Annotated in this window: 62 protein-coding genes (2 of these 62 only partly in view); 38 read left to right on the forward strand and 24 right to left on the reverse strand. The window is 63.6% G+C overall.

Annotated features, from left to right (window positions below; translation table 11 throughout):
- From VGO12_RS18905 to VGO12_RS18920, 4 genes are all read left to right on the forward strand, one after another.
- A protein-coding gene (locus VGO12_RS18905; protein ID WP_327514292.1) for a nuclear transport factor 2 family protein crosses the window boundary here: on the forward strand, positions 1-55 show its 3' portion. 341 nt of this gene lie to the left of the window's left edge; only the last 55 of its 396 coding nucleotides appear in the window; its start codon lies off the left edge, out of view; the stop codon is at positions 53-55.
- A 10-nt stretch (positions 56-65) separates the two neighbouring features.
- Positions 66-278, forward strand: a complete 213-nt coding sequence (locus VGO12_RS18910; RefSeq protein ID WP_327514293.1) for a 4-oxalocrotonate tautomerase family protein — start codon at positions 66-68, stop codon at positions 276-278.
- Positions 279-428: 150 nt separating this feature from the next.
- Entirely contained in the window at positions 429-2537 is a 2109-nt protein-coding gene (locus tag VGO12_RS18915; RefSeq protein ID WP_327514294.1) for a S9 family peptidase, read from the forward strand.
- 83 nt (positions 2538-2620) lie between these two features.
- Positions 2621-3139, forward strand: a complete 519-nt coding sequence (locus VGO12_RS18920; RefSeq protein ID WP_327514295.1) for a DUF1697 domain-containing protein — start codon at positions 2621-2623, stop codon at positions 3137-3139.
- A gap of 50 nt (positions 3140-3189) precedes the next feature.
- Here the strand turns inward: VGO12_RS18920 and VGO12_RS18925 are convergent, their stop codons facing one another.
- Positions 3190-3804: a TetR/AcrR family transcriptional regulator gene (locus VGO12_RS18925; protein ID WP_327514296.1), complete on the reverse strand. Its 615-nt coding sequence runs from the start codon at positions 3802-3804 to the stop codon at positions 3190-3192.
- Between the two features lie 239 nt (positions 3805-4043).
- On the opposite strand from VGO12_RS18925, the gene VGO12_RS18930 reads away from it, so the two are divergent.
- The 4 genes from VGO12_RS18930 to VGO12_RS18945 all read left to right on the forward strand — a co-directional run bounded on the left by VGO12_RS18930 (position 4044) and on the right by VGO12_RS18945 (position 10029).
- Positions 4044-5000, forward strand: coding sequence for a homocysteine S-methyltransferase family protein (locus tag VGO12_RS18930; protein WP_327514297.1), 957 nt, complete (start codon positions 4044-4046; stop codon positions 4998-5000).
- Between the two features lie 150 nt (positions 5001-5150).
- On the forward strand, positions 5151-6656 hold the full coding sequence (locus VGO12_RS18935) for a protein adenylyltransferase SelO (RefSeq protein ID WP_327514298.1): 1506 nt from the start codon (positions 5151-5153) through the stop codon (positions 6654-6656).
- Positions 6657-7125: 469 nt separating this feature from the next.
- Positions 7126-9459: a glucose/quinate/shikimate family membrane-bound PQQ-dependent dehydrogenase gene (locus VGO12_RS18940; RefSeq protein ID WP_414650747.1), complete on the forward strand. Its 2334-nt coding sequence runs from the start codon at positions 7126-7128 to the stop codon at positions 9457-9459.
- A gap of 105 nt (positions 9460-9564) precedes the next feature.
- A complete protein-coding gene (locus VGO12_RS18945) occupies positions 9565-10029 on the forward strand; it encodes a hypothetical protein (RefSeq protein ID WP_327514299.1) in 465 nt (154 codons plus the stop codon).
- A 106-nt stretch (positions 10030-10135) separates the two neighbouring features.
- Here VGO12_RS18945 and bla read toward each other — a convergent pair whose 3' ends face one another.
- On the reverse strand, positions 10136-11026 hold the full coding sequence (gene bla / locus VGO12_RS18950) for a class A beta-lactamase (RefSeq protein WP_327514300.1): 891 nt from the start codon (positions 11024-11026) through the stop codon (positions 10136-10138).
- Positions 11027-11237: 211 nt separating this feature from the next.
- Between bla and VGO12_RS18955 the strand changes: the two genes are divergently transcribed.
- The 3 genes from VGO12_RS18955 (at position 11238) to VGO12_RS18965 (ending at position 12953) form a co-directional block, all read left to right on the forward strand.
- Positions 11238-11651 carry a helix-turn-helix domain-containing protein gene (locus tag VGO12_RS18955; protein ID WP_327514301.1) on the forward strand — a complete coding sequence of 138 codons (414 nt, stop codon included), beginning with the start codon at positions 11238-11240 and terminating at the stop codon, positions 11649-11651.
- 206 nt (positions 11652-11857) lie between these two features.
- Complete coding sequence (locus VGO12_RS18960; RefSeq protein WP_327514302.1) at positions 11858-12361, forward strand: GNAT family N-acetyltransferase; 504 nt, start codon at positions 11858-11860, stop codon at positions 12359-12361.
- A 10-nt stretch (positions 12362-12371) separates the two neighbouring features.
- Positions 12372-12953, forward strand: coding sequence for a DJ-1/PfpI family protein (locus tag VGO12_RS18965; protein ID WP_327514303.1), 582 nt, complete (start codon positions 12372-12374; stop codon positions 12951-12953).
- A gap of 63 nt (positions 12954-13016) precedes the next feature.
- Here the strand turns inward: VGO12_RS18965 and VGO12_RS18970 are convergent, their stop codons facing one another.
- The 4 genes from VGO12_RS18970 to VGO12_RS18985 all read right to left on the reverse strand — a co-directional run bounded on the left by VGO12_RS18970 (position 13017) and on the right by VGO12_RS18985 (position 16069).
- The gene (locus VGO12_RS18970) at positions 13017-13691 is read right to left on the reverse strand and encodes a nitroreductase family protein (RefSeq protein WP_327514304.1); all 675 of its coding nucleotides are present in this window, start codon (positions 13689-13691) and stop codon (positions 13017-13019) included.
- 59 nt (positions 13692-13750) lie between these two features.
- Positions 13751-14665, reverse strand: coding sequence for a cytochrome c (locus VGO12_RS18975; protein ID WP_327514305.1), 915 nt, complete (start codon positions 14663-14665; stop codon positions 13751-13753).
- Positions 14666-14762: 97 nt separating this feature from the next.
- Positions 14763-15209 (reverse strand): c-type cytochrome, encoded by a 447-nt coding sequence (locus tag VGO12_RS18980; RefSeq protein WP_327496372.1) that lies wholly within the window; start codon positions 15207-15209, stop codon positions 14763-14765.
- Positions 15210-15433: 224 nt separating this feature from the next.
- Positions 15434-16069: a LysE family translocator gene (locus VGO12_RS18985; RefSeq protein WP_327514306.1), complete on the reverse strand. Its 636-nt coding sequence runs from the start codon at positions 16067-16069 to the stop codon at positions 15434-15436.
- A gap of 130 nt (positions 16070-16199) precedes the next feature.
- On the opposite strand from VGO12_RS18985, the gene VGO12_RS18990 reads away from it, so the two are divergent.
- Positions 16200-16895, forward strand: coding sequence for a YafY family protein (locus VGO12_RS18990; RefSeq protein WP_327514307.1), 696 nt, complete (start codon positions 16200-16202; stop codon positions 16893-16895).
- 73 nt (positions 16896-16968) lie between these two features.
- On the opposite strand, the gene VGO12_RS18995 is transcribed toward VGO12_RS18990, so the two are convergent.
- Entirely contained in the window at positions 16969-17571 is a 603-nt protein-coding gene (locus tag VGO12_RS18995) for a superoxide dismutase (RefSeq protein ID WP_327514308.1), read from the reverse strand.
- 14 nt (positions 17572-17585) lie between these two features.
- On the opposite strand from VGO12_RS18995, the gene VGO12_RS32235 reads away from it, so the two are divergent.
- From VGO12_RS32235 to VGO12_RS19015, 4 genes are all read left to right on the forward strand, one after another.
- Positions 17586-18128, forward strand: coding sequence for a hypothetical protein (locus VGO12_RS32235; RefSeq protein ID WP_414650748.1), 543 nt, complete (start codon positions 17586-17588; stop codon positions 18126-18128).
- A gap of 109 nt (positions 18129-18237) precedes the next feature.
- Complete coding sequence (locus tag VGO12_RS19005) at positions 18238-18579, forward strand: hypothetical protein (protein ID WP_327514309.1); 342 nt, start codon at positions 18238-18240, stop codon at positions 18577-18579.
- A gap of 167 nt (positions 18580-18746) precedes the next feature.
- Entirely contained in the window at positions 18747-19334 is a 588-nt protein-coding gene (locus VGO12_RS19010; protein WP_327514310.1) for a TetR/AcrR family transcriptional regulator, read from the forward strand.
- A 173-nt stretch (positions 19335-19507) separates the two neighbouring features.
- The gene (locus VGO12_RS19015) at positions 19508-20020 is read left to right on the forward strand and encodes a hypothetical protein (protein ID WP_327514311.1); all 513 of its coding nucleotides are present in this window, start codon (positions 19508-19510) and stop codon (positions 20018-20020) included.
- A 57-nt stretch (positions 20021-20077) separates the two neighbouring features.
- On the opposite strand, the gene VGO12_RS19020 is transcribed toward VGO12_RS19015, so the two are convergent.
- Positions 20078-20959 (reverse strand): branched-chain amino acid aminotransferase, encoded by an 882-nt coding sequence (locus VGO12_RS19020; protein ID WP_327514312.1) that lies wholly within the window; start codon positions 20957-20959, stop codon positions 20078-20080.
- A 154-nt stretch (positions 20960-21113) separates the two neighbouring features.
- On the opposite strand from VGO12_RS19020, the gene VGO12_RS19025 reads away from it, so the two are divergent.
- The 6 genes from VGO12_RS19025 to tam all read left to right on the forward strand — a co-directional run bounded on the left by VGO12_RS19025 (position 21114) and on the right by tam (position 25756).
- Entirely contained in the window at positions 21114-21641 is a 528-nt protein-coding gene (locus VGO12_RS19025) for a GNAT family N-acetyltransferase (protein ID WP_327514313.1), read from the forward strand.
- Entirely contained in the window at positions 21638-22678 is a 1041-nt protein-coding gene (locus VGO12_RS19030) for a zinc-dependent alcohol dehydrogenase family protein (RefSeq protein ID WP_327514314.1), read from the forward strand. The genes VGO12_RS19025 and VGO12_RS19030 overlap by 4 nt, the downstream gene beginning before the upstream one ends.
- Before the next feature lie 88 nt (positions 22679-22766).
- Positions 22767-23450, forward strand: coding sequence for a YoaK family protein (locus VGO12_RS19035; protein ID WP_327514315.1), 684 nt, complete (start codon positions 22767-22769; stop codon positions 23448-23450).
- A 106-nt stretch (positions 23451-23556) separates the two neighbouring features.
- Positions 23557-24117: a phosphatase gene (locus tag VGO12_RS19040; RefSeq protein WP_327514316.1), complete on the forward strand. Its 561-nt coding sequence runs from the start codon at positions 23557-23559 to the stop codon at positions 24115-24117.
- Between the two features lie 191 nt (positions 24118-24308).
- On the forward strand, positions 24309-24971 hold the full coding sequence (locus VGO12_RS19045; RefSeq protein ID WP_327514317.1) for a haloacid dehalogenase type II: 663 nt from the start codon (positions 24309-24311) through the stop codon (positions 24969-24971).
- 11 nt (positions 24972-24982) lie between these two features.
- Complete coding sequence (gene tam, locus VGO12_RS19050) at positions 24983-25756, forward strand: trans-aconitate 2-methyltransferase (protein WP_327514318.1); 774 nt, start codon at positions 24983-24985, stop codon at positions 25754-25756.
- A gap of 28 nt (positions 25757-25784) precedes the next feature.
- On the opposite strand, the gene VGO12_RS19055 is transcribed toward tam, so the two are convergent.
- On the reverse strand, positions 25785-26678 hold the full coding sequence (locus tag VGO12_RS19055; RefSeq protein ID WP_327514319.1) for a LysR family transcriptional regulator: 894 nt from the start codon (positions 26676-26678) through the stop codon (positions 25785-25787).
- A 141-nt stretch (positions 26679-26819) separates the two neighbouring features.
- On the opposite strand from VGO12_RS19055, the gene VGO12_RS19060 reads away from it, so the two are divergent.
- The 3 genes from VGO12_RS19060 (at position 26820) to VGO12_RS19070 (ending at position 30225) form a co-directional block, all read left to right on the forward strand.
- Positions 26820-28001 (forward strand): MFS transporter, encoded by a 1182-nt coding sequence (locus VGO12_RS19060; protein WP_327514320.1) that lies wholly within the window; start codon positions 26820-26822, stop codon positions 27999-28001.
- Positions 28002-28102: 101 nt separating this feature from the next.
- On the forward strand, positions 28103-28939 hold the full coding sequence (locus VGO12_RS19065; RefSeq protein ID WP_327514321.1) for an aldo/keto reductase: 837 nt from the start codon (positions 28103-28105) through the stop codon (positions 28937-28939).
- A 119-nt stretch (positions 28940-29058) separates the two neighbouring features.
- Positions 29059-30225: an MFS transporter gene (locus VGO12_RS19070; RefSeq protein WP_327514322.1), complete on the forward strand. Its 1167-nt coding sequence runs from the start codon at positions 29059-29061 to the stop codon at positions 30223-30225.
- A 36-nt stretch (positions 30226-30261) separates the two neighbouring features.
- Here the strand turns inward: VGO12_RS19070 and VGO12_RS19075 are convergent, their stop codons facing one another.
- Positions 30262-31167 (reverse strand): LysR family transcriptional regulator, encoded by a 906-nt coding sequence (locus VGO12_RS19075; protein WP_327514323.1) that lies wholly within the window; start codon positions 31165-31167, stop codon positions 30262-30264.
- 106 nt (positions 31168-31273) lie between these two features.
- Between VGO12_RS19075 and wrbA the strand changes: the two genes are divergently transcribed.
- Positions 31274-31906 carry an NAD(P)H:quinone oxidoreductase gene (wrbA, locus tag VGO12_RS19080; protein ID WP_327514324.1) on the forward strand — a complete coding sequence of 211 codons (633 nt, stop codon included), beginning with the start codon at positions 31274-31276 and terminating at the stop codon, positions 31904-31906.
- Positions 31906-33108: a CynX/NimT family MFS transporter gene (locus VGO12_RS19085; protein WP_327514325.1), complete on the forward strand. Its 1203-nt coding sequence runs from the start codon at positions 31906-31908 to the stop codon at positions 33106-33108. The genes wrbA and VGO12_RS19085 overlap by 1 nt, the downstream gene beginning before the upstream one ends.
- Before the next feature lie 84 nt (positions 33109-33192).
- On the opposite strand, the gene VGO12_RS19090 is transcribed toward VGO12_RS19085, so the two are convergent.
- Entirely contained in the window at positions 33193-33585 is a 393-nt protein-coding gene (locus VGO12_RS19090) for a hypothetical protein (RefSeq protein WP_327514326.1), read from the reverse strand.
- 340 nt (positions 33586-33925) lie between these two features.
- On the opposite strand from VGO12_RS19090, the gene VGO12_RS19095 reads away from it, so the two are divergent.
- Positions 33926-35488 (forward strand): helicase HerA-like C-terminal domain-containing protein, encoded by a 1563-nt coding sequence (locus tag VGO12_RS19095; protein ID WP_327514327.1) that lies wholly within the window; start codon positions 33926-33928, stop codon positions 35486-35488.
- A gap of 89 nt (positions 35489-35577) precedes the next feature.
- A complete protein-coding gene (locus tag VGO12_RS19100) occupies positions 35578-35790 on the forward strand; it encodes an alkylphosphonate utilization protein (protein ID WP_327514328.1) in 213 nt (70 codons plus the stop codon).
- Between the two features lie 24 nt (positions 35791-35814).
- Here the strand turns inward: VGO12_RS19100 and VGO12_RS19105 are convergent, their stop codons facing one another.
- Together VGO12_RS19105 and VGO12_RS19110 are read right to left on the reverse strand one after the other, a co-directional pair.
- Positions 35815-36063 (reverse strand): hypothetical protein, encoded by a 249-nt coding sequence (locus VGO12_RS19105; protein ID WP_327514329.1) that lies wholly within the window; start codon positions 36061-36063, stop codon positions 35815-35817.
- 158 nt (positions 36064-36221) lie between these two features.
- Positions 36222-36644, reverse strand: coding sequence for an organic hydroperoxide resistance protein (locus VGO12_RS19110; RefSeq protein WP_104667730.1), 423 nt, complete (start codon positions 36642-36644; stop codon positions 36222-36224).
- 116 nt (positions 36645-36760) lie between these two features.
- Here VGO12_RS19110 and VGO12_RS19115 point away from each other — a divergent pair, with 116 nt between their 5' ends.
- A complete protein-coding gene (locus VGO12_RS19115) occupies positions 36761-37234 on the forward strand; it encodes a MarR family transcriptional regulator (RefSeq protein ID WP_327514330.1) in 474 nt (157 codons plus the stop codon).
- A 48-nt stretch (positions 37235-37282) separates the two neighbouring features.
- Here the strand turns inward: VGO12_RS19115 and VGO12_RS19120 are convergent, their stop codons facing one another.
- The 4 genes from VGO12_RS19120 to VGO12_RS19135 all read right to left on the reverse strand — a co-directional run bounded on the left by VGO12_RS19120 (position 37283) and on the right by VGO12_RS19135 (position 42548).
- On the reverse strand, positions 37283-38071 hold the full coding sequence (locus tag VGO12_RS19120) for a L,D-transpeptidase family protein (RefSeq protein WP_327514331.1): 789 nt from the start codon (positions 38069-38071) through the stop codon (positions 37283-37285).
- 138 nt (positions 38072-38209) lie between these two features.
- Positions 38210-40543: a putative bifunctional diguanylate cyclase/phosphodiesterase gene (locus tag VGO12_RS19125; RefSeq protein WP_327514332.1), complete on the reverse strand. Its 2334-nt coding sequence runs from the start codon at positions 40541-40543 to the stop codon at positions 38210-38212.
- Positions 40544-40718: 175 nt separating this feature from the next.
- Positions 40719-42092: a PepSY domain-containing protein gene (locus VGO12_RS19130; RefSeq protein WP_327514333.1), complete on the reverse strand. Its 1374-nt coding sequence runs from the start codon at positions 42090-42092 to the stop codon at positions 40719-40721.
- A gap of 87 nt (positions 42093-42179) precedes the next feature.
- Positions 42180-42548 (reverse strand): hypothetical protein, encoded by a 369-nt coding sequence (locus VGO12_RS19135; RefSeq protein WP_327514334.1) that lies wholly within the window; start codon positions 42546-42548, stop codon positions 42180-42182.
- 200 nt (positions 42549-42748) lie between these two features.
- Here VGO12_RS19135 and VGO12_RS19140 point away from each other — a divergent pair, with 200 nt between their 5' ends.
- Positions 42749-43411 (forward strand): glutathione S-transferase family protein, encoded by a 663-nt coding sequence (locus tag VGO12_RS19140; RefSeq protein ID WP_327514335.1) that lies wholly within the window; start codon positions 42749-42751, stop codon positions 43409-43411.
- A gap of 33 nt (positions 43412-43444) precedes the next feature.
- Here VGO12_RS19140 and VGO12_RS19145 read toward each other — a convergent pair whose 3' ends face one another.
- Positions 43445-44383 carry a LysR substrate-binding domain-containing protein gene (locus VGO12_RS19145; RefSeq protein ID WP_327514336.1) on the reverse strand — a complete coding sequence of 313 codons (939 nt, stop codon included), beginning with the start codon at positions 44381-44383 and terminating at the stop codon, positions 43445-43447.
- Between the two features lie 89 nt (positions 44384-44472).
- Between VGO12_RS19145 and VGO12_RS19150 the strand changes: the two genes are divergently transcribed.
- Both VGO12_RS19150 and VGO12_RS19155 read left to right on the forward strand, forming a co-directional pair.
- Entirely contained in the window at positions 44473-44679 is a 207-nt protein-coding gene (locus VGO12_RS19150) for a hypothetical protein (protein ID WP_327514337.1), read from the forward strand.
- 12 nt (positions 44680-44691) lie between these two features.
- Positions 44692-45063, forward strand: coding sequence for an MmcQ/YjbR family DNA-binding protein (locus VGO12_RS19155; RefSeq protein WP_414650749.1), 372 nt, complete (start codon positions 44692-44694; stop codon positions 45061-45063).
- A gap of 55 nt (positions 45064-45118) precedes the next feature.
- Here the strand turns inward: VGO12_RS19155 and VGO12_RS19160 are convergent, their stop codons facing one another.
- On the reverse strand, positions 45119-45703 hold the full coding sequence (locus VGO12_RS19160; RefSeq protein ID WP_327514338.1) for a dihydrofolate reductase family protein: 585 nt from the start codon (positions 45701-45703) through the stop codon (positions 45119-45121).
- Between the two features lie 171 nt (positions 45704-45874).
- On the opposite strand from VGO12_RS19160, the gene VGO12_RS19165 reads away from it, so the two are divergent.
- Positions 45875-46801 carry a bestrophin family protein gene (locus tag VGO12_RS19165; RefSeq protein WP_327514339.1) on the forward strand — a complete coding sequence of 309 codons (927 nt, stop codon included), beginning with the start codon at positions 45875-45877 and terminating at the stop codon, positions 46799-46801.
- Between the two features lie 12 nt (positions 46802-46813).
- On the opposite strand, the gene VGO12_RS19170 is transcribed toward VGO12_RS19165, so the two are convergent.
- Positions 46814-47434, reverse strand: a complete 621-nt coding sequence (locus VGO12_RS19170) for a glutathione S-transferase family protein (RefSeq protein WP_327514340.1) — start codon at positions 47432-47434, stop codon at positions 46814-46816.
- A gap of 231 nt (positions 47435-47665) precedes the next feature.
- On the opposite strand from VGO12_RS19170, the gene VGO12_RS19175 reads away from it, so the two are divergent.
- Positions 47666-48397 carry a DUF4198 domain-containing protein gene (locus VGO12_RS19175; RefSeq protein ID WP_327514341.1) on the forward strand — a complete coding sequence of 244 codons (732 nt, stop codon included), beginning with the start codon at positions 47666-47668 and terminating at the stop codon, positions 48395-48397.
- Positions 48398-48456: 59 nt separating this feature from the next.
- Here VGO12_RS19175 and VGO12_RS19180 read toward each other — a convergent pair whose 3' ends face one another.
- Complete coding sequence (locus VGO12_RS19180) at positions 48457-48828, reverse strand: DUF4406 domain-containing protein (protein ID WP_327514342.1); 372 nt, start codon at positions 48826-48828, stop codon at positions 48457-48459.
- Positions 48829-48920: 92 nt separating this feature from the next.
- On the opposite strand from VGO12_RS19180, the gene VGO12_RS19185 reads away from it, so the two are divergent.
- Complete coding sequence (locus VGO12_RS19185) at positions 48921-49673, forward strand: DeoR/GlpR family DNA-binding transcription regulator (protein WP_327514343.1); 753 nt, start codon at positions 48921-48923, stop codon at positions 49671-49673.
- Between the two features lie 57 nt (positions 49674-49730).
- Here VGO12_RS19185 and VGO12_RS19190 read toward each other — a convergent pair whose 3' ends face one another.
- Positions 49731-50738 (reverse strand): asparaginase, encoded by a 1008-nt coding sequence (locus tag VGO12_RS19190; RefSeq protein WP_327514344.1) that lies wholly within the window; start codon positions 50736-50738, stop codon positions 49731-49733.
- A 71-nt stretch (positions 50739-50809) separates the two neighbouring features.
- On the opposite strand from VGO12_RS19190, the gene VGO12_RS19195 reads away from it, so the two are divergent.
- Both VGO12_RS19195 and VGO12_RS19200 read left to right on the forward strand, forming a co-directional pair.
- A complete protein-coding gene (locus tag VGO12_RS19195; RefSeq protein ID WP_327514345.1) occupies positions 50810-51547 on the forward strand; it encodes a DUF3750 domain-containing protein in 738 nt (245 codons plus the stop codon).
- 79 nt (positions 51548-51626) lie between these two features.
- The gene (locus tag VGO12_RS19200; RefSeq protein ID WP_327514346.1) at positions 51627-52103 is read left to right on the forward strand and encodes an NUDIX hydrolase; all 477 of its coding nucleotides are present in this window, start codon (positions 51627-51629) and stop codon (positions 52101-52103) included.
- 308 nt (positions 52104-52411) lie between these two features.
- Here VGO12_RS19200 and VGO12_RS19205 read toward each other — a convergent pair whose 3' ends face one another.
- Together VGO12_RS19205 and VGO12_RS19210 are read right to left on the reverse strand one after the other, a co-directional pair.
- The gene (locus tag VGO12_RS19205; protein ID WP_327514347.1) at positions 52412-53410 is read right to left on the reverse strand and encodes an NAD(P)H-quinone oxidoreductase; all 999 of its coding nucleotides are present in this window, start codon (positions 53408-53410) and stop codon (positions 52412-52414) included.
- Positions 53411-53476: 66 nt separating this feature from the next.
- On the reverse strand, positions 53477-53985 hold the 3' portion of the coding sequence (locus tag VGO12_RS19210; RefSeq protein WP_327514348.1) for an alpha/beta hydrolase. 316 nt of this gene lie beyond the right edge of the window; 509 of the gene's 825 nt are visible here — the last part of the coding sequence; the start codon falls outside the window, past its right edge; its stop codon occupies positions 53477-53479.

Below are 53985 nucleotides of genomic sequence, written 5' to 3' on the forward strand. Positions count from 1 at the left end.
CCGATGGCAAATCATCGCAAAGGTTTTCCACTACGACATCCAACCTGCAAACTGAGGAAGCGCAGATGCCTTACGTCAACATCAAGATCACCCGCGAGGGTGCCACGCCCGAGCAGAAGGCTGCCCTGATCAAGGGCGTCACCGAGCTGCTCCACACCGTGCTCAACAAGGATCCGGCCACGACCTTCGTCGTCATCGACGAGGTCGCGCTCGAGGACTGGGGCGTCGGCGGATTGCCGGTCGACGCGTATCGGCGCAAGGTCGGGGAGAAATCCTGACGAGGCGACACCTTTTCCCGCGCCCATGGGAAAGGACGAACAGGCTGCCCGGCGGCAAACCGACCGTCGGGCAGCCGCCTTTGCGCTTGATCGGCTTCGACAGGCTCTCTATCTCATTGTCTCCCGCCGTATCGATCCCGGAGACGCATCTTGTCCGTATTCAGAAACCTCCCCGAAGCTCCCGTCGCTGCAAAAAAGCCGGTGAGCGATACCCGCCACGGCGTCACCCGCACCGACGACTATGCCTGGCTGCGTGCGGACAACTGGCAGGCGATGTTCAAGGATCCCTCGATCCTCGATCCTGAAATCCGCAAGCACCTGGAAGCCGAAAACGCCTATATGAATGCGGCGATGGACGACACCAAGGCGCTGCAAAAGACGCTGTTTGCCGAAATGCGCGGCCGGATCAAGGAAGACGACAGCTCGATCCCGGTCAAGGACGGCCCGTTTGCCTATGGCCACGCCTATGTCACCGGCGGCGAGCAGCCGCGATACTTCCGAATCCCGCGCGACGGCGACCACAAGGACGAGGCGATCCGGCAACTGCTGCTGGACGGCGACAAGGAGGCGGAAGGCAAGGCCTATTTCCGTCTCGCCGGCCTCGATCACTCCACCGACCACAGCCTCGGCGTCTGGGGCTATGACGACAAGGGCTCGGAATACTTCACACTCAAGGTGCGTGATCTTTCGACCGGCGAGGATCTTGCCGACGTGATCGAGAACACCGGTGGCGGCGGCGCCTGGGCGCCCGATGGCAAGAGCTTCTTCTACACCGTGCTCGACGACAACCACCGCCCGTCGAAGATCTTCCACCATGTGCTCGGCACCGCCCAGGCTGACGACCGGCTGGTCTATGAGGAAGAGGATCCGGGCTTCTTCATGTCGGTCGGCGGCTCGCTGCTCGACGACGTCATCTACATCGACATCCACGATCACGAGACGAGCGAATACCGGTTGCTGTCGACCAAGGATCTGATGGCCGAGCCGAAGCTCGTCGCCGAGCGCGTCACCGGGCTCGAGTATTCGATGACCGAAGGCGGCGACGTCTTCTACATTCTCACCAATGCCGACGGCGCCAAGGACTTCAAGATCATAGAAGCGCCGGTCGCGGCACCGGGCAGGGAGAACTGGCGCGAGGTGGTGGCGCACAAGCCTGGCACGCTGATCCTCAGCCACATGGCCTATGCCCGCCATCTCGTCTGGCTGCAGCGCCGCGAGGGCCTGCCGGAGATCGTCATCCGCGACCGCAAGACCGGCGAGGAACACGCCATCGCCTTTGCCGAAGAGGCCTATTCGCTGGGGCTTTCGGGTGCTGCCGAATACGACACCGACGTCATCCGCTTCTCCTATTCGTCGATGACGACGCCGTCGCAGCTCTTCGATTACGACATGGCGACGCGCGCCCGTACGCTTCTGAAGACCCAGGAAGTGCCCTCCGGCCACAATCCTGACGACTACGTCACCCGGCGTGTCTTCGCCCCGTCCTGGGACGGCACGCAAGTTCCGGTGACGCTGCTCTATCGCAAGGACACGCCGCTCGATGGCACCGCACCCTGCCTGCTCTACGGCTATGGCGCCTACGGCATCACCATTCCGGCGGGCTTCAACACCAATTGCCTGTCGCTTGCCGACCGTGGCTTCGTCTATGCCATCGCCCATATCCGCGGCGGCAAGGATCGCGGCTTTGCCTGGTACGAAGACGGCAAGATGGCCAAGAAGACCAATACCTTCAAGGATTTCATCGCTGCCGCTGACTATCTGAATCAACAGAAGTTCACGTCCTACGCGAACATCGTTGCCGAGGGCGGCTCGGCCGGCGGCATGCTGATGGGCGCGATCGCCAACATGGCGCCGGAGAAGTTCGCCGGCATCATCGCCGCCGTGCCCTTTGTCGACGTGCTCAACACCATGCTCGACGACACGCTGCCGCTGACGCCGCCGGAATGGCCGGAATGGGGCAACCCGATCGAAAGCCGCGAATTCTACGACATCATCGCCGGCTACTCTCCCTATGACAATGTCGACGCCAGGCCTTACCCGGCGATCCTGGCGCTCGGCGGCCTCACCGATCCGCGCGTCACCTATTGGGAACCGGCGAAATGGGTGGCGCGGCTGCGCGAAAAGACCACGGGCGGCGAGCCGATCCTGATGAAGACCAACATGGATGCCGGCCATGGCGGTGCGTCGGGACGCTTCCAGCGGCTGGAAGAGATCGCCTTCGAATATGCCTTCGCGATCAAGGTCGCCGGCAAGATGTAACCCGAGCACGACGTAACCAGCGCGGATGCGGAAAGGTTCCTATGGTTCCGCATCCCGCCCTCACTTAACCTGAGAGATCTGTCATGCCCGTCCACGTCGCCCTGTTGCGTGCCGTCAATGTCGGTGGCACTGGATCGCTCCCGATGGCCGACCTCAGGGCGATTTGCGAGGGGCTCGGCTTTGCCGACGTGAAGACCTATATCCAGAGCGGCAACGTGCTCTTCCGCTCGGAGCTGCCGGCCGGCGACGCTGCGAAAATGCTGGACGAAGCCCTTCGTGAAAAGCTCGGGAAGGCGCCGGGCGTGATGATACGAAGCGGCACTGAGCTGCAAGGGATAGCCGATCGCGCGCCCTTCCCGGACGCCAAGCCCAATCTCCTGCTCGTCGTCTTCCTGCCCGAGCCGGCGCCCGCCGATGCGCTCGACAAGCTTGTCGCGCCTGACGGCGAAGAAGTGCAGATGGCCGGCAGCGAAATCTACATCCACTACCCAAACGGCTCCGGCCCTTCGAAACTCAAGCTTCCGGCCGCCAAACCCGGCACCGCCCGCAACCTCAACACCGTGCGCAAGCTCGCAGCACTTGCGCTCGACATGGAGGGCTAATGCTGCGCGTGTCCGAACGGAAACGGCCTCACGCTTTTCCTGGATTTGCTTCAGGCCGTCGGCTGGAACAGCAGCCGCACGAAGGACCGCAGCACCAGCAGCTGCTGCGGCAGGCTGTCGGGCTGTTTCAGCGCCTTGGACAGGATGATGCCGCCCTCGAGCACGGTTGAGACCATGTCGGCAAGCTGTTCGACATCGAGCGGCTCGCGCGGCCGGTAAACATGCATGATGTCCTCGAACATCGTGCCGAAGCGACGGCGCCACATCAGCGCCGCCTGCCGGTTGATTTCCTGAATGTCGCGGTCGAAGGCGCGCTCCTGGGTGCACATGACAGCGACCAGGCAGCCGGGGTGGCCGTTCGGCAGGTCGCCCAGAACTTCCGACAGCAGCTTGAGGCCGAGCAGGAAGGCCTGCAGCGGGTCGTCGGCCAGCTGCCGGGCGCGACCGAAGATCTCGTCGTAGATGCGCTCGTCATTTTCGATGTAGCGCTCGAGCAAGGCGCGTGCGAGCTCGTTCTTGTCCCGGAAATGGTAGAAGAAACCGCTCTTGGTGATGCCGGTTTCGGCAATCAGTTCATCGATCGAGGTCGCGCCAAATCCCTTCGCCAGCACTGCCACTTCCGCAGCGTCGAGGATCCTTGCCCGCGTTTCCTCACCCTTTCGCATTAGCCGCTTCCCTACCATTGGTGCAGTTTCTGGCGACAACACAACGAGCAGCTTGTAACGCCGCAGCGGAAACAAAACAGTAAGTCACTGATTTTACGGCAGTATATGAGTATATTAGCAATAGTATACCGCAAGTCGTCTAGTTTAGAAGATGATCATAAGGCAGAAATTTACTTGGTTCTGCGGGAAAGGAGGCGTCCCCGGGCCCATCAGCATGACTGAACCTGGTGGAGACCAATATGGCCAAATACAGACGCAGCCTGCCGCTTCTGAAGGGCGGGCTGTTCCTCAGCGACGGCGGCATGGAAACGACATTGATTTTTCACGAAGGCGTGGCGCTCCCGCATTTCGCCGCCTTCGTGCTGCTTTCGACCGCGGACGGGCGCAAGCGCCTGCTCAGCTACTATGAACGCTATCTCGACATCGCCCGGCAACATGGCACCGGCTTCGTGCTCGACACGCCCACCTGGCGCGCCAGTGCCGATTGGGGCGTAAAACTCGGCTACGATGCCGCGGCTCTTGCCGAGGTGAACCAGAACGCGATCTACATGCTCACCGAATTGCGCGCCAAGTACCAGCGCCCACGGGCGCCGATCGTGCTCAGCGGCGCCATCGGCCCGCGTGGCGACGGCTATCGGCTCGGTCGCATGGGCAAGGACGAGGCCGAGGACTATCACTCGCCGCAGATCTCGGCCTTTGCCGCAAGCGACGCGGACATGGTGAGCGCCTATACGCTCACCAGCATCGACGAGGCGACAGGGATCGCCCGGGCGGCCCAGAGCCACGGCATGCCTTGCGTCATCTCGTTCACGGTGGAGACCAATGGACGGCTTCCCGATGGTCGCACGCTGCAGGCCGCGATCGAGACCGTCGATGCCGCGACCGCGGGGTATCCACACTACTACATGGTCAACTGTGCCCATCCGAGCCATTTCGACACGGTGCTCGACGCCGACAGCGGCTGGACGCATCGGATCGCCGGGATCCGGGCCAATGCCTCGATGATGAGCCATGCCGAGCTCGACGACAGCGAAACGCTCGATGACGGCGATCCCGCCGACTTCGGCCGACGCTACCGGGCACTGACGGCGCATTTGCCACGATTGCGAGTCCTCGGAGGCTGCTGCGGCACCGATCACCGCCATATCGCGGCAATCTGCGAGGCCTGCCTTCCACCGACGGCGCTCAGCGCCTGAGGCGCGGGGCCTCGCCCTCCCAGCCCTCTCGCAAGCAATTGCGGGAGGGCGCCCTCGTTCCCGCCCTCGCGAAAGCCACGGTGCTCGTGTAGACTTGGCACGAAAGGACGGCAGCCGGACCACCCGGCAAGAGCCGTTGACGCCATTGCCATGAACTACGCTCCCCCCTCACCGCCCGCAAACCTCGAAGCCTTCAGCTTCGACAACAGCTATGCGCGCCTGCCGCAGCAGTTCTTTGCGCGCGTTGCGCCAACGCCGGTTGCCGAACCCTGGCTGATCAAGCTCAACCGGCAGCTGGCCGGAGAGCTCGGGCTCGATGTCGAGACGCTGGAACGCGAAGGTGCGCAGATCTTTTCCGGCAACCGTGTGCCCGAAGGTGCCGATCCGCTGGCGATGGCCTATGCGGGTCATCAGTTCGGAACCTTCGTGCCGCAGCTCGGCGACGGGCGGGCGATCCTGCTTGGCGAAGTCATCGACAGAAGCGGGCAACGGCGCGACATCCAGCTGAAAGGCCCGGGCCAGACGCCGTTTTCGCGGCGTGGCGACGGGCGGGCCGCACTTGGGCCGGTGCTGCGCGAATACATCGTCAGCGAGGCGATGTTTGCTTTGGGCATTCCGACCACGCGCGCCCTTGCAGCGGTCGTCACCGGCCAGCCGGTCTATCGCGAGCAGATCCTGCCCGGCGCCATCGTCACGCGCGTTGCGGCCAGCCACATGCGTGTCGGCACCTTCCAGTTCTTCGCCGCACGCGGCGACATGGCATCGGTAAAGGCGCTTGCCGACTATGCCATCGAACGACACTATCCGGAGGTCAAGGACGAAGCGCGGCCCTATCTCGCCTTCTACAAGGCTGTCACGGCGCGTCAGGCGGAGCTGATCGCTCGCTGGCTGCATGTCGGCTTCATCCACGGCGTGATGAACACCGACAACATGACGATTTCAGGCGAAACGATCGACTTCGGCCCCTGCGCCTTCCTCGACGTATACGATCCGAAGAAGGTCTTTTCCTCGATCGACCAGTTCGGACGCTACGCCTATGCCAGCCAGCCCGGTATCGGCCAGTGGAACCTCGCGCGCCTCGCAGAGACGCTGGTACCGCTTTTCGACGAAGACGAGGGCACCGCCGTGGAACTGGCCAACGATGCGCTCGGCGAGTATGGCGCGATCTTCCAGCGCCATTGGCTCAACGGCATGCGCGCCAAGATCGGCCTGGTAACGAGCGAGGACGGCGATCTCGACCTGGTGCAGGCGCTGCTGACGGCGATGCACCAGAGCGAAGCCGATTTCACCCTGACCTTCCGGCGCCTATCCGACAGCGCAGGCGAACCAACGGCCGAGACTGCGTTCAAGGCGCTATTTGCCTCGCCCGAGGCGATCGATCCCTGGCTGCGGGATTGGCGCGCGCGGCTTTCGCGCGAGGACAAGGATCCGGCTGCGCGCGCGACGGCGATGAAGGCGGTCAACCCTGCCTATATCCCGCGCAATCACCGGATCGAACAGGCGATCGCCGCGGCCACCGAGGACGCGGATTTTTCGCTGTTCGAGGCGCTGGTCGACGTCACCGCGAGACCCTACGACGACCAGCCGGGCTTTAGCGCCTACCAGGCGCCGCCCGAGCCGGAAGAGGAAGTCCAGCGCACTTTCTGCGGCACCTAGGCGGGGATGTCAGGCGTCAGAAAGACCCGCATCGTCATCCCGGTGGCGTCCGGTACTTGTCTGCCAATCCGATTCACCACGCGCCTTCAGGCGCCTGTTTTCGCAGAATTTTCTCTTCGGTGAAAAATGCGCCCGCGCGCGTCGGCCCTCGTCGTCGGTGAGCCGGACCCACCCGCCAGCGCGGGCTTGACCGCAAGCGCATTGCGCCCTTCCTAAAATTTCCGCATTGCGGAATTGTGGCTATTGAAAGGCACCCGCGGCGCGTTAGGTGCTAACGGGACAGGCGAATGCGCCTCCCCGATCCGGTTGCCGCGGCCAAGCTCGCGGCCACCCCTGCTGCTACGGCGACCTTTGCACGCCTGACAAGACGCGCGGCGCCGCAGGAGCCCACCTGCCACATGCGGCTCGGAGCAAGGGCCGCCGCAAACGGGAGACGGTGCCGTGCACCGTTCCTGCGGGAGTTTCCATCATGCACATTCTGACGGCGATCGTCTTTGCTTTCATCGGTCTGGCGCTTGGCGGCGGCGGGGCCAGGCTGCTGATGCTTGGCGGCAGCCCCTATTATCTCGTCGTCGGCATCGGCTTCCTGCTGACGGCCGTGCTCCTGTTCAGGCGTACATCGCTGGCGATCTGGCTTTATGTGCTGATCATTCTCGGCTCGCTCGGCTGGGCAATCCTGGAGGTCGGCTTCGACTGGTGGCAGCTTGGACCGCGCGGCGGTGTCATCGTGCTGCTCGGGCTATGGCTGCTGTTGCCGGCCGTGCGCCGCCCGCTCGGCTTTGAAAGCCCGACGGGCGAGCGCTATCCGGCGCATGCCTGGCCGCTGGTCCTTGCGGTCCTCGTTTCGATTGGCGTTGCCGGCTATGCGATCATGCAGGACCCGCACGATATTCGCGGCGATCTGCCAAGTGATGTGGTCGCCGCCAATCCGGCGCTCGGCGGCGCGGTCCCGCCCGGTGAATGGCACCAGTACGGGCGCACGCCTTTCGGCCAGCGCTATTCGCCGCTCAATCAGATCACCCCCGACAATGTCGCCACACTGAGGGTCGCTTGGCAGTACCAGACCGGCGATGTCAAGCGCCCGGATGACGTCGGCGAAACGACCTATCAGGTGACGCCGCTGAAAATCGGGGACATGCTCTACGCCTGCACGCCGCACAACTGGGCGATCGCGCTCGATGCGGCGACGGGCGAGGAAAAGTGGAAGTACGATTCCAATTCGGGCATGAACCCCGACCGCCAGCACCAGACCTGCCGCGGCGTCACCTATTGGGCAGACCCGGCCGCAGCTGCGGGCAGCCCCTGCGCCGAGCGGGTCTACCTGCCGACGTCGGACGCCCGCCTGATCGCCCTCGACGCCACAACAGGCGCCGTCTGCACGAGCTTTGCCGACAACGGCGTGCTGCATCTCGAAAAGGGCATGAAGTACAATCCTGCCGGCTACTATTATTCGACATCCCCACCCGTAGCCGTGGGCGGCAAGCTGATCATCGGCGGAGCGGTCAACGACAATTACTCGACCGAGGAGCAGTCCGGCGTCATTCGCGCCTTCGACATCAATACCGGTGCGCTTTTGTGGAACTGGGACAGCGGCAACCCTGATGTGACGACACCGCTTCCCGAGGGACAGACCTATACGACCAATTCGCCGAACAGCTGGTCGGTGATGAGCTATGACGAAAGCCTCGGCCTCGTCTATGTCCCCATGGGTAACCAGGTGCCGGACCAGCTCGGTATGGGCCGCAGCGAGCACGTCGAGAAATATTCCTCCTCAATCGTCGCGCTCGACATCAACTCAGGCGCGGTGCGCTGGGTCCGCCAGACCGTGCACCACGATCTCTGGGACATGGACGTTCCGGCGCAGCCGGCCCTGCTCGACATCACCAAGGAGGACGGCACCGTCGTTCCCGCCCTCGTCGGGCCGACCAAGCAGGGCGACATCTACGTGCTCGATCGCAGAAGCGGCGATCCGATCATTCCGGTCGAGGAGGTCAAGGCGCCAGGCGGCGCGATCCCGGAGGATTTCACCGCACCGACACAACCGGTTTCCGGTCTCACCTTCATGCCGGCTCCCCTGCAGGAGAAGGACATGTGGGGCGTTACGCTCTTCGATCAGCTTGCCTGCCGCATTGCGTTCCGTTCGCTGAAATACGAGGGACGCTACACGCCGCCGTCGATCGAGGGAACGCTGGTCTATCCCGGTAATTTCGGCACGTTCAACTGGGGATCCGTTGCCGTCGATCCTGAACGGCAGGTGATGTTCGGCATGCCGACCTATCTAGCCTTCACCTCCCGGCTCGTGCCGCGCGACCAGATTCCGCCCAAGGGGCAGGACGAGAAGGGATCGGAGCAGGGTCTCAACCGCAACGACGGCGCACCCTATGGCGTGTTCATGGGTCCCTTCCTCGGGCCGCTTGGCATCCCCTGCCAGGCGCCGCCCTGGGGCTATGTCGCAGGCGCCGATCTCAGAACCGGCAAGATCGCCTACAAGCACAAGAACGGCACGGTCGAGGACATGACGCCGCTGCCGTTGCCGTTCAAGGTCGGCGTGCCCGGCATCGGCGGCCCGATGATCACCAAGGGCGGCGTCGCCTTCCTCGGTGCGGCGGTCGACGACTACCTGCGCGCCTACGATCTGACGACCGGTCGCCAGTTGTGGGAGGCGCGGCTGCCAGCCGGCGGCCAGTCGACGCCGATGAGTTATGCGGTCGGCGACAAGCAGTACGTGCTGATCGTCGCCGGCGGCCATGGCTCGGTCGGCACGAAGCCCGGCGACTACATCATCGCCTACACCCTGCCCTGAGTCGCGAGAGCACATCCCTAATTCTCGCTATTGGGTTGCAACGGCAAGCTTCGCGCAAGCCCGCGACCGCAGCTTCCCCCGGACGAACGATTCCGGGGGATTCCCATGAAGATCGACAACAGCATCTCGAGCTACTATTTCTCCCAGCGCCGGGCGCAGACCGGTTCGGTCGCGCCGATCGAGGAAGCGCCGGGTGATGCGCGCCCGCGCACCGCACCGACAATTGCACCGCCTTCAACATCGAACGCGCTTTCGAACGCGCTGTGGGCAACGGCCGCCCGTGAGGAGGCCGCGCCCTCGATCACGGATCAGGAAGGGGCGGCACCTTCGGGCAATTCGGTCAGCGACGAATTCCTGAAACGCGCCAAGATGAGTCTCGCCGAGCAGATCCGCGCCCAGATCCTGGAATCGCTCGGGCTCAGCGAGGAAGACCTGAAGGCGATGGATCCCGACCAGCGCAAGGCCGTCGAGGACGAAATCCGCAAGGCGATCGAGCGCGCCATGGGCGTCGAGAACAAGCGCGATACCGCCGCCAGCGAGATCGCCGACAGCGGCAGCGGCGCCGTCTGATAACCTTGCCGCTTATGCGCAAAGCGCCCTTGCAACAGCAGAAGCGCTTTCGTTTGGTCGGACCATCGGCGGATGCGTGAGAATCGCGGCTGCCGGACTGCTGGCGTCAAACCATTTCCACGGCCATGCGGCCGACCTCGGCAAAGATCGGATTGAGGCCTTTGACCTCTGCCGTTGCCTCGGCGATGTAGACGGCGATCAAGAGCGGCGAGCGGCCCTCGGGCCAGACGATCGCGATGTCGGACGCTTCGCCGGTCGCGTTCGTGCCTGTCTTGTCACCGACCCGCCACCCGCCAGGCAGACCGGCGCGGATGCGCAGGTCGCCGGTCGTATTCGCGACCATCCAGTCGATCAGTTGCTTGCGCGATGCCTCGGTCAGGACCGGACCGACCGTCAGGTTGCCCAGTGTCTCCAGCATGGCGGCCGGCGTCGTCGTGTCGCGCGGATCGCCTTTCTTCGCCTCGTTCAGCTCAGGTTCGATGCGATCAAGCCGCGTCGTTTCGTCACCGATCGAGCGCAGCCAGGCCGTCAGCGCCGACGGACCGCCGAAGCTGTGAATGAGAAGGTTGGCCGCGGTGTTGTCGCTCGTGGTTATCGTCGCGGCGCAGAGTTCGGCGATCGTCATGCCGCCACCGCCGACGTGCTTTTCCGTGACCGGCGAATAGGTGATCAGATCTTTCGCCTGGAACACGATCTTTCGATCGAGCGTCTCCAACCCCTGGTCGACACGGGCGAGAATGAAGCCTGCGGCCAGCGTCTTGAAACTCGAGCACATGGCAAAGCGTTCGTCCTCGCGCCTGCCGAAAGAGACGTTGGTTTGCGTGTCGAGCACGGAGACACCCAGGCGGCCGCCGGTGCGCTTTTCCAGCTCCGCCAGACGCTTGTCGATGTCGTCTTCCCCTGTGGCGGCCGCAACTGACTTCGGTGCGAGCATGAGTGCCGGATAGAGCAAAGCGGACGTTACGAGCAGATTTCGACGATTGATGAGCAGGGGCACGCCATTCTCCATGCGATCGGCGCGCTGAAGCAGCCGACCTGAACCAGTGATTCGCAATGTGAAGCGCCGCAACAAGGCGGCGCTCGGGGGGCTAGGCGGCGATTATGGCGACTTCCCGGCAAGATGGAGCAAGCTCGCCGTCGCTTCGGCCATTGACACGCGGCGCAACGCCCATATCTATTGCTCCAGAAGCTATAGGTTTGAGGCGAGCATGTATTCCATCGGCGATCTTTCCCGGCGCACCGGCGTGAAAATTCCGACCATCCGCTATTATGAGCAGATGGGGTTGATCGCGGCGCCCGAGCGCTCCGAGGGCAACCAGCGACGCTACGAGAGAAGCGAGCTCGAGCGGCTGGCCTTCATCCGCCACGCGCGCGACCTCGGCCTGTCGATCGATTCGATCAAGGATCTCATCGCCCTCAGCCAGCACCCGGAGCGCCCCTGCGGCGAGGCCGACCGGATCGCAACCGAACATCTGGCAACGGTGCGAGAAAAGATCGCGAGGCTGAAGAAGCTGGAGCAGGAACTGGAGCGGATCGTTGCCTGCGACGGCAACCACACCGTCGGCGACTGCTATGTGATCCGGGCGCTCGCGGATCATTCGATGTGCGACAGCGAACACTGATGCCGCAACACGCACGCAAAATTCCCCGTTGACAAAATTTCGAAAACGAACAATGTAGCGCCCATGATCAAGAACGCACCCATTTGCCGCGCGTATTTTTGGCTGTTCCGATAGGAGCGGCCTGCTGATCATATTCAACAAGGCCGCCATCAGGCGGCTTTTGTTTTTCCGGCTCCTGATAGCGAGAAAACCCGAGGAGCCGATAAATGCTACAGACCGCCATCCCCACCCTTCATCAGACACCGGCAACGCGACCGCCGATGGTCACCATCCGCTCTGCCAAGCAACGGGACCTTCCGGAACTGCGCGACATGATCGCCGAGCTTTCCGCCCACCACGGCGACGCCGCACCGATTACGCCGGAACAGCTCGAGCGCGACCTTTTCGGCCGCATGCCCTGGATCACCGCACTCGTCGCGGAAGCCGGCAACCGGCTGATCGGCTACGCGATCCTGGTGCCGATCTACAGGGCTGCCGAGGGCGCGCGCGGCATGGAACTGCACCATCTCTTCGTGCGTTCGGAAAACCGCGGCACCGGCATTGGCCGCCACCTCGTCGCCAAGGCGCGCGAGCAGGCGAAGATGGCCGGGTGCGATTTCCTCTCGGTCAGCGCCGCCACCGGCAACTTCCAGGCCCATCATTTCTACGAGTCCGAGCGTTTCGTCCCTCGTCCCGTGACCGGCATGCGCTATATGCAGAAACTTGGCTGAGGGCGAAACGATGCGTCTTGCGATCGTGCTTTATCCAGGCTTTGCCGATTGGGAATGCGCGCTTTTGATGGCGGCGGCGCGCACCCACCTTGGCGTAGAAATCGACGTCGCCACCGCCGACGGCGCGACGGTGACGTCGATGGGTGGGCTCGATGTCTCGCCCCACCTGTCGATCGACGCGCTCGATCCGGCCGGTTTCGATGGGCTGGTGATCTGCGGCGGCACGGTCTGGGATACCGCCGAGGCTCCTGATCTCTCGGGGACGATCCGGACGTTCGATCGCGACAAGCGGCTGGTGGCGGCCATTTGCGGTGGCGTCAACGCGCTCGCCACATGCGGCCTTCTCGATCGCGTCGAACACACGGGCAACAACGCAGCCAGCCTTGCGGCGCTCCACGGCTATCGCGGGCAGACGCACTATCGCGAGCAGCCGCAGGCGTTGCGAAGCGGCCATGTGATCACGGCCGCAGGAACCGCGCCGATCAGTTTCGCCGGCGAGATCCTGCGCGGCCTCGGGCTTGGCTCTGAGGAACTCGACGGCTTCCTGGCGCTCTACGGCAGGGAACATGTCGCTGCGACAAGCGCCGGATAGGCACGCGAGCCGTGGCCGGGCTATGCGCTTCAATGGACACATGTCGCCCGACCTTGATCAGCGTCAGAGCCAGTTCGAGATCTGTTCCAGCGGCTTCTTGACCTTGCCGGCCACCGGCACTGTCGCATCGGCAGACGGATAGCCGACCACCAGGATCAGGAACGGCTTTTCACTCTCCGGCCGGCCGCAGATTTCGTTGAGGAAGTTCATCGGCGCCGGCGTGTGGGTGAGTGTCGCAAGGCCTGAATGGTGCAGCGCGGTGATCAGGATGCCGGTGGCGATGCCGACGCTCTCGTTCACGTAGTAGTTCTTCTTGAGATCGCCCGGATTGGGCCCGCCCCGCTTCTGCGAGAAAACCACGATCAGATAGGGTGCGGTTTCGAGGAAGGGCTTGTCTTCGTCGGTACCAAGAGGCGCCAGCGCGTCGAGCCATTCCTGCGGCGCCTTTTCCTGGTAGAAAACCCGCTCCTCTTCCTCCGCGGCGCGACGCACCCTTGCCTTGATCGTCGCGCTCTCGATCACCGTGAAATGCCAGGGCTGATGGTTGGCACCGCTTGGCGCCGTTCCGGCCGCCTTGAGGCAGGTCTCGATGACCGCGCGCGGCACCGCCCGATCGCTGAAATAGCGCGTGGTGCGGCGGCGGTTGACCTCCTCGTAGAACGCGTCGGCGCGCGCAGCCATCTCCTCGGGGCTGCGCTCGATCCATTGGTCATAGGGCTCTGTTTCGTGTGGACGCATGCATTCTCCTCCTCATTGCGGCTGGGAGTTTGAGCGCGCCCTGTCGCAAAGATCAAGTGTCAGAGGGCCGGCACCGCCTTGAGATAGGCAGCGATCGCCTCGCGATCGGCAGGTGTCAGCTTGGCCATGTTCTTCTGCACCTCGACCATCGATCCGCCGACGGAATCGAATTCCGGCGTAAAGCCCGTTTCCAGATAGGAGACGATATCCGACGCGCTCCAGCCGCCGATGCTCTTTGAACCCGGGGTGATGTCGGGAATGCGCCCCTCGCCTTCCGGGTTCGGGGCGCCGGCCAGCCACTGATCGGGCTCGAAGCCGCCGAGCGCGTTCCTCGGCGTGTGGCACTCGCCGCAGTGCCCCGGCCCCTCGACCAAATACTGGCCGCGCGCGAGCTTCGGATCGTTGACATCCACCGCCACACGCGCCTTGTCGGTCAAAAACAGCAGTTTCCAGCCGCCAAGCGCGATCCGCATGTTGTAGGGGAACGGCAGCTCGTGCGGCGGCGCGACCTCAGTGCTCGTCGGCAGGGTCTTCATGAAACCCCAGAGGTCGTTGACGTCCTTGGTCGTCAGGCGGGAATAGGAGCCGTAGGGAAACGACGGATAGAGATGTTCGCCGTTACGCCCGACGCCTCGGGTCATCGCGTTGCCGAACTCGGCAAGCGTCCAGCCGCCGATGCCGGCGGTCTCGTCGGAGGAAATATTCGGAGCATGGAAGGTGCCGAACGGGCTCTTCAGCGGTGCGCCACCGGAAAGAACGAGGCGCTGATCGCCTTCCGCGCCCGCCTTGGCATGACAACTGACGCAACCGCCGGCCCAGAACACCTGCTCGCCATTGGCAAGATCAGGCTCCCCGAGGCCTTCCCAATGGGAGGCGTTCCAGGGCGCCGGCTTCGTCAGCCACCAGAAGGCCGCGCCACCAACGACACCCAGCACCACCAGACCCGATATGAACTTTCTCGTCCGACGACCCATTGTTTCCCTGCCCGTGTCCTGGCCTTCAAAGCGAATGGGGGCACGCGCCTGACGTCGCGTACCCCCTCTCTTCATTCGGATGCGGTATCGCCGCCCGTCAATTCTTCTTCAGCCGGTAGCTCTCATGACAGCTTCCGCAATCCTTGCCGATGCCGCCGAGGGCAGCGCCGACGGCGGCCTGGTCCGCCGGAAGCTGCGCAAGAACGGTCGCCGCATCGGTACCGAGCTTGGCGGCCTTGGCCTTGAAGTCATCCATGTTTTCCCAGATCTTCGGGCTCGCTTCGGTCTCATGACCGGTCTCCGAGCCCGCCGGGAAGTGGTCCGGGAAGGTCTTCATCGTCTCGCTGATCGTCGTCAGCGACGCCTTGACGACTTCGGCATCATAGGGCTTCTCGCCCTTGGCGATGCCCGCGAGCGCGCCCGTCGCCGCCCCCACCTTCTTCATCGCCTGCTGGCGAACCACCTGCGGCTCGTCGGCGGCGGTCACGGCAGTAACACCCAGGCCCGCAAGAGCGGCAGCCAACATGAGTGCGCGTATTTTCATCAGGATCTCCCGGTCAATGAAATCTATTCGGCGAATCTGCCTGGCTGGCCTTCATGTCCAATGCGCCGGCATGATGTCATCTTGAGTATTCGACGGAAGTAACATTTTTTTGATGTGCTTGTTACAACAGAGAAATTCAGGCCGTTGGTCGCCATTATCCGCTAGAAAGTATAAACATGACTACAATAATCATGTTTATACTTTGACTTGGGACACGATTGATTTCACCGTATTGCCCACCCCTGAAAGATCGTGAAGGCCGCGACGAGAATGAGCACAACGCCGGCGGTACGCCCGATCCACACCGTTGTGCCCGGGCTGCCGACGAGAAAATCGCGCCCCCTGCCGGCCGCCAGCGCCAGGCCGCCATAGACGGCGAGCTGCGTGACCGCGATCATGGCGGCCATGACCAGGGCCTGCGACCAGATCGGCCCGAACTCAGGCTTGAGGAACTGCGGATAGACGGCCAGCATGAAGAGGTAGGCCTTGGGGTTCATCAGGCTCGTCAGCGCGCCCTGGCGAAAACTCGCCCAGCGTGAAAGCCGGTCGGCTCCATCGATCCCTCCAATGGTGATCGAGCTCTTGACGAGTGAAAATCCGATCCAGGCGATATAGGCGGCACCGGCAACGAGCAGCACGTTGAAGAGGCCAGGCACCAGATGCAGGATGACGCTGACGCCGAGGGCGGCATAGAGCGTGTGAAGAACGCCGCCCGCCATGATGCCGGCCGTGGCCGACAGGCCGGAGGCTCGACCACCCGTCAGCGAATTGGCCAGAACGAAGACCATGTCCATGCCGGGCACGATGATGATGCCGAACAAAAGGGTGAAGAAGAGCCAGAGATTTTCCGCGTAGGTCATGTCAGTTGTCCGTCGTCCGTTTTCCATTGCTGAGCACGAATTGCTGTTTTTTCAATTCGTTGGCTGATGGTATAAATCCGGGCAACTGACAAGGTAGTGTCAGGAGCGTTGACGACGGGAGCGGTTTTCGATGCGCAAGGCGTCGCGACTTTTCGAGATCATCCAGATCCTCAGGCTTGCCAGGAAGCCGGTGACAGGCGCGCAGATGGCCGAGACGCTCGAGGTGACGGTTCGCTCGATCTATCGCGACATCGCAGCGCTTCAGGCGATGCGGGTCCCGATCGAGGGCGGCCGCGGTATCGGTTACATTCTCAGGCCCGGTTTCGACCTGCCGCCGCTGATGTTTTCGATCGAGGAGACGGAGGCGATCGCCCTCGCTTTGGCATTGCTGGCACGGACCGGCGACGAAGAGCTGAAGGCCGCAGCCGTCAGGGTCAACAGCAAGATTACCGCGGCCGTGCCCGAACCGCTGCGCCTTGCCTTCCGGTCGCAGGCGCTGCACGCCTGGGGCACGGTCGCCCCCTCACCCGCTGGCATCGACCTCGCCCTGGTGCGCCGCACGATCCGCGATGAGCAGAAGCTTGAGCTCAGCTATCGCGACGAATTCGGCCGGGCAACGGAACGGATGATCAGGCCGATCGCGCTGATCTATTATTCCGAGACCGCCAACATCGTCGGCTGGTGCGAACTGCGCCAGGCGATCCGCAACTTCCGCGCCGATCGCGTCGAGTATTGCGAGGCGGCGGAGGCGTATTTTCCGGGCGAAGGCAATCGCCTCAGGGAACTCTGGGTCAGTGGTTGGCAGACGCCGCCTTCGGCTGCGTGAGCCGCGACGACCGCCAAACGAAAAGACCCGGCGCAAGCGCCGGGTCCGATCACGTGACCTGTCGAAGGACGACTTACTTGGCCGCCGCTTCGTACATTTCGAGCACGTAGTCCCAGTTGATCAGGCTGTCGACGAAGGCTTCGAGGTACTTCGGACGGGCGTTGCGGTAGTCGATGTAATAGGAGTGTTCCCAGACATCGACGCCGAGGATCGGCGACGCACCGTGGACGAGCGGGTTTTCGCCGTTCGGGGTCTTGGAGATCTCAAGCTTGCCGTTCTTGACCGAAAGCCAGGCCCAGCCCGAGCCGAACTGGCCGGTGCCGGCAGCGATGAAGTCGGCGCGGAACTTGTCGTAGCCGCCGAGGTCGGACTTGATGGCCGCATCGAGCTTGGCCGGCAGGCTGGTGCCGCCGCCGCCCTTCTTCATCCACTTCCAGAAATGGACGTGGTTGTAGTGCTGGCCGGCGTTGTTGAACAGCGGCTGGTTGGTGCCGTAGGACTTCTTGACGATCTCCTCGAGCGACAGGTCGGCAAGGCCGGCCTCTTCGGCAAGCTTGTTGCCGTTGGTCACGTAAGCGAGGTGATGCTTGTCGTGGTGGTACTCAAGCGTCTCGCGCGACATGTAGGGCGCAAGCGCATCGTAGTCGTAGGGAAGGTTCGGCAATTCGAAAGCCATGTGGGCATCTCCTCTTGGCATGGAATTTCGTCGGAAAATCCGTGAGCGGGAACATAGGCACCGGCCCCCATGGAGGCAACCGATGCAATGCCAATTTTTCCTCAACCCACGGAATATACTTTCAACTTCATTTTGAAAGCATGACGCTTTCGAGCACATTGATGCCACGGTTCGGCTGCAGCTTCGCGACGGCCGCAACCCTGCATAAAGGACCGAACATGCCACAGCGCCTGATCCCTGCCCTCACCGTTTCCGTCGTCGCCGCTCTTGCCGCATCCAGTGCCGCGGCGTCTTCCGGCGACGCCTGGGAGGCATTCCGGGCAGAGGTTTCGAAGAAGTGCCTCGCCGCCGCCAGTTCGCTGCAAAAGCCCAGCGTCGTCGTCGACCCCTTCGGCTCGCAGAGTTTCGGGCTGGCGCTGGTGATCGGCACGCCCAAGGGAACCAAATCGGCCGTCACGCAGATCTGTGTCTTCGACAAACAGAAGAAAACGGTCGAACTCGGCGGCGAGCTGTCGCCTGATGCGGTGAAGGTGAGCGCCCCGGCAAAGAAGAAATAGCGCGCGACGCGAGCGATCCGGTGCAAGCCGTTCGGCCGGCGCCACCGCCACAATGAGTTGCGAATCGGCGCACATGCAATTACCGGGGCGTCACCAACCGGAGATTGTCATGAAGCTTCTACACGCCGCCTCGCTTGCTCTCGCCCTCACCGTGCTCGCATCCTGCGGGCCGACGAAAGAGGAATTCGAAGTCGCGCAGACGACAATCCAGGGCAGCCCGGCTCTGCAGAAGGCCCTTTACAAGGACTGCGTCGGCAAGACGTGGTCCAAATCCGATCTTGCCGGTGGCGCAATGCTGCTCAGTGTTCCCCCGAGCAAGGTTCCGGCCCTCACGTGCAAGCGGCTCGTCAACGCGCTGGTGTCGGGCCGGCTCAAATATGCCGATGTCCGGCAGAACATGAACAATGGCGCACCGACGGTAAACCTGATCAAGATCCTGCAGGGACGATAGGCCGCCGACCCGCTGCGATCGCCGCCGTCCGGCGCGCGAGAAACCAATCTGCAGGGCAAGACGTCGTCAGGCCCTGCAGGACCAGACTGGTCCCTGCCACCCGGGTTGCAGGCATTGAAGGCTGCGTCTCTCTTGAGCTTCGACCGACCAGTTGGTAGACCTTGTTCATGGTGAGCGATACTTCCGAGCGGATCCTTGACGCAGCCGAACGCCTGATGGTCTCGCGCGGCTACAATGCGTTCAGCTATGCCGACATCTCCGCCGAACTCGGCGTCGGCAAGGCGACGATCCACCATCACTTCCCGACCAAGGCGGACCTTGCCGCGGCCGCGCTTGCCCGCTACCGCCGGAACAATCGCCGCGCCGTCGAGGGACTGTTTGCAGTCGTCAGCGATCCGCAAGCCCGGCTCGAAGCCTATGTCAGCTACTGGGAGGACTGCATCGCCAGGCAGGACATGCCCTTCTGCATCGGCGCCGTTCTCGCCTCGGAAATACCTTCGCTGCCGGACATCGTCGTCGCTCAGGTGCGCGGCCATTTCGCCGACCTTTCCGGCTGGCTCAGCGCGACGATCGAGGACGGTGTGACCAAAGGCCGATTGAAGGCCGCACAGGGATCCAGGACGGCCGCCGAAACGTTGATGGCGACGGTCCATGGTGCAATGCTTGCCGCCCGTGTTGCCGGGTCCGATCCAGCGGTATTTTCGGCGATCGCACGGCCGGCATTGGACCACCTTCAAGCGGCGGGCAAGGCTTGATCCGGAAGCGAACGCCGTCCGGTCCGCGCGCCTGTTCCCGCGGGAACGGCAGCCCAGGGATGGCGGCGCTAGAAATCTTCGCAACCGGGCGCGATGGCAGCTGAAATCATCGCGTTTCTCTTTTAAACTCACTTCGACCAACTAGTCGGTCGACCGCAACAAGGAGCATGATCATGGCAAATCCACTTTCCACGCTCGGCATCATCCATACGGCGATCAGCCTCGCGCCCGTCGTTGCGGGCCTCTATGGCTTTTCCCGTTACGGTGCGATTGTTCCGTCCACCCGCTCCGGCAAGATCTACCTCGCCACGCTGGTGCTCACGGTCCTGACCTCTGCCGGGCTTTCCAGCACCGGGGGCTTCAATGCTGGCCATGCGCTCGGTATCGTCGCGCTGGCGGTGATCGCAGGAAGTCTCGCCATCGATCGGCTTGAATTTGTCGGCCGCCTGAAGCCCTACCTCAAGACGTTCGGCCTCTCATTCACCTATTTCCTGCTGATCGTGCCGGCAATCGCCGAAACATTGAAGCGCCTGCCGGTCTCGCAGCCGCTGGCGAGCGGACCGGAATCGCCGATCGTGCAGACGACGCTTCTCGCCTGGCTGGTGATCTTCCTCGCAGGCCTGACGGTACAGGCGTACATGATCCACAAGCGCGCCGTGGTCACGGCGCGCACTCCACGCTCGTAGTCTTACAGTCGATACCCCAGTACCGCCCATTGGACCGCGCTGAAACTTTGCAGGCAATCAGACGTCGCGGGCAGCGTGCGCCCAGTCCATGTAGAGGTCACGCGCCTTGGCTGCGACCGGACCGGCCTGCAGATCGCGGCTTTCAAGCCGGGTAACGGGCAACACCTTGGAGTAGTTGCCCGTGGTGAAAATCTCGTCGGCCGCCTCGAAATCGGCCATGGTGAGTGTCGCCTCGACCACCTCGAAGCCCGCCTCGCGCAAGAGCGACATCACGCGAAACCGGGTGATGCCTGCGAGGAAGGTGCGGTTGGCGGCCGGCGTATAGACGATCCCGTCCTTGACCAGGAAAACGTTGGACGAACCGGTCTCGGCGATGTTGCCGAGCATGTCGCGCACCAACGCGTTGTCGAAACCGCGTGAACGCGCTTCGGTCAGGATGCGGGCATTGTTGGGATAAAGGCAGCCGGCCTTGGCGTCGGTCGGCATCGACTCCAGCGTCGGCCGGCGGAACGGCGACAGCGTCAGCGACGAGCCGTCATGGCCATTGCCCATTGGCGCCTCGAACAGGCAGAGGGCGAAGCGAGTCGATTCCGGGTCGATGGCGACGACGCCGGCTGCACCGTGTTCGGCCCAATACATGGGCTTCACATAGAGCGCGGTCTTGCCGTCGAATTTCTTCGTGCCCTCCCAGGTCAGCGCCTCGATCTCCTCGGCCGACATGGTGGGCTTCAGACCAAGCGCAATGGCCGAGCGATTGACGCGCTGGCAATGCAGGTCGAGATCGGGAGCCACGCCGTCAAAGACGCGGGCGCCGTCGAACACCGTCGAGCCCAGCCACATCGCGTGCGAGGTCGGGCCGATCAGCGGCGGGTTGCCCGACAGCCATTCACCGTCGACATAGGTCCAGGTCACTGAGCGGGGGGATGTATCGACGGCCATCGGCGTCTCCTTCAGGTTTTTTGTTCTCGTTCTTCGGCATAACCCGAAAAAACAGCATCGTGGTGAATGGTTCTATCAAAAAATGTCATGGCGGCCATTCTGGTGCGGGCATGGCCTCTCGCTTAGTCTCTCGCATCTAAAGAGGGGAGAAGCCGTGCGCATCAAACATCTAGACCAGAACGACGTGGAGATCTTTCGTCACATCAGGCTGGAGGCGCTCAACCGCGTCCCGGAGGCCTTCGCTTCGACGGCTGCCGACTGGGAACGGCTTTCGACGGAAGAATGGCAACAGCGGCTGACGGCCAACGCCGTCTTCGTCGCGCTCGAGGGAGATGAGCCTGCCGGCATCATGGGCCTGATGCGTGAACGCGCCAGCCGGCTGGCGCACCGGGCAACGATCATCATGGTCTACGTGCGCGACGAAGCGCGTGGTTCCGGCATGGCGCGGGAGCTCCTAGCCCATCTGACAGACCATGCCCGCAGGTCCGGCATCCGCCTTCTGGAACTGGTCGTGCGTGCCGACAATCCCGCCGCCATCCGTTTCTATACCCGCGAAGGGTTTCGCGAGATCGGCCGGGTGCCGGGCGGCATGTTCGACGGAGAGAAAGAGGTCGACGAGATCCTGATGGCGCGACACATCGACGGCCGCGACGCGCCTCAAGGACAAGGAGCATCCCGATGAGAGCCATGTATTACGACGCCTTCGAAAAGCTGCCGGAGATCCGCACGCTTCCCGATCCGACGCCGACGGAAAACGGCGTGGTCGTCAAGGTGGAGGCAACCGGCCTCTGCCGCTCCGACTGGCACGGCTGGATGGGCCATGACGCCGACATTCGCCTGCCGCACGTGCCGGGTCACGAGCTTGCCGGCGTCGTCACCGCCACCGGCCGCGGCGTCATGCGCTACAAGGTCGGCGACCGCGTGACCGTGCCCTTCGTCTCCGGTTGCGGTCGCTGCGGCGAATGCCGCTCCGGAAACCAGCAGGTCTGCGAGGCGCAGTTCCAGCCGGGCTTTACCCATTGGGGCTCGTTTGCCGAGTATGTCGCGCTGGACTTTGCCGACCAGAACCTGGTGCACCTGCCCGAGAGCATGGCGTTCACGACCGCCGCAAGCCTCGGCTGCCGCTTCGCCACGTCATTTCGCGCCGTCGCCGACCAGGCGAAGGTCAAGGGCGGTGAATGGGTGGCGGTGCACGGCTGCGGCGGCGTCGGGCTTTCAGCAATCATGATTGCGGCAGCGCTCGGCGCACAGCCGATCGCGATCGACATCGCCGCGGACAAGCTGGACTTCGCCCGCAAGCTCGGTGCCGTTGCGACCATCAACAGCCGCGAGGTCGACGACGTTGCGCAAGCCGTCAAGGAGATCACCGGTGGCGGCGCCCATGTGTCGATCGACGCGCTCGGCAATCCCGTGACCTGCTTCAACTCGATCAAGAACCTCAGAAGACGCGGCCGTCACGTGCAGGTCGGGCTGATGCTCGGCGACCAGGCGACACCTCAGATCCCGATGGCGCAGGTGATCGGCCATGAGCTCGAGATCTATGGCAGCCACGGCATGCAGGCCTGGCGCTACGATGCCATGCTGGCGATGATTGCCGATGGCAGATTGAAGCCACAGCAACTGATCGGCCGGGAGATCTCGCTCGAAGAGGCGGTCCCCGCCCTCGTTGCCATGGATCGCGCCACCGATCTCGGCATCAGCGTGATCACGCGCTTCTGATCACCGAGCGGCAAGCAAACAAAGTGGGGCGCTGTTCCGACTCACCATCCTGTTGCGCTAGCCTTGCTCTAAATCGGGAGCAAGGCAGATGACGATCGCGAGGCGACGAAGGTTGATCAGGCGACAGCGCACCGGAACCGCGCTCGCCGTTGCCGCGACGATCTCGTTTCTCGCCGGCATGACCGATGCAATCGGGCTCTTGAGCATCGGCGATTTCGTCTCCTTCATGAGCGGCAACACCACCCGGGCGGCCATCGCGCTCGGCGACGGCAACGTCTCAGGCGCCATGCTGCTGCTCGGCGCCCTTGCAACCTTTGTCATCGGCAATGCGATGGGGGTGATCGTGGCCGCCCGGCTCGGCGTCGTCGGGGTCCTCTCGACCGTCAGTCTGGTGCTGATGACCTGCGCCGGTTTCGGCGCCTTTATGCCTGGCCCCGTCTATTTCTATGGCATCGTGCTGGCGATGGGCCTCGTCAACGCGGCAGTCGAACAGATCGAGGGTCTGCCGATCGGCCTGACCTATGTGACCGGCGCCTTGTCGCGCTTCGGTCGGGGGCTCGGCCGCTTCCTGCTCGGCAACCGCAATCGGCAATGGCTGGTGCAGATCGTCCCCTGGCTCGGCATGTTTGCAGGCGCGGTCGCGGGCGCCGTCCTGCAGCGCCACTTTGGCGCAGCCGCCCTGTGGGCCTCTTTCGCGCTTAGCACCGGGCTCGCACTGGCGACCGTCCTGGTGCCGTCGCGCTGGTCGAAACGGTACATGCATCCGAACTGAACCTCACCGCCGGTGACGCTTTTCAGGTCCCCCAAGATTTTGCCCTTAAGCCGGACCGGGTTTCAGGGCAAAATCGGCACAGAAGAATCACGAGCGAGGTCCTGCCATGGCGCTTGCGGCAGCCGTTACCACGGATGAACTCTACCATCCCGTTCTCAACGCCAATCCGGCGCATCCGTCCGGCTGGCCGATCCGGGTGATCGTCAGCTCGCAGACCGAGGCACGGCACAACCGGGCGCTCTGGGCGCCGACACACCTGATCTCGATCCGCGCGCCAGGCAGCCGGCTGCTGTCGATGATCGAGCTGCCGCCGGAGCGTCACCTGGAGCTCTATTTCGGCGACACCACCGATCCCGACGCGCCGGATGCAGCAAGCGCCGCTTCGATCGAACAGAGCTTCGCCTTCGTCGATCGCCTGCCCAAGGACGCGCACCTGCTCGTCCATTGCCTGAGGGGCATCGGCCGCGCCACCGCGCTCACGCTCGGGATCCTTGCACGCTACATGCCACCGGAAGAAGCGGCAGCCGCCCTGCATGCACTCCGCCCGGAGGCCAAGCCGAACCGGCATGTGGTCAACCTCTCGGACACGGCGCTCGGACTGAAAGGCAAGCTCGCCAAACAGGCCCTGCGCTTTCCTGCCAAGGTCTGGAAGCCGGGCAAAGCGTGAAGCGAAAGACCTCGCGGCGATTACAACCCGTTGTGCGACGCACAAAGATTTGCCATGATCCGGAAAAAGAACGGCGACACTGATGCCTCCGTTCGGGAATGATGCGGTAAGCTCTTGTTTTCGGACGGGCTTTGACGGGACGATCTGGCTTTTATCCCGTCGGCGCCAAGAGCACCTGACGGGAGGAAACGATGTCTCATGCAGCCTACGTGTTTGACGCCTACGGCACGCTTTTCGACGTGCACGCGGCCGTCAGGCACCATGCGCAGGAGATCGGTCCCGACGGACAGGCTTTTTCCGAACTATGGCGCGCCAAGCAGCTCGAATACTCCTGGGTGCGTTCCCTCATGGGAAGCTATCAGGATTTCTGGCAGTTGACCGAACAGTCGCTCGACTATGCCTTCGCGCGCTTTCCCTCAGCCGACCCTGCCCTTCGCAAGCGCCTGCTCGACGCGTACTGGACGCTCGACTGCTACCCGGAAGTGCCTGCGGTCCTCAAAGGGCTGAAGGAACGCGGTGCGCGCATCGCCATCCTTTCCAACGGTTCGCCGGCCATGCTTGCGTCCGCTGTCCGCAACGCAGCGCTCGACATCGTCATCGACGACGTCTTTTCCGTCGACGCGGTCAAGGCCTTCAAGACGGCGCCTGCAGTCTACGATCTGGTGACCACCAGCTATCGGCTCTACCCGCATGCGGTCTCGTTTCAGTCGTCAAACCGATGGGACATCGCCGGCGCGACCAGATTCGGGTTCCGGACCGTCTGGATCAACCGGGCCGACATGCCCGACGAATATCGCGATCACGGGCCGGCCCTGATCCTGCCCTCGCTTGAAAGTCTGCAATTCGGCATCTGAAGGAGTTCTTGATGGTCTGGTCGCCCGCGCAATACCTGAAGTTCGAAGACGAACGCACCCGACCCGCCCGCGATCTTCTGGCTCAGGTGCCCGACCTGCCCGATGGCCCTGCCTTCGACCTCGGTTGCGGCCCGGGAAACTCCACAGAACTGATCCGCGATCGCTTTCCCGAGGCCACGCTCACCGGTCTCGACAGCGATGACAACATGCTGGTCGCAGCGGCGAAACGGCTGCCCGGGATCACCTTCGAAAAGGCGGACCTCGCCAACTGGATCCCGCCTGAGGGCGCTTCGCTGTTTTACGGCAATGCCGTTTTCCAGTGGCTGCCAAACCATCTCGCCGTCTTCGAGCGACTGATGTCCGCCCTTGCCGCTGGTGGTTCGCTCGCCGTGCAGATGCCGGACAATGTCGGCGAGCCGTCGCATCTCCTGATGGAGGAGACGGCGCGCAGCGCAGAATTCGCCGATGCCTTTGCCGGCAGGACCATACGCCGCAATCCCCTTCCGACGCCCGCGACCTACGTTCAGGCGCTGGCCGCGCAGGCGGCGAGCATCGAGGTCTGGCACACGATCTACTACCATCGCCTCGCCAATGCCGAGGCGATCGTCGAATGGGTAAAGGCGACGGGCCTCAGACCCTATCTCGACGCCCTTCCCGAGGTGCAGCGCGACCGCTTTCTGGCCGCCTACACCGACCGTATCCGTGCCGCCTATGCGGCCATGAACGACGGCAGGGTGCTCCTGCGCTTCCCGAGGCTCTTCGTCGTGGCGGTGAAGGCGGGCTGAGGCGTCGCCGAAGCGATCCGCCGCGAGGTCACATGCGGTCGGCGAGAAAATCGATGAAGGCGCGGATACGGGCGGCGAGATGCTCGTGTCCGGCATAGACCGCGTAGACAATCTCGATCTCGCCCGACCGGTAGTCCTCAAGCAGCGGCACCAGCGTTCCCGCTTCGAAATCCCGTTCAACGTGAAAGCGGCCGATGCGGCCGATGCCGACACCGGCAAGGCAAAGCTGGCGCACGATCGAGCCGCTCGAAACCTGCATGTTGCCCGACACCGTGCGGTGCTCCACGGCCGGTTGTCCCGGCCGGCGGAAGGCCCACTCGTCGACGCTGCGGCGGAAGTTGAAGCGGATGCAATTGTGAGCGTCGAGGTCTTCAGGCGCCTGCGGCACCCCATGCTTTTCCAGATAGACGGGCGAAGCGATCACCACCGGCCGGCTTTCCATCAACTTGCGCGCCTTCAGGGATGAATCGCGCAAGGGGCCGGTGCGGATCGCCACGTCCGTCCGCTCGCCGACGACGTCGATCATGCTGTCGGTCAGCGTCAGGTCGAGCTGGACGTCGGGATACCGCGCCAGGAACTCGGGGGCGAGCGGCATGATGTAGCGCTCGCCGAAGCCGACGGCGGCGTTGACCCTCAGGAGCCCGCGGGGCGCCATGCGGCCGCCGGCGGCAACCACATGCTCGGTCTCTGCGATGTCCGAAAGGATGCGCTGGGCCCGCTGGACATAGACCTCACCCTCGGGCGTCAGTTGCAGCGTTCGGGTGGAACGCACGAGAAGACGCGTGCCGAGGCGATCTTCAATGCGGGTCACCAGCTTGCTGACAGCGGACGGCGACAGTTTCAACCGCCGGGCGGCGGCCGAAAAACTGCGGGTCTCGGATACGGTCACGAAAACCTCCATCTCTCCCGCCCGGTTGTCCATGTCGCGTCCTTTGAAACAAATTCACAATCGCTTGGATGATTATGCGTATTATCATGCGAAGTGCAAAGCCTCATATTCCGCTCGACTTCATCAATCACCAACGCGCCCTGCTCCTCCCAAGCGGGCGGGAAAGGTTTTGTCGTGCCTATTGCACTCCTCGCCCTGACGATCGCGGCCTATGCGATCGGAACCACGGAATTCGTGATCGTCGGCCTGCTGCCGACGGTCGCCAACGATCTCGGCATCACCCTGCCGCTCGCCGGCCTGATCGTCAGCGTCTATGCGCTTGGCGTCACCTTCGGCGCACCGGTGCTGACGGCGCTCACCGGCCGCATCGCGCGCAAGCCGCTTCTGATCGGGCTGATGGCCCTGTTCGTCGTCGGCAATGCGGCGGCCGCACTTTCGCCAAGCTACGAGCCGCTGCTCGTCGCCCGCGTCATCTCCGCCTTTGCCCATGGCGTGTTCTTTTCTGTCGGCTCGACCATCGCCGCCGATCTCGTCCCCGAGGATCGCCGCGCATCCGCCATCGCCATGATGTTCATGGGGCTGACCGTCGCGATCGTCACCGGCGTGCCGCTCGGCACCTGGATCGGCCAGACCTTCGGCTGGCGCGCCACCTTCTGGGCCGTCACCGGCCTTGGCGTCGTCGCGCTCCTTTCCATCGCCGCGCTGTTGCCGAACACGTTGAAGAAGGCCCCGCCGGCAAAACTCATCGATCAGGTGCGCGTACTCGGTTCGGGACGCCTGCTGATCGTCTTCGCCATGACCGCGCTCGGCTATGGCGGCACCTTCGTCGCCTTCACTTTCCTTGCGCCGATCCTGCAGGAGATCACCGGGTTGTCCGAAGGCGCCGTCAGCCTGATCCTGGTGCTCTACGGCGTCGCGATCGCCATCGGCAACGTCGCCGGCGGCCGGATCGCCAACCGTGACCCGGTCAAGGCTCTTGTCGGACTGTTCCTGGCGCAGGCGGCCGTGCTGGTCCTCTTCACCTTCACGGCGCCGTCGCCGGTGCTCACGCTGATCACGCTCGCCGCCCTCGGCTTCCTGTCCTTTGCCAACGTGCCGGGTCTGCAGCTCTATGTGGTGCAGCTCGCCAAGCAGTATCGCCCGGGCGCCGTCGATGTCGCATCCGCCCTCAACATTGCGGCCTTCAACCTCGGCATCGCCGTCGGCGCCTGGCTTGGCGGCGTTATCGTCGCCTCGCCGCTCGGCCTTGGCGTGACACCTCTCATCGGCGCCCTGCTGGTTGCCGCCGCATTGCTTCTGACCCTCGTGAGTGGCGCTCTTGATCGTCGGACCGGGGCCACCTACCAGGTGGCTTGAACAACGGGGTCCGAAGACCACCTATAGCATCGTTCTTTTCACGCCCGGCCGGTGCGGCCGGGCGCACGCCTGATAATGCCAAATACAAGGAGTTACCCGCCATGCATTCCGTCAATTCCAACGGCGCCAACATTCCGGCGCTCGGCTTCGGCACCTTCCGCATGCCCGGCGCCGACGTGCTGCGCGTCCTGCCCGAGGCGCTGAAGCTCGGCTTCCACCACGTCGACACGGCCCAGATCTACGGCAACGAAGCCGAGGTCGGTGAAGCCATCCACATGTCGGGCGTTTCGCGCGCCGACATCTTCCTCACCACAAAGGTCTGGGTCGACAAATACACACACCGCGATTTCCTCGCCTCCGTCGACGAGAGCCTGAAAAAGTTGAAGACGGATCACGTCGATCTGCTTCTCCTGCACTGGCCGGGCGGCAGCGACGTGCCGATGGCCGAGCGCATCGGCGCACTCAACGAGGTGCACAAGGCCGGCAAGGTCCGCCACATCGGCGTCAGCAACTTCAACACCGCCCAGATGGAAGAGGCCGTGAAGCTCAGCGACGCGCCGATCGCCACCAACCAGGTCGAATATCATCCCTATCTCGACCAGACCAAGGTGCTTGAGACCGCCCGCAAGCACGGCATGTCGATCACCGCCTATTATGCGATGGCGAACGGCAAGGTGCCGAACGATCCGCTCCTGAAGGAGATCGGCGCGCGCCACGGCAAGACCGCCGCCCAGGTGACGCTGCGCTGGCTGGTGCAGCAGAAGGACGTGATCACGCTTTCCAAGACCGCGACCATCGATCGGCTCAAGGAGAATTTCGCGATCTTCGACTTCGCGCTCGGCGATGGCGAGATGGCTGCCATCCACGCGCTGGCGCGTCCCGACGGACGGATCGTCAACCCGGAGGGACTGGCGCCCGTCTGGGACAAGGCCGCCTGAGGTCGCTACACGCCCGGCAGCGCTGTCAGCGCTGATCAATTCGCCGCCGGTCCATTTGCAGCCGGCGGCGGATAGGCTATGGACATCGCCTCAAAGACACCGATCAGAGGGAGGGGGCGATGTCGTTACAGGATGCTGAGGCGATAGACTTTGCCCCCGACTGGCCGGCGATCGTCGCCGTGGTTCTCGGTGTCACCGCGTTCTCCGTCGCGCAGGGCCTCACCTATCCGCTGATCTCGCTCTCGCTCGAAAGCCGCGGTGTTTCCGCCGGCGTGATCGGGCTCAATGCCATGGCCTTTGCCGCCGGACTCGGTGCGGCGACCCTGCTTCTTGGCCGGTTGACCCGGCTCGCCTCGGCCGACAGGCTGATCATCGCGAGCCTCATCGGCTGCTCCATCTGCCTTGCCACTCTTGCTTCCACCTCCGAACTCGCCATCTGGTTTGTCGCCCGCTTTGCGCTCGGTTTCTTCGTGAGCCTGGTGTTCATGCTCGGCGAAGCCTGGCTGAACACCGCCTGCCCGGACCGGCTGCGCGGCCGCGTCTCCGGCCTTTACGGCGCCGGCATGTGCGGCGGATTTGCTGCCGGCCCGCTTGCAATTCCGTTGCTCGGAACCAGCGGCGGCCTCGGCTTTGCGCTTCTGGCCATCTATATCGCGCTCGTCGCCTTCCTCACCGGGCTTCTGACCATGGGCGCGCGCACGCGGCCCGAGCCCTCGTCGACGCGCGACCTCTTTTCCTTTTTCAAGAAGGCGCCGATCCTGATCCTGATGGTGCTGATGTTCGGCTTCGCCGATATCGCGGCGATCTCGGCGATGCCCGTCTACTTCGTCAAGACCGGACACAGCCAGGCGTTTGCGGCCCTCAGTGTCACCGCGCTCGCCATACCGACGGCGCTCGCGCAGCCCTTCATCGGCGTGCTGCTCGATCGGCTGCCGCGGCGAAGAGTGGCCGTCTCGGCAGCGGCGGTCGCCGCCACGGGCTACCTGCTTGTGCCTTTCCTTTCGTCCGACGTCGCATTGCTTTTGACGTTCGCCTTCATCGGCGCGGCCAGCTTCGCGCTCTATACGGCGGCGCTCACCATGCTCGGGGAAGAATACCGCGGCAGCATGCTCGTCGCCGGCAGCGCCGCTTTCTCGCTTGCCTATGCCGCCGGCAGTGCCGCCGGATCCGGCGCAACCGGCGCCTTGATGAATTTCATCACCCCCGTCGCCGGCCCGATCGGCGTCGGTGTCGTGCTCGTGATCTTCACGCTGGTTTTCGCCGCGGCCGGCCGCCGTTCTTCCTAGGGCTTCCTTTGTGCGTTCGTATGAACGCACGCCGCTCTAGCGGCAAAGCCGCGCAAGCGCCTCGCCAAAGACGCGGGCGGCAGGCCCGAGCGGCTCGTCGATGCGGTGGATCAGGTAGGCTTCGGCGCCAACCTGGCTGTTGCGCCCGAGTGCTGCCGTCGGCATGCGCACCAGCCTTCCTTCGTCGAGGTCCCGTTCAACCTGCCAGAAAGGCAAGCGACCCCAACCCAGGCCCGAGCGGATCATCGCGTGTTTGGTGTCCTGGCTGTTGACGCGGCAGGTCTGCGGCGACAGCACGCCGAAATCACGCCCCGTGGTTCGCTGCGACGGATCGGACAGGACGATCTGCAGATGGTCGGCAAGCTCGGCGTTCTCAAGTGCGCCACCGCCGGCACGCCGGCCCAGCGGGTGATGTGCTGCGACGACCGCCACGATCCCGACGGTGGTCAGTGCCCGGCGCGCGATGGCCGGGTCGCGAAAATCCTCGCCCACGGTGATACCCAAGGTAAACCGCCGCTCGACGAGACCGTCAAGCGGCCCGCCGAGCGGCGCGACCGCAAGCCGGATCGAGACATTGGGATAGGTGCTGCGCATGTCCGTCAGTGCCGCGCCGATGGCCTCCACCGGAAACAGCGTGTCGACGATCAGCGAGAGTTCGAGCTCGATACCCTCACCGAGTCCACGCGCGCGGGCGCGCATCGCATCGACACGCAACAGGATGTCGCGGGCGTTTGCGAGCAACGCCTGCCCTTCCGGAGTCAGCACAGGCCTGTGGCCCGAGCGATCGAACAGGGCGACGCCAAGCTGCGCTTCCAGATTGGCGATGGCATGGCTGACGGCAGACTGCACCCGCGAGAGCCTGGCCGCGCCGCCGCGGAAACTACCGCTTTCGCCAACGGTCACGAACGTGCGCATCTGGTCAAGTGTCAGGGCATCCAACATGATCGATTCCGTAGATCAGATTGATGAAATTTATATCACTCCAACAGATCGGAAAAAGCACCCATCTTTTCTGTGACCCGCAATCTACAAGCAGAAAGAAAATGAGATGACCAAGGTGCTCGTCCTCTACTATTCCTCCTACGGCCACATCGAGACCATGGCCAAGGCGGTCGCCGAAGGTGCCCGCGCAGCCGGCGCCAGCGTCGCCCTCAGGCGCGTTCCGGAAATCGTGCCCGAAGCCGTCGCCGTCAGGGCCGGTTACAAGCGCGATCAGGAGGCGCCAATCGCGACGGTCGCTGAGCTGCCCGACTATGACGCGATCATCATCGGTACGCCGACGCGGTTCGGCAACATGGCGGCCCAGATGAAGAACTTTCTCGACCAGGCGGGCGGCCTGTGGGCCCGCGATGCGCTCGTCGGGCGCATCGGCAGCGTCTTCACCTCGACCGGCAGCCAGCACGGTGGCCAGGAAACGACCATCGTCGCCACCCACACGGTGCTCCTGCATCTCGGCATGGTGATCACTGGCCTTCCCTACAGCTTCAAGGGCCAGATGCGCATGGACGAAATCACCGGCGGATCGCCTTATGGCGCATCGACGCTGGCCGATGACGGCAACGGCGGCGACCGCCAGCCGAGCCAGAACGAGCTCGAGGGCGCGCGCTTTCAGGGCCGTCACGTCGCGGAACTGGCGGCAGCACTGGTCGCCGGGCGCGCGCGGGTGATGGAGACCGCGTGATGAATGCCGCAAGCGCGCCGGTCCGGCACAGGACCGATTGGGTTGGCGTTACGGCTGTCGTTATCGCCGGCATCGTCGCCGCGATGCAGGTCGGCAAGGGGCTGATTGCCGGCCCCATGCTGCAGGCCGACCTCGGCATCGATCTGGCGACGCTCGGCTGGGTCACCTCCGTCTTTGCCGTCGTCGGTGTCGTCGGCGGCATGCCAGCAGGTGCGATCGTCGCAGCCATCGGCGATCGCCGCTTGCTTGGGGTCGGGATGGCGATGCTTGCGCTCGGCAGCTTCCTGGGCGCGGCAAGCCAGACCTTCACCCTGCTTCTGCTTTCACGCATCATCGAGGGCTTCGGTTTCCTGCTCGTCGTCGTGGCCGGGCCGGCCATTCTGATGCGGCTCGTCGCCGCCGACCGGCGCGATCTCGTCTTTGCCCTGTGGAGCTGCTTCATGCCGGCCGGCATGGCGACCGCCATGCTGACCGGCCCGCTCTTTCCCAGCTGGCATGCGATCTGGTGGAGCAACGGGCTGATCACGCTCGCAAGCCTGCTGTCGATCGTCGTTTCAGTGTCTGCGCCTCGTGCAATGCTGCAGGTCGTCGGCAGTTTGCGAGACGACGTGAAGGAAACACTTGCGAGCGCCGGGCCGATCCTCATCTTCGTGATGTTCTCGCTCTACAGCCTGATGACCTTCACGCTTTTCAGCTTCCTGCCGATCCTTCTGGTCGAGCGCCTGCATCTCTCGCTCGGGACAGTCGGGGTTCTTGGCGCGATCATCACGCTGGTCAATGTGATCGGCAATCTGACAGCCGGTCATCTGCTGTCGCACGGCTTTGCGCGCGGCCGGGTCGTGGCGACCGCCGCGGTGCTGATGGGTGTCTTCGGGCTATGGATCTTCCTCGGCCAGTCGGGCGGGCACCTGATGCTCGCGCTCTGCATCCTGTTTTCGGCGATCGGCGGCATGATCCCCGCAACGCTGATCTCGACGGTTCCGATCCTCTCGCCCCGTCCGGCCCTTGCACCGTTGGCGATGGGGCTTTTGATGCAGGGCAGCAATCTGGGACAGCTCGTCGGTCCCGTTGCGGTCGGGACCGCGATCGAGCGTTACGGCTGGTCCTCCGGCGCCGCATTTATAGGCACCGGCGCCCTGATCTTCATTGTGCTTTCAGCAACACTCGAACGAAGGCTGCGAACCAAAGCGCAGCAGCCCTGAAGCCACCGGTCGAACGATGCGGCAAAGAAAAACCCACCGGCTTGCCACCGGTGGGTTCGGTATTCAAGGCGACCGTGCCTGCGATCAGACGAACTGGCTGAGGCCCGGAACAGAGGCGACGACTTCGTCGACGACGTCGGCGCCAGCCTTTTCCTTGGCAAATGCAATGGTTTCCTTGGCAAGGCCGGTGATTTCGCCCATGCCGAGGCCCTGGCTCATCAGCTGCTGGCCGAGTGCCATGACGCCGCCGCCGCCGATGGCCGACATCAGGCCGCCGAGCAGGCCGCCGCCACCCGACCCTTCGCCATTGTACTGGGCGATGAGGTCGGAGGCGCCCGGGATCGCTTCGATCATCTGCGCAACCGGACCGTCAGCGGCTTCGCGCTGCAGGAAGCCGAGAATCATGCCGACAGCCTTTTCGGCCGTCGCCGGCTCGATGCCGACATTCTCAGCGACGCGCGTGACCAGTTCATTCATGGAAAAACTCCCTCACTTGGATTTTTGACGTTGACGTCAAGGTAAATGATCATATCGGCGATGACAAGCTGCGAACGGCCCGACGACACCGGTTTTGCTCGTCCGTTTTTGGCCTTGGCGCCACCATCGGAACACTAAGGCTTCACCGCGCCAAGTTGATGGCAAGGCAGCGGATGGCCCGCGATATCCGCGTCACCTTTCCGGTTGCAGGCTGACACAGTCTTGTTGCCGGGCGCAAGCGCACCACCTATAACATAGAGCCAGCCACATTTCGATGACGGGCACTTGCGGGGAACCGCGAACCGCCCGCTTTCATTGATAAAACGGAGATGAAGCCCACATGTTGGAAGAAGGCAAGCTCTTTATCGGCGCCAGCCGCAAGCCTGATGATTCGATCAACAAGGGCGAGTACCTGGAGCTCAAATTCGGCAACCGCCATGGCCTGATCACCGGCGCGACTGGTACCGGCAAGACCATCACCTTGCAGATTCTCGCCGAAGGCTTTGCCAATGCCGGCGTTCCGGTTTTCTGTGCCGACGTCAAGGGTGATCTCTCCGGCATCGGCGCGATCGGCGAGCCCAAGGACTTCATCACCAAGCGCGCCGAACAGATCGGCCTGCCAACCAATCCCTACGAGTTCCAGGAATTCCCGGTGATCTTCTGGGACCTCTATGGCGAAAAGGGCCACCGCGTCCGCACAACCATGTCCGAGATGGGCCCCCTGCTCCTGTCACGGCTGATGAATGCGACGGACGCGCAGGAAGGCGTGCTCAACATCGCCTTCAAGATTGCCGATCAGGGTGGGTTGCCGCTGCTCGACCTGAAAGACCTGCAGGCGCTGCTCAACTACATGGGTGAGAATGCCAGCGCGCTTTCCAACCAGTACGGCTTCATTTCCAAGGCGTCGGTCGGCTCGATCCAGCGCGAGCTCCTGATCCTCGAACAGCAGGGCGCCCAGCATTTCTTCGGCGAGCCGGCGCTGAAGATCTCCGACATCATGCGCACGACCAATGACGGGCGTGGCGCGATTTCGGTTCTCGCCGCCGACAAGCTGATGATGAACCCGCGCCTCTATGCCACCTTCCTGCTCTGGCTGCTTTCGGAACTGTTCGAGGAGCTGCCTGAGGTCGGCGACCCGGACAAGCCGAAGCTGGTGTTCTTCTTCGACGAGGCGCATCTGCTCTTCAACGACGCGCCGAAGGCGCTGATCGAGCGCGTCGAGCAGGTGGTGCGCCTCATCCGCTCCAAGGGTGTGGGCGTCTACTTCGTCACCCAGAACCCGCTCGACGTGCCGGACACGGTGCTTGGCCAGCTCGGCAACCGCGTGCAGCATGCGCTGCGTGCCTATACCCCGCGCGACCAGAAGGCGGTGAAGACGGCCGCCGACACCTTCCGCCCGAACCCTGAATTCGACTGCGCCACCGTGATCACCAATCTCGGCACCGGCGAGGCGCTGGTCTCCACGCTCGAAGGCAAGGGTGCACCCTCGATGGTCGAGCGCACGCTCGTGCGCCCGCCGCAGTCGCGCGTCGGCCCGTTGACCGAAGCCGAGCGGCAGAAGGTCATGGATGTCAGCCCGGTGCGCGGCCTTTACGATGAGGATTTCGACCGCGAGTCGGCCTATGAAATGCTCACCGCCCGCGCCAAGAAGGCGGCCGATGCGCAGGCCGAGGCCGAACAACAGACGACCCAGGCCAATACCGGCGGCAGCGGCTGGACATTGCCCGGCTTCGGCGATGATGAGCCGGCGGCCCCGGCGGGCAAGCAGGCCCGCCCGCGCAGTTCCGGCTATCAGCGCGAGACAGTCGTCGAAGCGGCGATGAAATCGGTCGCAAGAACCGTCGCCACCCAGGTCGGCAGAGCGCTGGTGCGCGGCATCCTCGGCAGCCTCAGCCGCCGATAATCGATGTGACCTGCGACAAAGCAGGTCGGACATTCACGCGCGCTCCGGTTACGATCGGGGCGCGTCTTCATTTAGAAAGGAACATCATCGTGGACGTAAAGGACTCGAACGGCGCCATCCTTGCGGATGGCGACAACGTCACCCTGATCAAGGATCTGAAGGTCAAGGGAACATCGACAACGCTGAAGCGCGGGACTGTTGTCAAGGGCATTCGCCTGACCGACAACCCCGACGAAGTCGAGTGCCGGGTCGAAAAGATCAAGGGGCTGGTGCTGCGCACCGAATTCCTGAAAAAGGCTTGACGCAGAGACGCAGATGGGTCGGCGTCAATGGCGCGTTTTGCTCGCTGGTGACAAGCTGCCTGGCAGCGCGCCCCGCGTCAGACCGGAGCGGCTTACCGAAACATAATCCTCGACCAGTTCCAGGAGGCCGAGCGCGATCTCGTCGCAATGCCACCCCAACCGCTCGGCGAGATCGGTCAGCAGGTCGAATTCTTCACGGATCGCAAACTGGCATTCGAGGTCGCGCTTCGCGCGCGCGCCTCTGGGTCTGATGGTTTTCGGTGCAGCGATCATTCGAGTGTTCTCCTGCCCCTAAAACGCCGAGAGCGTCGACGCGGTTCCAGACAGGCCAAACTCTCATGCGCGACAGATCGCGAATGCGGCCCCCTCTTTCAACGCAAAAGCCCGGCGGAAACATCCGCCGGGCTTTTGCCGTTTCAGGTGCGGCTGCCTCAGGCGACCGTCAGCTTGACGTCGATGTTGCCCTTAGTCGCATGGCTGTAGGGGCAAACGATGTGGGCCTTCTGGACCAGGTCTTCGAGAACGGCCTTGTCAACGCCCGGCGAGGAGATCTGCAGGGCCGCGTCGATACCAAAGCCGGTGCCATCCTCGCGCGGGCCGATGCCGACGGTTCCCGTCACGGTCGTGTCTTCCGGAAGCTTTACCTTTTCCTTGCCGGCGACGAACTTCAGCGCGCCGAGGAAGCAGGCCGAATAGCCGGCAGCAAAGAGTTGCTCGGGATTGGTGCCGCGTGCGCCGTCGCCGCCGAGTTCCTTCGGCACGGTGAGGGTCACATCGAGGACGCCATCGGCGCTCTTGGCCTGGCCAGCGCGGCCGCCGGTTGCGGAAGCAGTGGTGCGATAAAGAATGGGCATTGGCGTTCTCCTTTACGGTTTGCAATGGGATGCGAAGTTAGATAGCGCAAAATTCAATTGTACGCAAATTAATTTTGCAAATTGCATTTTCCGCTGCTTTGCGCGAGAATGCGGGGATGGCGAACAAGACAGCACAACTTCCCGACCTCCCGGAGGAGGCACTGGCGCTCGGCAAGCAGCTGTGTTTTGCCGTCTATTCGGCGGCGCACGCCTTCAACCGCGCTTACAAGCCACTGCTCGATCGTTTCGGCCTCACCTATCCGCAATATCTCGTGCTGCTGGCGCTCTGGCAACAGGACGAAATGACCGTCAAGCGCATCGGCGAGGAGATCGGACTGGATTCAGGAACCCTGTCGCCGCTGTTGAAGCGGCTGGAGGCGGCAGGTTATGTCGGGCGACAACGGGATCCGGGCGACGAGCGGCAGGTGATCGTGCGGCTGACGGAAAAGGGCCTGAAGCTGAAGAACGAAGCCTTCGGCATTCTCGCGGACATCGGCAAGGCATCGGGTTGCAGCCTGGAAGAGGCGGGAGAAATCCGCGAGACGCTGCATCAATTGACGCGTCAGCTGAGCTCCGGACACGGAGACTGATCGCGACGTACGAAGACGCCACGCGGGACGGACCCTGCCGTTCCGTGATCAGATGACAAGGATCGGCGCCTTGCCGCGCACGCGATCGTAAAGATCCATCACATCCTGGTTGAGCATACGCACGCAGCCCGACGACACGGCCTTGCCGATCGACTTCCATTCCGGCGTGCCGTGCACGCGATAAAGCGTGTCCTGGCCGTTCTGGAAAATGTAGAGCGCGCGCGAGCCCAATGGATTGTTGAGTCCCGGCGCCATGCCGCCGTTGCTTGCCGCATAGGGTTTCAACTGCGGCTGGCGGGCGACCATGCTGTCGGGCGGGGTCCAGCGCGGCCATTTTTGTTTCCACTGGATCACGCCTCGACCGGACCATGCGAACCCTTCCCGACCGAGGCCGACCCCATATCGCAGCGCCCGGCCTCCCGGCTGGATCAGATAGAGATAGCGGTCGCCGGTATCGACGACGATCGTGCCGGGCTGTTCGCCGAAGGGATCGCTGACTTCCTGGCGATAGAAGCGGGCGTCGATCTGGCGGTAGGGGATTTCCGGGACCTGATAGCCGCCGTCACTGACGCTGGCATAGATGTCCGAAACGTAGAGGCCCTGCGGCGGCAGCCCGGTCGGCAGCGGCCCCTCCCCGATCGCCCTGTCATAGACGCCCTCGCCACGCGGATCGGCGAAACGGCCCTCGAGGGCAGGATTGCGATAGACCGGCGCCGTCTCATAACGAAAGACGTCCGTGTTCATCGACGAGGTGCAGCTTGCAAGACCGGCAGAGGCGAGCGCCACCCCGGAGGTGCGAAGAAACTGGCGGCGGGAAAAAAGGACTGAAGAGGACATCGAACTCTGGGGGCTTGAGTGCGGCTTGAGGAGTGCTGCATGAATTTGCTTAACGAAATGCTACGCACAGCCCCCACGGATCGGGGCGATGCTTGCATTTACGGCTGGAACGAAGCTTGCGCCGCGGGCTTCGAAGGCTCAAACGCTGTGGATTGCGAACCGCGGCTGACGCATCAATGCCTCGAAATCCGGTGCGGACAGCGGCCGGCTGAAGAAGTAACCCTGAATCTCGTCGCAGCCGCTTTGCCGCAGGAATTCCACCTGGGCCTGCGTTTCCACACCTTCGGCAATGACCCGCAGCCCGAGGTTCTGCGCCAGCGAGATGATCGCGGCGGTAATGGCCTTGTCATCGAGATCGGCCGGGATATCGGCGACGAAGGAGCGGTCGATCTTCAGTCGGCGCACCGGGAAACGCTTGAGCGCGCTCAGACTTGAATAGCCGGTGCCGAAATCGTCGATCGCCAAATGCACCCCGATCGTCTGCAGTTCGTGCATGGTCGCGATGGCACCTGGAACATCCTGCATGATCAGGCTCTCGGTCAGCTCCAGTTCAAGGCAGGAGGGGTCAAGCTCCGTTTCGGCCAGAATCTGTGCGACATGGCCAGCCCAGTTGCGCTCGCGGAACTGACGCGCCGATACGTTGACGCTGACAATCATCGACGGCATGCCGCTATCCTGCCAGGCTCTCGCCTGGCGACAGGCGGCGCGAAGCACCCAATCGCCGATCGGCACGATCAGCCCGGTTTCCTCGGCCAGCGGAATGAAGTCTGCCGGCGAGATCGTGCCTCGCTCCGGATGGTGCCAGCGCAACAACGCCTCGGCCGCAAAGACGCGGCCCGTGGCAAGGTTCATCTGAGGCTGAAACTGCAGGAAAAACTCCTCCCGGGCGAGTGCGCTGCGCAACTCTTCCTGCTGCCGCAGCTTCTCATGCGCCTTGGCGGCCATTTCCTCGGTGAAAACCTGCAGATTGTTGCGGCCGAGTTCCTTGGCGCGATACATCGCCATATCGGCATTGGCGAGCAGTTCGCCGACCGTGCTGCCTTGATTGGGGAAACAGGCGACACCCATGCTGCAGGTGACCTGGAGGCTGCGCCCCTCGATCTGCATGGGCGCTGCGACCGCCCGGCGGATGTCCTCCAGCCGCGCAAGCACGATGTCACGCTCGCACGGAAGCCCATTCAGGAGCAGGATGAACTCATCCCCACCCACCCGCACGACCATGTCGGACTTGCGCACCGAGGCCCGCATGCGCGCGGCGGTGACCTTCAGCAACTCGTCGCCGGCGGCATGGCCAAGCGTGTCGTTGACCAGCTTGAAATTGTCGAGGTCAAGGAAGGCAAGCACGGCCCATTGGCCAGTGCCACGCAACACTTCGAGGGCCTCGGCGACCTGCTCTTCAAACAGGGCCCGGTTCGGCAGGCCCGTCAGCGCGTCGTGGTGCGCCATGAAGCTGATGCGATCTTCCGCCTGCTTGCGCTCGATGGCGATACCGGCGAGATGCGCCGCCATCGCGATCAGCTCCTTCTGCCCGTCGTCGGGCACGCAGACAGAGCCGGAATAGAGCGCGAAGGTACCAAGCACCTTGCGCTCGCGCGAATGGATCGGCGTCGACCAGCAGGAGCGGAAGCCATAGGGGCGCACGAGCTCGCGGTAGTCGTCCCAGAGCGGATCGACCAGAATGTCCGAGACGATCACCTGTTCGCCCAGCCAGGCGGCGGTCCCGCACGACCCCATTTTGGGGCCGATCTCGACGCCGTGGATCGTCTGGCAATAGCTTTCTTCCAGACTTGGCGCTGCACCGTGGAAGAGATAGCGGCCGTCGGCCGACAAAAGCAGCACCGAGCCCTTGATCCCAGGCATCAGCGCCTCGATCAGCAGGATCATGTCGCGAAAGAACTCGTCGAGCGGCCGCCCCTTGGCGATCATCTCAAGCAGGCGGGCCTGGCCTTCGAGCAGGCGCTCGGCCGCCTTGCGATCGGAAATATCGCGCGACACGCCGACGACGCCGACGATCTTGCCGCGCTTGTTGCGCAGCGGCACCTTCGAGGTCATCAGCCAGCGATCGCGGCCTTTGCTGACGATCGCGCGCTCCTCGATGCCGAAGATCGGCTCGCCGGTCTCGATCACGCGCCGCTCGATGTCGGCGATCGCCTTGGCCATCTGCGGCGGGTGGAGATCGAAATCGGTCTTGCCGACGATGTCCTTCAGCGCCTCAAGCCCGTTGTCGGCAACGGTCACCTGGTTGGCAATGAGAAACCGCCCCTCGACATCCTTGGCATAGATGTAGTCGGGCACGTGATTGATCATCGTTTCCAACCAGTAGTGGCGGTCTGCGATGTCTGGCTCGCTCGGAAAGATCCGCGCCACCTCCTCCGCCAGCCGGGTGCTGGCCGCAATCAGGCGCCGTGTGTCCTCGTTGCCGCCGGCGTTCAAGGCAGCGTATCGTGGATTGCGGGACGTGTTCTTCGCCAAGCAAGGCCTCCCGACGCGCTTCGCCGCGTCGCTGGTCGATCTTTCCCCACTTCACGTTAGACGAGCAAGAGTTAGCCCTTCCTAAATAACTTGTAGAAAAATCGTGCAGAGGTTGCAATCGCCAAGTTTCAAGAGCCCAAAGATGGGGGCGGACCGGCCACCCCCATCTGTTTCTTCAGGAGAGGCGCCGGCGCGCCTGGGGAACGAGCATCAGCAGTTGGTCGGCAACCACCATGACGACGATCGCAAGTCCGGTCAGCGGAAAGGCAAGCCCGAACAGGATCGCCATCAGCCACAGGCCGGCATAGACGCTGCGTTTCGGCGGCATCGGCGGTACGCCGATGCGTCCAGTCGGACGGCGCTTCCACCACATGACGACGGCCGAAACCGAAACGAGCACGATGGCGATGCAGGCAGACAGCATCAGCAGCTGGTTGAAGCGTCCCCACTCCTGCCCCTTGTGCACGTTGATACTCCATTCGATCGCCTTTCCAAGCGCCGGATAGTCGCCGAAGGCGATATCGACGAGCGGCTTGCCGGAGTACTGGTCGATATGGATGGTGCGCTCCCGCGCCAGATCGGCCGGAAAGATCGCGGCCGTATAGACGCCGCTCTCATCCGACGGGATCGCGAGCTCGTAGCCCGGCAGCATGCCGGCGGCATCGGCAATCTCGACCGCGCGATCGACGCCGATGGCGCCGCTTGAGGCTTCAAGGTCCGATGTCGGAACCGGGGCGTTCTCCATCAGCCAGTTGGCCTTGGGCAGGACGTCCGTCGAAACCTTAGTCGACGTCGGAACGTCATCCCAAAGCTGGACCGGATAGCCGAGCCCCATTGTCGTCAGCTTGCCGTTGACGGAAGCGCCCCAGTAGCCGGACCACAGGAGGCCGGAAAAGGCTAGAAAGACGATCAGTACGCCTGCGCCGATGCCGGTAACGGCATGAAGATCACGCCAGAAGACACGTCGCTTCGGCGTGCCGCGCACGGTCAGCACGCCACCGGCCTGCTGGCGCGGCCACCAGAGATAGATCCCTGTAAAGACAAGCAGGATCGCAAAACCCGCGGCGATCTCGATGATCGTCTCGACGGACTTGCCGAAGTAGTCGAGGCTGTGCAGGTCTTCGACCACCTGGTTGAACTCCTCCGACGGCGCGATGCGGTCAAGGATGGCGCCGGTGTAGGGATCGACGAAGACCAGCATGCGGGCCTTGCCGATGCCAACCGTCACACGCGCGGAGCGATCCGCATCGGCCGGCGTGCGGTAGGAGACGGCGGCGCTGCCGGGCACCGACTCCACGGCGGTGGCGACGATTGCCGACGGCGACATCCGTTCGGCAGCAACGGGCACAATATTGCGATAGGCAAAGACGGTATCGTCGATCTCGTCGTTGAAGAGATAGAGCCCGCCAGTCACGGCAAGGCTGATCATGAAGGGAATGACCAGCAGGCCGGCGAAGAAGTGCCAGCGCCAGATGGCGCGATAGAGCGAGATGCCGCGCTCTGCGGCAACCGGCGGCACGGCGGCGCCGGTAAAGGATGCGGTTGTCATGGTTTTCTCCGGGGAAGACCGCACTGCGCGCGACTTCGCCTCTTGAGGGTCTGGACGGCTCCCGATCGGGAAACCGTCAAGCGGACATCAGGCGGAGAAGGCTGGTGGCGGCGCCCTGGGCCCGGCACCGGTCAAGAGAACGGAGCGGACGAGCACAAGCTCGCGGGATTGAAGACACGACAGCACTGCAGATGTTCGTGGCGGGGCGGAGACCCGATAGGCGGTCGGCAGGGCGCCCGGCGCAACCAGGCAGCAGGACTGGCATCCGTGGCATTTCGTGCCGCCTTTGCCATCCGCATCACCGTGGTCGCTGAGGCAGAGGTCCGCAAGCGTGCCGTCTGGAAGCACGTAGGCGGCCATGTCCGGCGCGACCGGCATGGCAGCGGCAGGCTGCTGAACGAGCGCCGACACGACAAGAACCAGCGCGCAGAGCATGCGCGCCGCCAGATCCGTCAAGCGATCTCCCAGAAACCGTCGTGCCAAATATGCCCCCGATATCGAGGCCAACAGCTAAAGTCCGCCGACGACAAAGGCAAGCGGGCAATGCGCCGCACGCCCCATCAAAACATTTCATGCGTGATATCAGCGTCACCGGCTTTCACCCAAGCGCGCACTCGCCTAGGACGAACACACGGCAACGACGGGAGGAGTTCGACATGCTGACGATCTATGGGGTCTATCGCTCGCGCGCATCGCGCAATTACTGGATGGCGCGGGAGCTGGGTATCCCGTTCAAATCCGTGCCCGTCGTCCAGGCGCGCCGGGTTGCCGATCCGCTTGCCGCCGACGCGCCGATCAACACGAAATCGCCGGCATTTCTCGCGGTCAACCCGATGGGGCTCATTCCGGCGATCGAGGACGACGGCGTGGTGCTGACGGAATCGCTTGCCAACAACCTCTACCTCGCGCGCAAGTATGGCGGCCCGCTTTCGCCCGCCGATATCGCCGAGGAAGGCCTGATGGGCAACTGGACCATGTGGGCGGCGACCGAGGTCGAACCGCACGCCGTCCAGATCATCCTCACCTACGACTATGGCGCGGAAGAAACCGAGGATGGCAAGGCGACGATCAGCCGATGCGCCAAGGCGCTCGACAAGGTCTTCGCCCACTTGAGCGGCCATCTTGAGGGGCGGGACTATCTCGTCGGCGACCGCTTCACCGTGGCCGACCTCAACCTTGCGGAGGTCTTCCGCTACGCCATGAGCCAGACGCAGCTTTTCGAGAAATATCCCCGCGTCGCCGCCTGGCTCGCCCGCTGCCATCAGCGGCCGGCCTTCAAGGAGATGATGGACACGCGCCTGGCGGAATCGGCCGAGTAGACCGGCTGGAGCTATCACGGCCGCACAGGAACGTCAGTTCATCGTCGCCGCGTTGTATTTCACACGCGGCGCCTTGACGTCGAGCAGCCGCATCCCCTCCTCCACCTCGTCCCGGACCCAGCGCTTGAAGGCGGCGGCGGCCTTGCTTTCGCGCCGGGACGGAGAACTGACGAAGTAATGGCCATACCCGGTTGTGGCGCGCACGCCGAAAGGCACGACCAGGCTGCCCTGGGTGACGGCGAAACCGGCGAGCGTCTGCCAGGCGAGCATTACCCCCTGACCGGAAATCGCCGCGTCGAGCACCAGCGACGCTTCGTTGAACGTATGGCGCACGCTCATTTCGGCGCCCGACAGGCCCACCTCGCGCAGCCACACCTCCCAGCTGAACATCGAATGGCCGTCGATGACGGCGGGCAGTTTTAGAATATCTGCAGGCTTGCGCAGACCTTCCGCCATCGCCGGCGAGCAGACCGGGAAAACCTCCTGCTGCAACAGCGGCTCTGATCTGACGCCCGCCCACGCCCCGGTCCCGACCCTTATGCCGACGTCGACGTCGGACGTATCGAGATTGACGAGCTTCGTCGTCGCGTCGATGCGCAGGCGAATGTCCGGATGGCGCTCGGCGAAGCGGTTCAACCGGTAGACCAGCCATCGTGCGGCAAAGACCGGCGCCACCGAGATCGTCAGCACCGACTCGTCACGACGACGGGCCGAGGACACCGCTTCCGCCAGTTCAGAAAAAGCGTTGGTGAGCCGCACAAGAAAGCGCTGGCCGAAATCGGTTGGCGCCAGGCCTCGTGGCGTGCGCTCGAACAGCACGCGGCCAAGCTGGGCCTCGGCCTTTGAGATCTGCTGGCTGACAGCGCCCGGTGTCACGCCAAGCTCTTCGGCGGCAGCCGCCAGGGAACCCAGTCGACCGGCGGCCTCGACTGCGCGCAACCCGTTGAGATGGACGGAACTCAGGTCTCTCATATAGTTTTCCTAAACCCTATCGGCGCCATTCTCAATTGAAAAGAACACGGGACAGGCAGATCATCCAGGCATCGAAAGGATGGTCCGCCATGTTGAAGTTTCTTTCGGCACTGACCTCACTCAAGACCCCGGAAAACCGGAAGTCCGATACGACAGTCGAATGGGTGCACGATCCGCTGCAGCATCCGGATCTCGAGCGTATGGACGAACGCGCGCTCGGCGACCTGCCGTTTCCCGGCTGGCCCTGGCCACGCGTGGCCGAGTGCCGCGATGGCCTGCAGCAAGGCGGCCGCTGACGGCCAGTTGTAATGTGTTATGCTTCCTCGATGGGCGAGGACCTTGACCTTAATTTCGCGCGCGTCGTCAAACTGGCGAAAGCCGCCGGCCTGCCCGAGATTTCCGTCGGAACCTCCTACGGCACGCCGGCACTCCTGGTGAAGGACAAGAGCTTCGCGCGCATGAAGGATGACGAGACCCTCGTTGTCATGTGCGCGCTTGACGAAAAGGACATGCTGCTGGAGCTCGACCCCGGCCTCTATTTTGAGACCGACCACTACCGGGGCTGGCCGGCCATGCTTGTCCGGCTTTCGGCGATCGACGACCAGAGCCTCACCGGGCGGCTGGTCGCCGCCTGGCGGGAGAAAGCACCGAAGAAATTGGCAGCGAGCTTCGTCGGCTGAGACCGGCGATGTGGCGCCCCGGCGTCGGACGCCTCTTAACCGCGGCTCTGGCGCTTCAGGTTCCCTGTCCGCCGGCCTTGTAGATCAGGCAGGCCTTGCCATTGACCTGCTTCACTTCCTTCAGTTCGACGGCATGGCGCCGGGCGATCGTATCGAACAAAGCCTTGCCGTTTCCCACCACCAGCGGGTGAATGGTGAGACGCAGCTCATCGATCAGCCCCGCATCCAACAGGCTTGAGACCGTTCGCGCGCCGCCGACCACGTAGATCGTCCGGCCCGGCGCGTGACGCAATCGCTCGATCTCTGCGCTGTCGCGGACAATGCGGCTGTTGGCCCACTGAACCTTGTCCAGGCTTTTCGACAAAACATAATGCGGTGTGCCGAGTGCAAAGTCCGCATATTCGATCTCCTCCGGCGTCGGCTTCTGACCGGTGAGTTCGAGCGGCGCATGCGGATCGCGCCTGATGGCGCTCCAGTATTGCTCATAGCCCGGATACATGCCGCTTCCGAGAACGCAGGCATCGATCTCGGGCAGAAGGTCGAAGGTATCCGACCAGGAATCGACCCAATCGGCGTATCCGTCCGGTCCATCGATCATCCCGTCGATGGACATCTGCATGCCGGCAACAGTCTTGCGCATGGTCGTCTCCTTGTTGGGTCTTCAACAAGGACGTGCTGCTGGCCGGTCTCCCGACACGGTGCACGGAAGAATTTTGCTCAAGCCTGCCCGCATGATCGGAATGCGCCGCTCTTCCAATTGTCGCCCGAGGGCGATACCGGTGAGTGCTACAAGCCGGACAGGTACTCTTCGATGATCGTTCGCGACCGCCCCAGCCTCCTGAAACTGTTCTTCATCCTGCGCGGCTCGGTCATCCAGCGGATTTTTCCGCAGGTCTTGTTCGTCTTTGCGCTCTCCGCCCTCGTCGTCTGGGCGCACCGGATCGCTCCCGGCCTGGTACCAAGCGTCAACAGCGGCCCCTTCGCGCTGCTCGGGATTGCGCTCTCGGTGTTTCTCGGCTTCCGCAACAATGCCTGCTACGATCGCTGGTGGGAGGCGCGCAAGGACTGGGGGCAACTGATCTTCACCGCGCGCGATCTCGCACGACAGACGCTCGTCCTGCTTTCGCCGGGCGACGCTTCGGGGATCAAATCACGGCAGCGGCTGCTCAATGTCGCGATCGCCTTTGCTCACGCCCTCGTCTTCCACCTTCGCCCGGGCGGCAACATGGCAAGGGTGCTCGCGCGACTGCCTGCCGATCTCGCTCCGGGCTACCAGGGGAGCCGCAACGGACCGGATTTTCTCCTGCGCGAAATCGGCCGGGACCTCGCCGGCTTGCGCGCGGCCGGCGCGATCAGCGACGTGCAATGGGTGCTGCTCGATGGAACCGCCGGAAAGATGTCGGCGATGCTGGCCGCCTGCGAGCGCATCCGCAATACGCCCGTTCCTTTTGGCTATACGCTGCTCCTGCACCGCACAGCCTATCTCTTCTGCTTCCTGCTGCCCTTCGGATTTGCCGACGCGCTCGGCTGGGCGACGCCCTTCGTCACGGCGCTCGTCGCCTATACCTTCTTTGGCCTCGACGCGCTCGGCGACGAACTGGAGGAGCCGTTCGGCGTGCTGCCGAACGACCTTCCGATTGTTGCCCTTGCCGAGATCATCGAGATCAACCTGCGCGAGGCGCTCGGCGAAACCGACCTTCCGCCGCTACCACAGCCGAAAGACTACATTCTGATGTAGGCGACGTGCGTCCTATCCCTTCAGCGCCGCAAGCACCCGGGCGACGGCCGGCCGCTGCGTCATGCGATTGCGATGATCGAGCACCTTCGGGAAGCGCGTGGGATCGACGCCATCGGGCTCGAGCCAGCCGGCCATTGTGAAGAGATAGGGATCAGCAATCGAATAGCTTTCGCCGGCAACGAAAGGGCCTTCGAACATCGTGTTCTCGATCAGTTCGAAGCAGGCCGCCATGTTGGAAGCGACCTTTGCCTTCATCGCCTCGTGGGCGGCCGGATCGTCAGCCCAGCGCGCGCCACGGCGTCCATGGGCATGCGCCACATGCACCGTCGAGCCGATGTAACTCAGGAACGACTGGATGCGAGCGAAGGCGAAGGCGTCGCCAGCCGGCGCGAGTTTCGCCTCCGGAAAGGACTGGGCGACATAGGTGAGGATCGCCGGCGTTTCGGTAATGATGCCGCGGTCGGTGACGAGCGCCGGCACCCGGCCTTTCGGGTTGACCGCGAGATAGTCGGGCTTCGTCTGCTCGGCCGTGGAGAAATCGACGCGACGCGCCTCGTAGGCGGTGCCCGTCTCTTCCAGCGCGATATGCGCGGCCAATGAACAGGTTCCCGGTGCGTAGAACAGTTTCAACACGTCAAGCTCTCCTTTGCGGTCCTATCTGCGCCCGATCGCGGGTGACCACGCCTCGATCTGGGTTTGCGGGCGAGCAGCGCAAACCTGGCCGAACGACCGTCTCGACTGTTCGATTCTAACACCAGCCCGCCGCACACGGCGCGCAGAAGAAATGAACTTCGCGCCGTTGACAAGGCAGACACGGCTTCAATACAACGTGATTGTTACGTTATAACATTTTTGGAGTTGCTTATGAACAAGCTTGTTTCTCCCCTGCTTGCCGCAGGCCTGTTGATTGCCACGGCCGCCCCTGCCTTTTCGCATGGTGCCTGGATTGCCGAACGCTGGGGTGCGCTCGCCGTCGTCTATGGCCACGGCCCGGCGGACGAGGCCTATGATCCGGCAAAGGTGAAATCTGTCTCGGCGCTCGGCGAAGACGGCAAAGCGCTGCCGGTAACGGTCGAGGCGGCAAAGGACCACGCCACCCTGAAACTCGACGGCGAGCCGGCGCTCGTCGCGCTCGAATTCGACAACGGCTTCTGGAGCGAAGGCGCTGACGGCAAATGGGTGAACAAGCCGAAGAACGAGGTGCCCGGCGCAAAGCAGGCCAGCCACTCGATCAAATACAGCATCGCGCTCGTGCACGCCCATGGTGACCTGCCGGCGTTTCCTGCCCAGCCGCTGCAGATCGTGCCGCTCGACAACCCGATCGGCCTGAAGCCGGGCGAAAAATTTCGCGTCCGCCTGCTGCTTGACGGCAAACCGCTCGAAGGCAAGGAAATCACCCTCGACTATGCCGGACTGCCCGAGCTCGTCTCGGAAAAAACGGACGCGAATGGCGAGGCCGAAGTGACGCTGCGCAATGCCGGCGTCAACATTCTTGCCGTTAGCCACGCCATCCCGCTCGAAGGCAATGAAGCCGCCGATAAGAAGGGCCTGACGGCGACGCTCACCTTCGTCGCCGAGCCGCACGTGCACGAATAGGCATTCCTGACGCGCCTAAGGGTCCGTGGCCCGGCAGATCGCCTGCCGGGCCCATTCCATCAAGCAACCAGCGCCTCACCGCAGCCCGGCACGTCCTCGAGACGGTAGTAGACCGGAATGCCGCGTTCGCGGGCGATGCGCACATCGTTGTCGGCGCCCTTGCTGTCGCCTGGTAGGCGCAGCACCGCTTCGCAAAGCGCCAGCAGGCGACCGGCCACCGGATGGAAGATTTCTTCGTAAAGGTCGTCGCCGACCCGCTGGCCACCGGCCGCATGCCAGACCGGCAACGCCACCCACTCCCCGATCATCGGCACGTGTCCTGCCTTGAACAGGACATGGGACGGCTCCTCCAGACGCTTGAGATTGGCGGCCATCTTGACCGGATCATCACCGGTTCCGGAGCGATAGGGTCCAGCGATCAAAATCAGCATCATTTTCTCCATATTTTCGCGCGAAATATCCAGATCATTCTGGAATATTCATGATAATTCGTGCAATATCGTGAAGAGTCAAGGAGACAAACATGCTTACGACACAGAGGCGGGCGTTGATATCGGCGCGACTTTCACGCGACGGCGAGATCGTCGCCAAACGCCTGGCGGACGAACTGGACCTGTCGGAGGACACGATCCGGCGCGACCTACGCGAGATGGCGGCGGAGGGATTGTTGCAGCGTGTGCACGGCGGAGCGCTGCCGCTGGTGCCGCCGCTGCCGAATTTCGCTGCGCGCCAAGCGATCGGCAGCGACGTCAAGCGCCGCCTCGGGCAAAGGGCCGCAGCGATGATCGGTGCCGGCCAGACGATCTTTCTCGATGGCGGCACCAGCAATGCGGAGATTGCACGGGCACTGCCACGCGAGAAGAAGCTGACCGTCGTCACCCACAGCCCGACGATTGCCGCCGAACTCGAGCGGCATGAAGCCGAGGTGATCCTGATCGGCGGCCGGCTCTACAAACATTCGATGGTTTCAACGGGAGCGGCGGCACTGGCGGCAATCGCCGGCATTCGCGTCGACCTGTTTTTCCTCGGCGTTACCGCCATTCACCCGGCTCACGGCGTTTCCACCGGCGATTTCGAGGAGGCGGCCGTCAAGCGCGCGATCCTTGCGCAGGCCGCCGACACCTATGTGCTGGCGACGGCAGAGAAATTCGGCGCCGTCTCGCCGCACCACGTGGCCGGCATCGCCGATCTCGCCGGCTTCATCGTTCCGGATGAGGTCAAGGACGAGGTGCTTGCGCCCTTTGATGGCACGAACGTCACAATGATCGGCGCCTGATGGCGCCGACCTGTCCGCCGACCGCAATTGCGACCGGTATAGGCGTCGCCGCGGGGCTCAGACGGCGAAGGCGTCGGTCACCCTGACGTCGCCGACATGGATGCCGTTCCAGTTGTGCATGGCATGGTTGGCCTGCGCCATCAGCGCCGCATGCAGGTCCGGCTCTTCGGGGAAGAAGCGGGCAAGCGTTGCTGCCACCATGGCTTCCGCAGCGCGGGTGGTGCCGTCCTCGCATTTCAGCGCAATCGCGATGCCCTTTTCCGGGATGGCGGCGCAGAAGACGCCTTCGGCACCGGTCTTGGCGAAGATGCGTCCCGGAGCCGTCTTCATCAGTCGGGTGCAGGCCCGCTTGGTGCCGGCCACGTAGAAGGGCTCGGCCATGCAGGCTTCGATCAGCCGCCGGGCGCCACGGGCACGCTCCGGTTCGAGCCCCACGCCGGTCGCCATCTTCGCGAAGCCGTGCGCCAGGCCCTTCAGCGGCACGGCATAGGTCGGGATCGAGCAACCGTCGACACCGCAATTGTCGGCCGCAAGGATCGCCCCCGTCAGGCTTTCCATGGTGCCGCGGATTTCCCGCTGCAGCGGATGCTCGTAGCCGACATAGCCCTTCACCTCGGTGCCCGAATGGCGACAGGCGCAGATGAAGCCGGAGTGTTTGCCGGAGCAATTGTTGTGCAGGGCTGTCGGCGTCTCAAGGCTGCGCGCCTGCCCGATCAGGATCTTCTGGTCCGACGACCAGTGGGCGCCGCATTCGAGCGCCGAGAGGTCGAGGCCGGCCGCAGCCAGCATCTTTTCCGCAAGCTCCACGTGTTCCGGTTCGCCCGAGTGAGAGGAGCAGGCAAGCGCCAGTTCCGTGTTGCCGAAGCCATAGGCGTCGGCCGCACCGCTCTCCATCAGCGGCAGCCCCTGCATCGCCTTGCAGGCCGAGCGCGGGAAGACGGCAGCGTCGGTTTCGCCGAGCGAAAAGACGGTGCGGCCGTCACCGTCGACAGCGATGACGATGCCGCGATGACGGCTTTCGACCAGATTTCCCCGGGTGACTTCGACGAGAACGGGATTCGACATGCCTTGCCCTCAAATTTCCGAAATTGCTCCGTGCATTTAGCAGGAATCTCAAGGCAGGAAACGGAGTTTTCATGAAATTCGCCCGCAGGCTCGTCGCCGCCTTTCTCATCATCTACCTGCTGCCGGCGCTGGCGTCGGCCGGCTGGTGGTATATGCGCGACCGGCCGCAGAGCTGGCGCGATGCCGACTGGTCCTCGGCCGGCATCCTGCCGAAGCCTGCGGAGAGCCACGACGCGGCGATCTACATTTTCTCGGCGACGACGGGTGGCATGAAGGGTGCGGTTGCGAGCCACGCCTGGATCGTGACGAAACAACAAGCTGCGGCCGGCTACGATCGCTACGACAAGGTCGGCTGGGGCAAGCCGATCCGCCGCAACGCCTATCCGGCGGATGCGCGCTGGTACTCCAACGAACCGCGGCTGGTCGTCTCCGTGACCGGGGCGGACGCCACCCGGCTGATCCCGAAGATCGAGGCGGCGATCGCGAGCTATCCCTATGATGCTCCCGGCGGTTATCGAATCTGGCCCGGACCGAACTCCAACACCTTCGTTGCTCATGTGCTGCGATCGGTCCCCGAACTTGGCGCCGTGCTGCCGCCGGACGCCGTCGGTCGCGACTATCTGCCGGAGGGCAGGCTGTTCCAGATCGATGCCGACGGACGCGACATGCATGCGACGCTTTATGGCTTGGCGGGCATCTCGGCGGGTGTGCGCAGCGGCCTGGAACTGCATTTCCTCGGCCTCGTCGCCGGTTTCGATTTCGCCAGGCCCGGCATCAAGATCCCCGCGCTAGGGCGCTTCGGGGTCTGACCTGCTCCTTTTCCTCACCTTGAGTTGAAGCTTTTCCCGCTTGAGGGCATGTTCCGGCGTCGAATGTGGAGGACGCCGGATGCATGAGATCCCGATCAGAAGTTTCGCCGTTTCGGTGGTGGTCCTGCGCGCAACCGCCGGCGGTTGCGAGGTTCTGCTGCTGCGCCGCACCGGGACACTTGCGGGAACCTGGTGCCAGGTGGCCGGCGCGATCGAGGCGAACGAGACCGCCTGGCAGGCCGGCCTGCGCGAAGTCGAGGAGGAAACCGGCCTGGCGCTTGATCGCTTCTACTCCGCGGACATCTGCGAACAGTTTTACGAGGCCGATCGCAACGCCATCAGCCTGCTGCCCGTGTTCGTCGGCTTTGCGCCCGAAGACGCTGCTGTCCGGCTGAACGACGAACACAGCGACTTTCGCTGGGTGAGCTTTGATGCGGCAATCCGCATGGTGCCCTTTGCCGGGCAAAGGAAGGTGCTGAAGCACATTCGCGAAGAGTTCGTCGACAATGAACCGAACCAATGGCTGCTGATCAGGCAAGCATCGCCGGCGGAATAGACGAAGCCAATACCGGAAATGGAAAAGGGCCGCCCGAGGCGACCCTTCCATGAGTTCTGGCCAAGTGGATGGCCCGGGCTTTGGACCCGAAGGAAGGCGGAGATCAGGCCGAGGGCTGCCTCGACGTGTTCACCTCTCCCATGCCCTTCACCAAGACCGAAATCTCATTAGACATTGGATCACCTTCCTTTCTGTTCGTTGCTGTTGAGTTGAAGGTAAGCGATCCGTCAGCGATTGCAAGGGCGACGATGGTCGAACATCGCATTTCTCGCCACCCCGCCGCTCACATGTCCATGACGATCTCACGGTCACATGGACATGATGATCTTGCCGATATGGTCGCCGGTCTCCATCTCGCGATGCCCGTCCGCCACCCTGGCAAAGGGCAGGACGGAGTGGATGACCGGCGCGATCGTGCCCGCCTCCAACAGCGGCCAGACTTTCTTCACAAGACCGTCGCGGATCGCCTGTTTTTCCGCCGCCGTTCGCGGACGCAGTGCCGAGCCCATGACTCTTAGGCGCTTTGTCAGGATCGGCGCGATGTTGGCCGCCTCTACCTTGGCGCCGCCTAGGAAGGCGATAATCGACAGACGGCCATCCTTGGCCAGTGACGCGATGTTGCGGTCGAAGTAGCGGCCGCCGACCATGTCGAGAATGACGTCGACGCCGCGCCCGTCGGTTTCCTCGACCACGATCGTCTTGAAGTCCTCCTCGCGATAGTTGATCGCCCGCGTGGCGCCGAGCGCCTCGCAGGCCGCGCACTTCTCGGGACTGCCGGCAGTGACGAAGACCTCGGCGCCGAAGGCTTTGGCAAGCTGGATCGCCGTCGTGCCGATGCCGCTTGAGCCACCATGAATGAGGATCGTTTCGCCCGCCTTGAGGCCCGCCATGTCGAAGACATTGGCCCAGACGGTGAAGAAGGTCTCCGGCAGGGCCGCCGCCTTCACCGCGTCATAGCCCTTCGGCCACGGGAGCGCCTGGGTTGCCGGAACCGCCGTATACTCCGCGTAGCCGCCGCCATTGGCGAGCGCACAGACCTTGTCGCCGACCTTGAAGCCTGTCGTACCCTCGCCCAGCGCCACGACTTCGCCGGCCACTTCGAGCCCGAGGATCGGGCTTGCGCCTGATGGCGGCGGGTAGTCTCCCTTGCGCTGCAGGACATCAGGGCGATTGATGCCGGCGGCTTCCACCCGGACGAGGACGTCGCCCGGCTTGAGCTCGGGCAAGGGCCCCTTCGCAAGGATCATGTTTTCCGGGCCGCCGGGAGCCGGCAGATCGACGAAGTTCATTGCTGACGGAAGGGACATGGCACCACCTTTTACTGCTGATGCGCCACATCTAGCGCCGGTCATGGGACGCGGAAAGGGGCCCTTTCAACCAGAGGAGCCGAATTCGGCGGACAGGAAGTCGAGAACATGTTCGGCGACGAGGCCCGGGTTCTCCCAATGCGGATTGTGGCCGTGGCCGTCCAGGCTGATGCAGCGCGCCGAACCGATCGTATCGGCCAGCAGGCGACGATGTCCGACGTCGAAGAGCGTGTCGTCGCTGCCGCCAATCGCCAGCACCGGCAAACGCAACTGCCGCGCGCTGGCGTGAAGATCGGTCGCAGCAAGGGCATCGAGAATGGCGTTCCACGTCTGCGTCGGCATCTCTGCGGCCTCCTTGCGCATGTGCGCGAGGAAGGCGGCATCGACTGGCCGGCTGCAGGCGTGCCAGGTATCGAAGAACGGGTGATCCTGACGAAGCGGATCCTTGAGCCCGCGGATCGCCCGCGCTGTCCGGTTGCTTGGGCCAAGCCCGGGCTGCAGACTGCCGGACAGGAGAACGAGGGCCCGGATCGCCTCCGGGCGAAGGGCGGCGAGCACGATGGCCGTCATCGCCC

Source organism: Ensifer sp. (assembly GCF_035999135.1).
Lineage (GTDB): Bacteria > Pseudomonadota > Alphaproteobacteria > Rhizobiales > Rhizobiaceae > Ensifer.

Bases quoted from the DNA above. Each gene is read 5' to 3' on its own strand.
- tam (WP_327514318.1), top strand. From the start codon at position 24,983: ATGGTCTGGTCGCCCGCGCAATACCTGAAGTTCGAAGACGAACGCACC.
- VGO12_RS18980 (WP_327496372.1), bottom strand. From the start codon at position 15,209: ATGAAAATACGCGCACTCATGTTGGCTGCCGCTCTTGCGGGCCTGGGT.
- VGO12_RS19085 (WP_327514325.1), top strand. From the start codon at position 31,906: ATGAATGCCGCAAGCGCGCCGGTCCGGCACAGGACCGATTGGGTTGGC.
- VGO12_RS19090 (WP_327514326.1), bottom strand. From the start codon at position 33,585: ATGAATGAACTGGTCACGCGCGTCGCTGAGAATGTCGGCATCGAGCCG.
- wrbA (WP_327514324.1), top strand. From the start codon at position 31,274: ATGACCAAGGTGCTCGTCCTCTACTATTCCTCCTACGGCCACATCGAG.
- VGO12_RS18965 (WP_327514303.1), top strand. From the start codon at position 12,372: ATGCGTCTTGCGATCGTGCTTTATCCAGGCTTTGCCGATTGGGAATGC.
- VGO12_RS18920 (WP_327514295.1), top strand. From the start codon at position 2,621: ATGCCCGTCCACGTCGCCCTGTTGCGTGCCGTCAATGTCGGTGGCACT.
- VGO12_RS19120 (WP_327514331.1), bottom strand. From the start codon at position 38,071: ATGTCCTCTTCAGTCCTTTTTTCCCGCCGCCAGTTTCTTCGCACCTCC.
- VGO12_RS18955 (WP_327514301.1), top strand. From the start codon at position 11,238: ATGTATTCCATCGGCGATCTTTCCCGGCGCACCGGCGTGAAAATTCCG.
- VGO12_RS19150 (WP_327514337.1), top strand. From the start codon at position 44,473: ATGTTGAAGTTTCTTTCGGCACTGACCTCACTCAAGACCCCGGAAAAC.
- VGO12_RS19205 (WP_327514347.1), bottom strand. From the start codon at position 53,410: ATGTCCCTTCCGTCAGCAATGAACTTCGTCGATCTGCCGGCTCCCGGC.
- VGO12_RS18960 (WP_327514302.1), top strand. From the start codon at position 11,858: ATGCTACAGACCGCCATCCCCACCCTTCATCAGACACCGGCAACGCGA.
- VGO12_RS19160 (WP_327514338.1), bottom strand. From the start codon at position 45,703: ATGCGCAAGACTGTTGCCGGCATGCAGATGTCCATCGACGGGATGATC.
- VGO12_RS18925 (WP_327514296.1), bottom strand. From the start codon at position 3,804: ATGCGAAAGGGTGAGGAAACGCGGGCAAGGATCCTCGACGCTGCGGAA.
- VGO12_RS18995 (WP_327514308.1), bottom strand. From the start codon at position 17,571: ATGGCTTTCGAATTGCCGAACCTTCCCTACGACTACGATGCGCTTGCG.
- VGO12_RS19005 (WP_327514309.1), top strand. From the start codon at position 18,238: ATGAAGCTTCTACACGCCGCCTCGCTTGCTCTCGCCCTCACCGTGCTC.
- VGO12_RS19070 (WP_327514322.1), top strand. From the start codon at position 29,059: ATGTCGTTACAGGATGCTGAGGCGATAGACTTTGCCCCCGACTGGCCG.
- VGO12_RS19075 (WP_327514323.1), bottom strand. From the start codon at position 31,167: ATGTTGGATGCCCTGACACTTGACCAGATGCGCACGTTCGTGACCGTT.
- VGO12_RS19200 (WP_327514346.1), top strand. From the start codon at position 51,627: ATGCATGAGATCCCGATCAGAAGTTTCGCCGTTTCGGTGGTGGTCCTG.
- VGO12_RS19045 (WP_327514317.1), top strand. From the start codon at position 24,309: ATGTCTCATGCAGCCTACGTGTTTGACGCCTACGGCACGCTTTTCGAC.
- VGO12_RS18970 (WP_327514304.1), bottom strand. From the start codon at position 13,691: ATGCGTCCACACGAAACAGAGCCCTATGACCAATGGATCGAGCGCAGC.
- VGO12_RS18985 (WP_327514306.1), bottom strand. From the start codon at position 16,069: ATGACCTACGCGGAAAATCTCTGGCTCTTCTTCACCCTTTTGTTCGGC.
- VGO12_RS19175 (WP_327514341.1), top strand. From the start codon at position 47,666: ATGAACAAGCTTGTTTCTCCCCTGCTTGCCGCAGGCCTGTTGATTGCC.
- VGO12_RS19115 (WP_327514330.1), top strand. From the start codon at position 36,761: ATGGCGAACAAGACAGCACAACTTCCCGACCTCCCGGAGGAGGCACTG.
- VGO12_RS19130 (WP_327514333.1), bottom strand. From the start codon at position 42,092: ATGACAACCGCATCCTTTACCGGCGCCGCCGTGCCGCCGGTTGCCGCA.
- VGO12_RS19105 (WP_327514329.1), bottom strand. From the start codon at position 36,063: ATGATCGCTGCACCGAAAACCATCAGACCCAGAGGCGCGCGCGCGAAG.
- VGO12_RS19165 (WP_327514339.1), top strand. From the start codon at position 45,875: ATGATCGTTCGCGACCGCCCCAGCCTCCTGAAACTGTTCTTCATCCTG.
- VGO12_RS18910 (WP_327514293.1), top strand. From the start codon at position 66: ATGCCTTACGTCAACATCAAGATCACCCGCGAGGGTGCCACGCCCGAG.
- VGO12_RS19195 (WP_327514345.1), top strand. From the start codon at position 50,810: ATGAAATTCGCCCGCAGGCTCGTCGCCGCCTTTCTCATCATCTACCTG.
- VGO12_RS19015 (WP_327514311.1), top strand. From the start codon at position 19,508: ATGGCAAATCCACTTTCCACGCTCGGCATCATCCATACGGCGATCAGC.
- VGO12_RS18930 (WP_327514297.1), top strand. From the start codon at position 4,044: ATGGCCAAATACAGACGCAGCCTGCCGCTTCTGAAGGGCGGGCTGTTC.
- VGO12_RS19020 (WP_327514312.1), bottom strand. From the start codon at position 20,959: ATGGCCGTCGATACATCCCCCCGCTCAGTGACCTGGACCTATGTCGAC.
- VGO12_RS19145 (WP_327514336.1), bottom strand. From the start codon at position 44,383: ATGAGAGACCTGAGTTCCGTCCATCTCAACGGGTTGCGCGCAGTCGAG.
- VGO12_RS19180 (WP_327514342.1), bottom strand. From the start codon at position 48,828: ATGCTGATTTTGATCGCTGGACCCTATCGCTCCGGAACCGGTGATGAT.
- VGO12_RS19155 (WP_414650749.1), top strand. From the start codon at position 44,692: ATGTGTTATGCTTCCTCGATGGGCGAGGACCTTGACCTTAATTTCGCG.
- VGO12_RS19140 (WP_327514335.1), top strand. From the start codon at position 42,749: ATGCTGACGATCTATGGGGTCTATCGCTCGCGCGCATCGCGCAATTAC.
- VGO12_RS19065 (WP_327514321.1), top strand. From the start codon at position 28,103: ATGCATTCCGTCAATTCCAACGGCGCCAACATTCCGGCGCTCGGCTTC.
- VGO12_RS18935 (WP_327514298.1), top strand. From the start codon at position 5,151: ATGAACTACGCTCCCCCCTCACCGCCCGCAAACCTCGAAGCCTTCAGC.
- VGO12_RS19185 (WP_327514343.1), top strand. From the start codon at position 48,921: ATGCTTACGACACAGAGGCGGGCGTTGATATCGGCGCGACTTTCACGC.
- VGO12_RS19190 (WP_327514344.1), bottom strand. From the start codon at position 50,738: ATGTCGAATCCCGTTCTCGTCGAAGTCACCCGGGGAAATCTGGTCGAA.
- VGO12_RS18990 (WP_327514307.1), top strand. From the start codon at position 16,200: ATGCGCAAGGCGTCGCGACTTTTCGAGATCATCCAGATCCTCAGGCTT.
- VGO12_RS18945 (WP_327514299.1), top strand. From the start codon at position 9,565: ATGAAGATCGACAACAGCATCTCGAGCTACTATTTCTCCCAGCGCCGG.
- VGO12_RS18940 (WP_414650747.1), top strand. From the start codon at position 7,126: ATGCACATTCTGACGGCGATCGTCTTTGCTTTCATCGGTCTGGCGCTT.
- VGO12_RS19110 (WP_104667730.1), bottom strand. From the start codon at position 36,644: ATGCCCATTCTTTATCGCACCACTGCTTCCGCAACCGGCGGCCGCGCT.
- VGO12_RS19040 (WP_327514316.1), top strand. From the start codon at position 23,557: ATGGCGCTTGCGGCAGCCGTTACCACGGATGAACTCTACCATCCCGTT.
- VGO12_RS19095 (WP_327514327.1), top strand. From the start codon at position 33,926: ATGTTGGAAGAAGGCAAGCTCTTTATCGGCGCCAGCCGCAAGCCTGAT.
- VGO12_RS19030 (WP_327514314.1), top strand. From the start codon at position 21,638: ATGAGAGCCATGTATTACGACGCCTTCGAAAAGCTGCCGGAGATCCGC.
- VGO12_RS19010 (WP_327514310.1), top strand. From the start codon at position 18,747: ATGGTGAGCGATACTTCCGAGCGGATCCTTGACGCAGCCGAACGCCTG.
- VGO12_RS19035 (WP_327514315.1), top strand. From the start codon at position 22,767: ATGACGATCGCGAGGCGACGAAGGTTGATCAGGCGACAGCGCACCGGA.
- VGO12_RS19055 (WP_327514319.1), bottom strand. From the start codon at position 26,678: ATGGACAACCGGGCGGGAGAGATGGAGGTTTTCGTGACCGTATCCGAG.
- VGO12_RS18975 (WP_327514305.1), bottom strand. From the start codon at position 14,665: ATGGGTCGTCGGACGAGAAAGTTCATATCGGGTCTGGTGGTGCTGGGT.